Raw genomic sequence first — 57,671 nt, forward strand, 5'->3', positions numbered from 1 at the left:
CAACAAGGGGAGATTAACCAACTCAAGCAGGATTTATCTAATCAAGTTCAAGAACTAAAAAACCAACATAATCAGCAACAAGGGGAGATTAACCAACTCAAACAGGATTTATCTAATCAAGTTCAAAATCTACAAAACCAACATAATCAGCAACAAGGGGAGATTAACCAACTCAAGCAGGATTTATCTAACCAAGTTCAAGAACTAAAAAACCAACATAATCAGCAACAAGGGGAGATTAACCAACTCAAACAGGATTTATCTAATCAAGTTCAAAATCTACAAAACCAACATAATCAACAACAAAAACTTATTGAACAACTTGAGGGGGAAAAAAATAAACTCAATGAACAGGTTCAAGAGCTAAAAACAGACTTATTACAGTATCGCAAGCAATCGCTGGAGGTATTGTTATCTTATAAAACTTCAGAATTGATAAAGATAGATCAAGACATAACAGCAAAGAACCAAGAAGCTACCCAAACCATAAATAAAGCTGAACAATTGAAGCAAGATGCTCAAAGTCTACTGAAATTAGCTCAAAGACCTGATTTTATAAATAATGGACAATCACCACAAGAGGTAGATAACAAGGTTAAAGAAATTACAGAACTCGCTGATAATGTTATTGATAGCCAAAAATCACTAAAACAAACCCTTACCAATAAACAAGCACAGGTAAAAAAATGGATTAAGGATATAGAAGTTATGCGAAAGAATTTTAGGACTATTAATAATGCAGAAGACTTACAAAAAATTGAAACTGATTACAATCAAATCAAAGTTGATGATATAGAAATGCAACCAGATAGTTCAGATAGCAGCCTGGCAATTATTCAGAAAAAAATTGATGAGATTAAGATAAACAAAGTCCAAGATAACTGGAGACAAATCAGTGATATTTTTGGAGTTTCTTCTTTTTATCAACAAAATTCATCCGAATATCAACCTATTTCTGATAAGCCAAGCGACAAAAGTCCTATAGAAACAACTGAAAATAAAACCAGTCAAGAACAGAACAACAAAAGCAGTGAAGCTGCTAGCGAATCTATTAATGATCAACAAAGCGATACAAAAGACCAAACCCCGACTGAAATTAAGCCCGACCAAAAACAGAATAATAAAAGCAATGAAGCTGCTATATTTGAAATATTTGGTCTGAAGAATCCAAACAAAAAAAATCTTAATTGAATCTAAATTGTAATGGCGTTCAAAACTACTCACTGATGATATTAACATGAACAACTCTACTCAAACTTATGATGCTTTTTTTATCGATGCTCTTAGAGTACCAATTGATAGTTACTGCAAAACAGCACTCGAAAAGACTAAATCTGATTTTAAAAATGAAACTGAGGAGGCTGGCAGAAAACTTGATGAAGCGCGACGGACGGGTCAAATTGCCAAATTATCTCAAAAAATCAACGAAACTCGTCTTGACGATATAACCCGATTACTTCTATCCGACAAAAAGATTTACACTCTTGTGATTTATCGAGCAACTGGAGGAGATTCGGTCAAAGTAACAGAAGAAAGGCAGAAGAAAATAGATGATTTGGAAGGACTTTATAGTGAAGTTTTACGTCTCATCAAAGCAGAAAATGGTTTTAAAGAGTATTTTGTCGCTCGATTAATTACGGAAGTTCTTGATTCCTTGAACTATACGGTTGATCTAAAAGACCAACAGTGGCAGTTATTGGATGATTTTAGTTTAGCCAAAGATATTTCTATTCGTGATGGAGAAGTTAAACCAGCTGTCAAGGAAATCTTAGATAAGGTGAACCTTTATGGTAAACCGATGTTTTACCTCAATCAATTTATTGCTAGTCCTCGGAACCTCATTGACAAAAATAATTTTTCTGCTGCTATCAAACAATCCATAATTGATGAATTAATTAAACAGGGAATTAAGATTGAGGATGATAAAAGTTTTAATCAAGGAATTTACGATAAATATTTTGTTCAAGCTTATGATAGAGTCACTAAACAAAGTGCAGTAGCAGATGATCCTATTAGTACGATAGGTGTAAAAGGTAGTGAAGTTTCTTGGGATTTTGTCATTGACACCTTTGATACTGTTGAATCCCAGGGAGTAACACCTATTAATATTAAGGCTGCGGGGGCTTTGGAATATGTTTATTATATTGGGGAGGTGATGAGGGTTTTTGATGTTGCCAATACCCTAGTATTACGATGGGCGAGTGGGCGCATTGATATTCCAGAAGGAAAAACCAACACAGCTATTTATAATTTCCACAAGCTTAGAAATCAACGTAATACACCTGAAGAACGAGCCATGCTCTATAAAAGGGTTTTAAATAAAGGTGAGGGACAGTTACTCTCGATGATGGTAGTTAATGATGCTTTTCCCGCACTTTGGCATCAATTAATGACAGAAATTACAGAATATATTCGGAAAACAGAGGCAAGTAGTTCAATTTCTCGTGCTTCTATCTTCCAAGCTACTAAAAACCTACAGTACAATCTTTCTGAACACATGAAAGGCATGGCTCGTATTCAAGTGACAGAAGACTATGCCCATCTCAAAGCAGCATTAGAACTTCTGAATGCTCCTGAAATTATAGATAACTTTGGTGGACGACGTAAGAGTTGTTGGAGTGTGATTGAACAAATAGCCAAAGAGGATTTAAGGACAGTTATTTCTACATCAAATATTAGAACATTAGCTGTTGAGGGAAATAAAATTTTTCAATGGCTGGCTAATTTTGACGAAGGAAAAACTCAAGATAAAGAGTTTCAACAATTATTGCAATCTGCTGAAGCTTGGATTATCGCCCAAGCATCGCTAGAGTCTAACAACAATGGTTCTCAGCCACCTCAACAGTCAGCACAGCCTAAAATGCCTGATTTACTAAATAATATGAATAATATGAATTTCCCTAATTTCCAGCAAAAAGGCGATGACTTTGCTGATTGGTAATCATCAAAATCAACAAAATCCAAAAGATAAATAGGAGAATTACAACTTAATTTATCGGCGAAAAATCAAATTTTTAGCTTTAAGAATCGAAAAGGAATTCATTGTCATGCCCACGCCAGAAGAACTCAAAAACCAAGCCAGAGCAAAAGCTCGCTCAATTTTGTCTCAATCTCAATCTTTCCTCAATATGGATAAGGCGCAACAATTTGCTCTTTATAAAGATGTGGTAAATAGCACTCATGAGGAACTTGTTCGACAAAATGAACTGGCAAAGGGTATGAGTGTCACAAATGATGAGGAAGGTATTCAATCAAAAAATAATCAACTTGCTCGGCAAGCTGAGTTTGTTAGTGCAATGGCAACAGCACCTAATCCTAATAGTAATCCAGACAACATCACACAAGCAGGGAATAATTTTGCCAATTTGGTTGATAAGGTAGATTTTCCTGGGTTTGTACGAGATTTATTAGTTGGGGTGTTCGATGCGAATTTAGATGCCAATGAGCGACAAATGGAAGCTTATACCAAGCTACTTAAGGAGGCAACGAAAGGGGTAAACGAATTTGCTAAAGATGTGACTGATATGGATGCGTTAATCAAAATGGTTGAAACGAGTGGTGGATATAGTTTAGGCCCTCCAAATCTGGGTGGAGATGGACTCCCAACACTTATTGATACCACAACTAAGCAACCTGTTGATACGAACAATAATTCTATTCAAGCCAAAATTATTGAAGCCAAAATGGCTTTGGCTAAAGAAAAGCGCACAATGCTTAGAGAAACAATTTTAATGGGTGTTTCTCGTCTTGTGGTGGAAAAAGGGATCATTCGGGCTGAAGTGGAGTTTCAAATTAATGCTTCAGCAACAACAAATGATACAAGTAATGATACCAAAACAAGTAATACAAGTGTAGGTGGTAGTGCGAGGGTAGGAGGTAAGGTTGGAGCTTGGGGAGCGGAGGCTTCCACTAATTTCTCCCGAACAAGCTCACAAGTCAGTATTGCAACTTCTAATGCTACAACCAAAACCGATGCGAGTGCTAAACTTAAAGGCTTTGTAGAAATTCAATTTAAGTCGGATTACTTTAAGCTAGATAACTTTACTCAGATTTTTGATTTAGGTAAGGGACAAGTTCCTCAAGGAGCAAATCCTCAACCAAACCAAGCTCAAGCACCAGCATCTCAACCATAAAGTTAATGTCAATAGTTGAGAGGTAACATGGCTTTAGCAATTCTCCGATTTTTAGATAGTGATAATTATAAATGTCGATTTCAGGTGGAACTGGGGTCGAATAGCTTTTATGAATATCGCATTGGAGAAGGCAAAATCCGTCAGGTTAATGGACTACAACTTCTGGATGCGCCAAGTTATATTTCCCCTCTCATTGGCCCAATTAATCAACACCCACTAGAAAAAATCAGTTTAGAAATTCCTTGTAGTAAATTTAGTTCTCGGCAAAGGGCTATTCAAATTTTCAGTTTTCGCGGAGCCAATCGGGTTGGGCCAGCTATTTCTGAGATTGTTATCTTACCTACCTTACCCAGACCGGCTTTAAGCAATATTAATAATTCTAAAAACACCAAAAATTTTGCTCCTATTTCTCTTGGTATGGAGATATCTATGAAACCTTCCTCTATAGAAAATGTCGCTTTTCGTTATCGAGAGGTCACTCCTGTGAGTTCAGCAATGGCAGCAGGGAGTGTAAAGGATAAGGTTAAGGATATTACCAAAAAAGCCGTTGCTGTTGCTGAGAAAAAGGCTGTAGGTGCAATTACATCGGCAGTTAGTAGTAAACTAACGGAAAATTTAGGGGCTTTGTTACCACAATTGGCGGGTATCATTGCGGCTATTTTACCGAAAATAAGCCAAGAAAATATGAAAAACCTGCAAACAGGACAGCCCATTAATCGGGAAGAAGTGGCTCGTTTGTTAGAGAGTTTATTACAGCAGATTGGCACAATTCCCCCAAGTTCGGCGAATCCAGCGATTAGCCAGGGTTTAGGATACGAACCCTTAAGAACTACTGCGGTACGTCAATTGTTCTACCCAAATACCCCTTTGGCAAGTCGTTTTATGGCTGCTCCTGGGTTGATGAGTCGCCAAAATAGTAATTCTTTTGCGGTGAGAAATCCCTATACAGCTAATTTTAACGGCAAATCACCTAATAGGATAGCTTTAACGGCGATAAGTGAGGTTTTAGCGGCTGTGTTGCCTGCTTTACTCAAAATTACGCCGGATTTGTTGCAGATGTTGGGAACGGGTTTAATGCCGACGTTTCGCACCGTTTTTAAGCCTCAGACGTTGATGGCGGGACAAATGAGTGCGGCTTTGGGGATGGGGGAGCAAAATCGGGAAGATGAAGCGGTAATAATGGCGTTAGGTTTGGCATTGGCGGCTTCAGCAACAGCAGATTTAGCTCATGAACGTCTGGATGTGGTGGAGTTGGGGTTTAGTGGGGTGACTCCTTTACGGTTAAATGGTCGAGAAAAGCTAGTTTATCACCGCAATCAGGAGATTGCTTTTCCTTTAACTCTTAAAACACCAAAACCGATTCAAAAGGGCAGATTACAGTTATTAGTAAAGCATCCAAAAACCTTGGAGATTTTGATTGAGGAGAATTATCAGATTGAGGATGTTAATTCTGGGGTGTTGGCGGTGGTTCCCAAGATTAGCAGGGAAAAATTACAACGTCTCCCAGTGAATGAAGAGTATTTAATTTGTGTGACGTTGGTTTGGAAGGGACGAAACCCGACGACGCAGCAGGAGAAACGGTTGGGGGCGAGTGCGATGCAGTTGGTGACGCTGATGGGGGATTATTGGTTTGATCGCCTGGAAGCAACGGGAGAAACAATTCCGTTAAATGATGTGCAGCGTTTTCGTAATTTTTGGCACAAAATTTGGGAAGGTGAGTTTGAGAGTGTTGTCCGGCAGATTACTTTAGATTGCAAATATTATTACGCTCTGGAAACGGATCGGTCTAGTCCTGCCCGTATGGAAACTGTGATGCAGTTTGATAAGACGCGGGTGGTGAAGATTTCCGGGCGGTTAAAGTCGGGTTTAATTGTGGATTTGCATAGCCTGAATGCTTTGATTCCTCAAGTTTCGGCGCATCCTGCTTTAAGTCAGTCGGAGTTGGAGGCGTTGATGACACCGGAGTTTAAGGAAGGATTTAGCAATGTGGCACGAAATGAGGTGGAATTTCCGGGGAAAAAGGGGGATAAGGTGGCGTTATGGGTTTATCCAGAAATTAAGTTACAAAAGGTGGTTTTGAAGGAGGTTGCTAGGGCGAATGATAATGGTTTGGTGCAGGAAGTGAAGGAGCGTTTTGTGTTCTTTCCGATGGTGGCGATCGTTCATTTTATTGGGGTGGCTAATTAATTATGAATCAGCGTCAAAGTCAATTTCCTATTAATCAGTCTGGATTAAATTATGCTTTATCAGATAATCCTATTTTACTTAATAGTATGAAAGTTATTTTTGATCGCTCTGTTACGGTTAGTCCAGTTAGCCTTGAGACTAAATATATATCAAATCAATCTTCTTCTCAATCGTGGAGTGGTGCTTTAGAATTCGGAGATGAATTTGATGGACTATTACCTAAAGACTATTATAAGTTGGAGGAAGAGCTACTCACAGACGAAGGAAGAAGTAGAGGATTAAGATTAAGTGAGATCAATAGCCAGTATAGACAGGCTATAATAAATAAAGATTACAAAATGGCTTACTTTTTCTGGAAAAAATTTAAGCAAAAAGTTGATGAATTATCTCAATCAAAAGGAGAAGCATTATTAAAAAATAAAACTGACAAATTATTTTTATTAAAAGAATTATTTGACTCATATACAAAAGCTAAAGAGTATCTTCTTAGGGTGAGTGAATCGAGTGTCAACGAATTAGAAAAATTGATACTCCAAAATGTAGTTTATCTTCCATGGCCAGATGTAGAATTATCTGAAGCCGCAGAACGAGCAATTGACTCTCTAAATAATATGTATCCAGATATACTGACTGGAGTACATCATCTTGATAATCCTAAAATTCCTGCTGGAATCCCACAACCTTTAAAAAATTTAAGTCCATACGTCACTGTTTATCTTATCGCTCATGGTCATAGCGAATTGCCAATATTTATAATAAAAGGACAAGAAATTGTAGAAGGGGAAAAAATTGATCGTGGTAGTTTTACACCGACAGAACTGGCAGAGTGGATCGAGAGAGATGGATTGAGAAAAGATCATAGATTTCTTGACCTTATTGTATGTTATGCCGCACTTTCAGTAGGAAAAAAAGATATTTTAAAAAAAAGAGAAGCTCTTCAGAAAAAATGGAATAAGATTAAAGATTCGGCAATCTCAGTAGAAGAAAAAGACGCAATCAAAAAGAAAATCGATAAAGAATGGAAAAGTTTCGATGATAAACCATCCGACTTTACAACTCCTGACCAAATCTTACCAATGGTGGCTCAACTTACTGATGCACTCAAAAAACGAGGGTACACCAATATTCAAATAACTGGTTATGAAGGAGCGGTATCTCAACATTTTGGAGAGAAAAATCCTTATGATTTATATAAATATCGTTTAGAAGAAAATCCAGAATTGCGAGGGAAAGGTAATATTTGGGTACAAATTAACGACCGAGAAAAAAAAGGAAATGATTACAAACAAATCTGGCTGTAATTTTAATTTAAGTAGGTCGGCGCAATTAAACCTAACTGGCGGGGGCTGTCATTTGTCCTTTGTCATTGGTCATTGGTAAGGGTTTTAAGCCTGTTTACGTTTCGTAATATAACTTGGTTTTTTCCCGCCGACCTACTTAAAACATAATTAAAATTTTTCAAACCTTTACCGTAGAACCTAACCCTAACCCCAAAATAAAATCCGATGAACCCTAACCTAGACCTCTTTCCTAACCCTATCCCCCCTGATGATGACACCCCCCTTAACCCCTTCGGTGAACTCATCGCCCAACTCACCGACTACGAACCCCAAACCTACGACCCCGAAACCGGACTCACCATGAGCATCGAACAAATCACCATCCAAATGCCCATTGAAATGCGGATAGAAACCCAAGAAAACGGCGAAGTCACCGTTAAAAGTTCCGCCCCTACCCAAAACATTGAAACAACCATCATGCCCGTATTCCATCGACTCCAGCTAAGGGTGGTAACAAACGATGGCTAACCCCGCTAACCGTTCCTGGAACTTAGAAAGCTTCCTCGACTCCCTGATCTACGAACTTGACAAAGCACAAGATACTCTATCTGTCAAGGGATTAAACCGAAAACTCACCTATACCGTCAAAGATGTCACCCTAGATTTGCAAATCTTCCCCGAATTTGATGGGGATACGGTGCGCTTTGTCACCGCAAAACCAGGAGAAACGGGTTCATCTAAACTCACCTTTCAACTCGGTTCGATTCGAGATCACCAAATTCAAGAAGTCACCCGTAAACCTCCCAAACAAGGGGAAATCACCATAGATGATATAGATATCCCCGAAACGGAACGCAAAGAACTTAAAAAGCTGGGTATTCAATCTACTGAGGATTTAAAACGAACTGTAGAAGAAAAGAAAGTTGATATTACCAAAGCCACGGATAACAAAGTTAATTACCAAGACTTAGCTAGTCTGATCAACAAAGCGAAACGCCAACAAATTCCCCCTACTGTTAATAAAGCCCAAATTTCCCAAGCGCAAGGTCAAACTATTCTCACCCTTCAAGGTGATAACCTCGCTGTTGCTCAGTCTCTTGATACCTTTCCCGTTGCCGTTATTAACAACCAACCTGTGAAAATTATTGCAGCAAATGACAAAGAAGTCAAAATTGAACTTGATAAAAACCAACTCCAAAGGGAGGGAAATGAACTCAAAATAGCACTTGACCCTTACGCCGTTGTTACCATGAATTTGCAATCTTAAAGCATTTCTTTAAACTAACTTAAACTTGAAGCTCTTAGATAATCTTAACTCCCTTGATTCAATCTTTTTAGTTAATATTACCAATGCCATTTCTTGTACCCCCAAATCGCAACCGTTTACTAGAACTTGAGCAAAAACTTCTCAAGTCACAAAAAGCCGCAGAGCAAGAAAATCAAAATAAACAAGCTAAATTAAATGAGCATAGTCACCATTTGCCAACAAAAACTAATTATGCTGCATTAGTTCCAGTAAAATCTACTGCTGAAATATCCTATCGTCAACTTGCCCACAAATTACAAGAAAATCGCCCTGTCACCTCTTCTTTACCGATTTCATCGCCTCCAAATTTAGCCAATTTCCAGGATAAACCGAGTATTCCAGAAATTATGCCTGTAAATTTTCTGAATTCAAACACCGTAGATACTCTCTCCCTATTAGACGAGCTAAATCCCGAACTCGAACTTCCAATTATCACTTCTTCAGTTGCAGAAGCGATTGTTTCTCCCCCAGTAATTCAGCCAAAATCTGATTTATCCTCTAAAGATAATCAAAATATTAGTTATTTCCAACTCGCTCAACAACTACAAGCAGCTAGATTAGCAGCGCAAACTCCCCCACAATCCCCAGATAGGGAAGAAAATTCCCCACAATCTGACACCATAATCTTGGAAGCGTCAGAAGTCACAGCAATAGTTCCCTGGATTCCTAACAAAGTTACTACTGACGAAAATATCGCTCTTTAGTGTATTTCCGCTAAACACTGTTTTAAACTGCTGCATTAACTAATTATTAATATCTTTATTTCTTTTCTGATAAGTACAGCAAACTGGCTGATTTAATTTTTTTCTGATAGTTTTGCCCTCTGATACACAGGTAATTTCTTATGTCTAACCCGAAAAACCGATTCCACGATTTAGAACAAAGATTATATGGTAATCGTGATGAGAAATTATCCTTAGAACAGGGGACTCAGCAACAGTCAGAAGAAAATTCTGTGGTTCAGAGGATGATATTTGACCACAATGAACCGATTATTTTGGAATACCAGACACCAACAACCGAGAACACTACAACCAAGTTTACCCCCTCTGTTGCGCCAAGGGTTGAAGTATTACCCCAGGAGGTTAAACCTGAACCCCCATTACCTCCGATAAAAACGGAGGTTGTTACTGTGGAATCTAAACCCATTCCTCCCCAAGTTTCGGCTTCTCCTCACCCAGAAGTAACCATTGCTAAGGCTGAAACCGAAGAGTCTGCTACTCAGCCAAACATTGAAACTGAGGAATTTTTAGCCGATTTACAGGCAATTGTAAATGGGGAAAAAACCTATAATAGTAATTCTAAACAGGTAATTGACACATCCTCCACTGCTGCTAAAGCGGAACAGCTATCTATTGCTCAACCTACACCTCCAGTAGAAGTTCCGAAAGCTGCATCGGCTCATGATGTGTTCGATCAGATGGCGCAGGGTATTCCGCCTGTTTCTCCCGCACCCGTTCCCACCTATTCTTATGGTCATAGCTTGTTCGATAAGATGGAGCAAAGTAGGGCGATGGCGAATGCTTTTGATGTGAAGGCAGGTTTGCTGGATGCGCTATTTAATGATTTAGAACAACTTATGGAGGGGGAAGAACAGCAGTCTCTGCATAAGGGTGAACAGGCATCGAATGCTTTTTCCACTAAGAATTTTTCAGTTATGAATAGCAGTGGAACTCCAAGATATGTTGAACAGTTAGCAGACCCCAGAGATAATTATGATGAATATAAGCGTTTTCTCGATAATGAACTACTAAAAAAATCACACCCTATTACAGATAAAGACCCAGCAGCAAAACAATTTTTTGACTACTTTGTTGACGAGTCTAGAACTAAAGAAGAAAGAACTAAATTTGTTAAATTTTCTGAAATATCTGATCATTATTACCATAATAAAATTGTGGAGTGGCTTGAAAATCAAAGCGCAAGCGACGAAAAATTTCAGGAAGATGCTAAACGATATCAAGGTATACTGCAAGATTTGTGGATCAAGCGGGTAATGGAACTTGATAAAACTAGTGAGCCACGTCAAGTAGCTTTAGATAAATATTTGAGAGAACACACAACTTTAGGCAAGGTAATTTGTCGGAAAAAAACTCAGTTTCATGAAGATGATAGCATACAAGTGCATCCAGCATTTTGGGGGCTATTTATATTTTCACCTAGATGGAAAGATGATGTAGGAATTTATACGTGTGAAAATGAAAGGTATTGGTTTGACGAGTTAGATAAGAAGATAACATATAAACACACTGACCCTCTTTTTCCTGATATTAGCGCTGACGCTCGTCAAAAAATTTATGAAATAGTCCCTCGAAAGTTTGCTGATTCAAGTACTAAACCAGGAATATATTTACACCGTTCAAAATCACATGGTCGGGACGATTTTCTAGTTCTAGTTAGGGAAGACGCCTTAAAAGAACGTCAATGCATGGTTTTGTGCACAAAGGGTGTAGGGGCTTATGCTCCATATATTGACTATCATGTTGCAGGAAAATATCACAGCGGCTTTTTCACAAATTGGGGAAAATTTACAGAATTATTGCCGTTTTCATATTCTGATGCAGAAGATGGTGGCAGTTGGCGAACCCTTGGATTTTGCATTAGTGCGGGTAATTTAGGAACTGGTGATACTGAAAAATTGGAGGAAGACTTTAGCCACTTTAGAGAAATGTTTGATTATGTAAAGAGTACTCCTATCGCTATCAAAACTGCCAAATTAAGCATATCAAAAGAAATTGATGACTTTTTAAAAATATCAAAAGAAGATATAGAAAAGTTAATATCTTCAGTATCTGGATTTTTGACTAAGGGATTTGCTGAACCTTTTATTGTAATAGAAGTTACGTCATTGAGTCATAACTATCTTCATCCTCAACTTCAAAAAGCAATTAAGCCCGATAAAGATGAAGAAGGAAATAAACCCGAACCAACGATTAGTTATCCATCTCAAATTATTACTTGTGCACCTTACGAAACAAGTCTGCGATTGCATAAACTAAAAAGTGCTCAAGATTATGATTATGATTATCTGGAACTTGAGCTACTTGAATGGCAAAGATGCTATGGATCTATTATGATACCAAATGCAGATATCAGAAATATAAACAAGACTGTTCAGGATTTTATTTCAGCGGAAAAAAAAATTATGGCAGAAGAAGGAATTAATCTAAAAGAAGAAGATGAGCTTTTGAATCAGCTAATAAAAGATAGTCAGGAACTCGAAGAGCGTATGCATCTTGCTTACAAAATTATAGTAGTTATAATCACAAGTTATGTTGCTTTTCTCAAGAATGGATGGGCAACTGATGCTTATACAAGTTCGTTTGCAGGGCGAAATTTTAATACAGGCCCGAGAGATGCAAATGTGTGGGGAGAAATGGCAAGGAAATCAAAAGATGTCGATCCCAAAAATGGTAAGTTCACAATTTGTGCAGAAGTAGATTTAAATGAAATCTCTCAAACTATAAAACAAGTTCCTAACGTACTTTCAATAACAAAACATAAAGACTATAGTTTTACTGTGGATGGCAGCAATTTGTGGGCGGAGTCTTTAATTAATAGCATCATTCAAATTATTGGTACACAATTATTTAATAAAGAAACCCAGGATAAGCTAGGTGATTTAGCTAAAGCTTCACAAAACAATAATGAGATTAAAAAAGACTTTTGTAAATATCTTTTAGAGAAAGTTAAAACACTTCTGAAGTCAACTAAACAAACACATGTTGTGAACTTTTTATATTTTCTCGCCAGGATTCTTGAGGATGAAGTAGACATTCCATAAAGGTATCAATGGAACCAATCTCCTTCCATAGCAATGTAGTCAACCTTATGCTTTGAGCCGTTTCATGATATGCTCTCCAAACCAAACGAAGACAGTCCTTGAACAAAACCAACCCCTCTCCCAATCCCTCCTCTGGCAACTCCAGCGTAACTTCTTCGCCCAACAAGGCATCAACGCCTGGAATCACAACACCGTCCCCCACTACATTACCAGTAACCCCTACATCGCCAACGCCTACGCCAAAGTCACCCTCGGCTTCCTCCGAGATTGGCAACCCACCCTAGATCCCACACACCCCATTTACATCCTCGAACTGGGTGCGGGTTCCGGTCGCTTCGCCTACCATTTCCTGAAAAAATTCTGGGCATTCTTTCCCCATACCTCCCTCAACCACCTCACCGTTAAATACATCCTCAGTGACTTCTCCCCCAGTAACCTCCATTACTGGCATCATCACCCCTTTTTGCAAACCTACTTCCAACAAGGCAAACTCGACATCGCCCAATTTGATGCCCAAAACTCTCAAACCCTCCATTTGCAACATGCCAACCAAACCCACACCACCCTGAAAAATCCCCTCATTGTCCTGGCTAACTACTTCTTCGACTGCTTACCCCAAGATGCCTTCACCTTAAAACAGAACCAACTCCACGCCAGCCTTGTCAACATGACCTTACCCGACCATCGCACCCCCAACCTCGAAGACCCAGACCTCGTTCACCATCTGCAAATCACCTACAGCGATCGCCCCATCACCCCCAATTACTACGACAACCCCGCTTATAACCAACTTTTGCATTACTACCAACAACACCTTAATAACACCACCGTTCTTCTACCCATCGTCGGGCTGAAATGCCTCGATAACCTCCGCCAACTCAGCCAAAACCGTTTACTCCTCATCTCTGGTGACAAAGGTTACAGCAAATTAGAAGACTTGCGCGATCGCCCTAAACCCTACATGGCTTTTCACGGCGGTTGCTTCTCTCTCATGGTCAATTATCATGCGATCGGGCAATATGCGATTAATCAAGGAGGTCAAGCCGTGCACACACCCCACCGCCACACCAGCCTCAATATCTCTGCATTTATGTTTGGTCGTCCCCCCACCGAATACGCCGAAACTCGCCATGCTTACAGTGATGCGATCGTTAACAACAGTCCTGATGATTTTTTTCACCTGAAAAAAGCGATGGAATCTCAATGCGATCGCCTCACTCTACAACAATTAATTGCATACCTACGTCTGAGTGGTTGGGATGCTAACATCTTCCTCAATTGCCTATCTACTCTAACCAAACTCATCGAAACCACCAACGACAGCCAACGTCAGGAACTCACTCAAATTATTCAAAATATCTGGGACACCTATTATCCCATTGGTGAAACCCAAGACCTCCCCTTTCAACTAGGCAAATTACTCTTCAAGCTGCAAGACTATCTCAAAGCTTCCTATTACTTTCAACAATCCCTCAAACTTCACGGACTCCAAGCCGAAATCCTCCACCACCTGGGACAATGCTACCATTACCTCAACCACCCCGATGCAGCAATGTACTGTTTGGATCAAAGTCGAAATTTACGTTTATCAAGTACTAAATATAGCAGTTAGCACTTCAGTATTGATGAAATACTTGTGTGGAATTAATACAAAATTGCGATTGTAAAATTAGACAAAGAAAAAATACTTTTTACCATCAAATCAAAAATAATATACTTAGTTTATTCGTAAATTTATCAACATAACAATGTTGCCATCAAAACGGGCGAAAGGAAACCTATTCTCCCTAGAGCAAGCAATCCAATCTCAAAAACCCTCTCAACCGGAATTTGCCTCATTGAATAGCTCACTGCATTCTCAACAATCAGACACTTTTGAGAGTATTAACGCTCGTTGGATGGCTAGAAGACCTAGAAATTCCCTGTTTTCATTGGAACAAGCAATTCCAAATCAAATAAACTCGTCTTCAAACCAAAAACCGATTTCTCATCAAGTTGAAACTTTTGCCTTCGATAATGGTGTGGCAATTGAATTACAGTATCACTTTGAGCCTTTCACACATGCTATGTCGGTAGATGATTCCTTTGCTTCTGCCCTAGAAAATGACGATCAAGTCTACAATGTTGCAGCTTTTGAGGTTAGTGATGATGGTGATGATAGCGAATTCAATCAAGTTGAAGCTTTTAATATTAATGAATCTCAGCATCCGATAATTAAAACGATTCCGCCTTTAAATAAAGAGAAACAATACGACGAGCAACCAGCTATTTCTGTGAACGCTAGCATTGTACCTTCTACAATAAAACAGACATCTGCAATCCCTGTTAATAACTATGTAGAATCCTCTAAAGGCAATCATACCTCAATTCAGCCTGTTCCACATTTATCAAAAATTAATCAGGAAGCCGAAGACGATGCAGATGCTTTAGCTTTTGCTGCTGATATTGAAGCTATTCTGCAAGGAGAAAAAATCTATGAACCCCATGACTTTCAATCCTCTCAAGCTTTGTCCAAGCCTCCAACCCAAACCGTATCAACCGTATCCACACCTAAACCTCACCCTCACGATATTTTCGAGCAAATGGGGCAGAATTTAGCCCATGCGACAGCCTTTGATTTAGGGACATTTTCTTTGGCAGCAACCTTTGATAAAATGGGTAAAAATAACGGTTAAAAAATGTCTTCATAGCTTAATAATTCTCAAATCAATTACGGCATAAAAAACCAGAATAATCACTAGCAAATAATCTTACTTTATTAAGTATCTACTGTATGAAACTCCTTATTTACTCGCTAAAAAATATAAAAATATTGTTATTCGCTACTATTTCAAGCTTTTCCTGCCTCGGTGTGTATCACTTAGCTCAACCTGAGCATTCACAAGCTCAAGTAATTACCCCTAAAGTTAATTCATTAAATCAAATACAACAAACTACCTTTAAAATTACCGCTAATAACACTATTAATTTAGAATCAAATTTTCAAAATGTTAAACGTAGAATCGCTTTAGCAGTTGATCCGAGAACTCAACAGCAATATTTAGCTGGTGTTCAAGCCAACAAGACTATTATTTTATGGAAAGCAGCCATTGATAGTACAAATCAACAGCTATCTCTTAATAGTCCAAAAGTTTTTACAGAACCCATAAGACCTAATGAAGAAATAGGTGCGATCTCTATCAGTGCCGATTGTAAATTCTTAGCAGCTAGTTTTAATGCAGAGAATGTGACAACAGCAAAAGAGGGTAGAAATAACAGAATCATTATTTGGGATATAGCCAATGGTAAAGTAGCTGCTAGATTATCTGGGCTATCCAATATTAATAATACGAGAAATAATCAAGCTTTTAATTATTTTACTTATTCTTTAATATTTAGTCCTAATAATCAATTTCTTATTAGTGGTCATCGAACCGAAAAAAATAGTCCAGTTATTATATGGAAATTAGACTCTATTTTACCTAAAGCCTCCAACCAAAGTCGTGAAGTAAGACTTAATTCTTTAATTGAAAATAGCAACTATTATAAAATAGATGCTGATCAAGGCCCATTGCAATCTATTGCATTAAGCTTTGACAACAAAATATTAGCAACCAGTGGTTCAGAAAAAAATGTTAAACTTTGGGATGCTACAACTTGGAAAAATACGCCAATTACAACAGCATTCAATCTTCAGCGTTCTCACAACGGCGCTCAAGTGCTTGCTTTTAGCAAAAAAAATAATCAATTAGCTGCTGGAATTGCAACAGGTATTGAAAAAGGAAAGACTTTTGGAGAAGTTTATCTTTGGGATATCAAAAACGTAAAAACACCCCAACCTCTTCAGGAATTCAAGAGAATATTTAACTCATCAGTTATATCAGTTAACTTTAATGATAAAAATAATTGGCTTCTAGCTGGTTCTTTAGATGGAAAAATTAAAATTTGGGATTTGCAAAATAGTAAAGAAATAATTAATAATCAATTAAATTCAAAAATGGATTCTGCTTTCTTTTCGTTTAATCCTGAAAATTATTTTATAACTACAACGTTCGACGGTAATATTTCAACGTGGAAAATTACTTCAGATATTTCAAACAACTCAGGATGTTTGCTAACAATTCCAACTACAACTGCAACTGCAACTCCAACTACAACTACAACTACAACTACAACTACAACTACAACTCCAACTCCAACTACTGAAATTCCTAGTACTCCTACTATTTCATCAATAGATAAACCAAGACTTTTTTTAGGAATTTTCCTTTTATTATATACACCTATTGCCCTGTATTATATTGTCATTTATCGCAAAAAATTGCAAGAACTTATTATTAATAATAGGGAACGTGAAAATTTCAATATTAGTGATTACTCTGAAAATACAAACAATATAATTGAGCGAGAAATTCAGGCAATTATAAACAATCTTAACAGTCAGCAGCCTCAAAAAATTTACTTAGATTATCAAACAAATTTGAATGAAAATATCAAAACCTTAGATATAGAGATAGAATATGATACTCAAAGCATTATTAATGAACTTCATAATACCAATCAAAACTTGAAAGGAATAATTAAACAAACATTTGAAAAAAGCGTTTTAGTTGATAAAAATAAGAATAGACAAATCTTAATTACATTGAATAATCTTTCCTTAATTATGATAATTTGTCATGTTACTCTGTTAGTTTTTGGCATTTGGTTATCTTTTAGTGCCTTAGATAAAATATCGAAAAAAACAAGTTTAAATAGTATTGATGGTAGTGGTAAATATGGAATAATTGTGACTTTGGCTTAAAAGAAAAGCTTGCCATTGCGACAAACTTTTCTTTGCACCAAATTTCCTAGTTTCGGCCGAAGTATATGGACATAGATAGATTTATCAACAAAGACAAATCAAGTCCATAAACTTGAAAAAATGAGCTAATTTATCCTAATTAAATTATCTGTAATTCTCATTATTAACTAAATTACATCTTCAGCCGAAATATACCAAACAGATTGTTCATTTTTATCACCTAAATCTTTCTTATCTTTCAAAGTAACTATTAAGTGTTTATTGCTCGATTTACGACTAATAATAGACAGTGTTGTTCCTGCTTTTAAAAAAAATTTTTCGTGAGCAATTAATTCAGACGAATTCACTGGTTTTATTTTAAGATATGTATCTTTTTTTATTTTAATAGACTTGTTTAAATCAGCCATATAATAACGTTCCTTTTATTTTTTTGTTACTCTTTTGTTACTCTTTTGTTACAGAAATATGGTTGTAATATGTTTGTTAAAATTTTCCCTTAGTTTACATACAAGGGAGCACACAGTTTTGGCAGATAATCTTTTTTAGACCAACTATATAGTGGGGTTTATAGCACTAAATAATTATGTTTCTTCCAAAAGTGGATTCACCCACATACCATGTCTAAAGAACAAATGCTTTACACATTGACCTAATAAATAAGAATTTATAGAATAATAGTAAAATAATAGCAGAAACATTAGATTTATGATAGTGCTTAAAAAAAATACGGTTTAGTTGAGCTTCAAAGTCAAGTAGATTAAAAGCTAATTTGTAAACTAAAGTAAAATACTTACCTTGTAAGGATTTCAGGAATTTGAGCTAATACGGCAATTATTCACTGAAACTTAGACCTGGTAATGAATAGAGTCTCATTAAGATTTTCTTGTCGTTTCAACTCTCCCAAATGCTTCAGCACAGCACGAGCAGCTTCTTCCAAATTCTCGTTCTCCCGCAATCTGGTAATGTGTAGACGCAAAGCGGCTTGCCGTCAGGCATCGCATTCGTAGGTTGCATCTGCTGACAATTCTCAGGCAAGTATCCACCAGCAACTTGAACTGCTTATTGCCAAACTTCTTGTTGTTGCTGGGGTTGTAGCTTAGTGAGTTGGTGAACTTGTCCTTCTGCTGTTGGTAAAATGTCCACAATTTGTGGACATTCAGTAAGATTGTCCACAACGATAGCCGCATCAATTAATTGATAAGAACGGGAACGATTGTAACCAAATCTATCGCGGCAATATTCCTCAAATGTGCGATGGGTGGAGCGATAGAGTCTGCGGTCGCGCAATTCTGCCAATGTCTTACCTGCCTCAAAAAATGCCCTCTCGACTTTTCGCTCCAGGTGCAAGCGATCGCTCTGTTCTTCTGGGGTTAATTCAGGGACTTCAACAGCAGTAACATCGATGGTGACTACATCTTGCTGCTTTTGCATACTTGACAAGCGGTGCAAGGATGCCTGGATGAGTGCGATCGCTGAGTATCAAGCAATCAGAGTTGAGACAGTCGTTGATGCTGCCCCTGACAAACAAGCAATAGCCCAAGCCGAACTTGACCAGTACATTGCAGACCAAGCCGAAGCCATAGCCCCACGACCACAGTAGAAATCAACTGCTACCACTACGAAATTTACGCACTCAAGCAACTGGTCGCTTACATCACCTACGACTACGACGAATTTGTTACGCAACCTTGGGTAGTCATGGTCAATGGTGAAGAAAAATTCCGCCACCAAACCCAAGCTCAATGCTACCGCTATATCCAATGGCATCATCAAGACGGTACACTCAACCCACAAAGTGAAATTGAAGTACCAGAAGTCCCAACCATTTTAGAAATCTCGTTTTATGACCAAGAGGCATTTGTTGGTGACGAACTTGTAGCCAGCATTAGCTACGACCACGGCAATTACCAGAATTTGTACTGGCGGGTAATGATTAACGGTAATGAGATTTTCCGAGATATCAGTCCGGCTAGATGTCACAGCTATATCAAACAGCAGTACCAGCAAGGCAAACTTCCACTGCAAGAGCAGTTAGAACCGGAAGAACCTTGGGTTACTGGAAACGAAATTATGGCTGAGATTTTCAGCGCGTCCGAAAAGTATGGGTTTGAAATGCTCGAAGATGGCATTTACCAGAGTGATGTGAAATTGGGTAAAGTCGGATGCACTGATGGTCGCTGGTGGGTAGTACGTGCAGCACAGGATAATCAACGTATTCCATGTAACTCGGCAGCAGATGCTGTGCAGTTGTTGTCCGAGAGCGCAGCTGATGAATATTTGGGATACAGGCTTCTTGAACACCTCAGCCCTAAAGAATGGCGATCGCTGCTTTCTGGCGCAGCCCAAGGTCAAAAATTGCTAACAGTCTAAAACCAACTGTGGGCAGCAATTTTCACTGCTGCTCACTCCAATTTATTTTCCGACACCACACAGTGCGTGAGCATAGCTCAAGGGGAGCAAGTGTGTCTTGTTGGCATAGCAAACACACTACTAAAAGAAGTTTCTGCTAATACTTTTCAAATTTATTAACTAGAGCAATTTTATGACACCAGTATTTACATTTGAACTGGCTCAACAGTTGCACAACAGTAACCAGATTATAGATTTTGACTGGGCTTGGTCAGTGCTTGGATATAGCACTAAGAGTAATGCTAAAAGAATGTTAACTTCATACTTTGAACGAAATTTCGATTATTTCGTACAACTTCCAGAGCAATCGCTCTTAGCACTGCCCTATGATATTTTCATCACTTCTGATGAAAACTCTAAAGCAGGTAGACCAGTAGAAAAAATTTATTTGACGCTGGAATGTTTTAAAGAAATGGGAATGCTGTCTAAGAGTGAACAAGGTAGACAGATCCGCAAATACTTTCTCCAATGCGAAGTGATTGCCAAAGAATCAATAAAGCTAATTCCTCAACTGCAAAAAAGAATTCAAGAACTAGAACAAAATTTCGCCCAACTCCAAGCCCAAATCCAAAACCTCCTACCCCCATCTGCTGACTTCATACCCCCAGGCTGGAATGAGGAAGTATGGCGAAAGCTCCCCCCACAGGACAAACGTCATTTTCGCTTTTTATACCGTCGTCGTGGCTTTCGTCCATCAGCGCAGGCTAAAGATGAGCAACTGGCTTTACCTCCTGTAACTACTGAGCAATTGAAGCAAAAACAACGGGCGGAATTCGAGCAGCTTGTCGGTGAGTCATCAGCCCAGGAGAAACAACAGTTAGAAGCAGCAAAACAACAAGCACTGAAACAACTTTGGTCACAAGGAGAACAAGATGATACAGATGTCCCTTTTTAACGAACCAACCCCAGTTTTACCAGTCACCTACTATCCAGAGTTCCTCAGCAAACAAGAAGCGAACGAACTATATCAGCACTGCCTTGGACTGCAATGGCAACAGAATCAAATCAAAATGGTGGGTAAAACTTTACTTGTACCCCGGCTAGAATGCATCTACGGTGACGAAGGTTGTGAGTATTTGTATTCTAAGAGTGTGCTACTGAAACCACTGCCTTGGACTTCATTACTGGCCGAGTTGAGGGATAGGATTACTACTCTGGCTGGCTACAAATTCAACATAGTCATCGGCAATCAATACAGAAGCGGCCAGGATTCGATAGGTTGGCACGCTGACAATGAGCAATCGATGGGGCATAATCCAGCGATCGCATCCGTCAGTTTAGGTGCGGAGCGGAAGTTTCAGATAAAGCCCATCAAAGGTAAGCCAACTGATTTCTGGCTGGAGCATGGAAGTCTGCTGATTATGCACCCTGGTTGTCAGGCTACTCATCTTCATCAAGTTCCCAAAACCAAGAAATTGGTTGGCACAAGAATTAATCTAACTTTTCGTCCGCATGTGGGAGGCAAGAAATGAGTGCTGTTGTCTCTACCGAAAAAGCATCCGTGCTGGTGATATTGCGGCAGGAATATCTGGATATTACTGGCAATTTCTGTGCTGCCAAGCTAATTGAATATTTCCGACATTGGACAAAGTGGAAGCTCAAAAATCATCGCACTCCTTGGGTTTACCAGCCACTCAAACGAATTTACGCTGACCTAATGGGTGAGCATAGTCTTCATGTCATTAGGAGTGCGATCGCTCTTTTGGAGGAGATGGGGATTCTCTCAAAGCAAAAAAATCCTGGCAATGGGCAAGATAAAACTTGGCAGTATAAATTACACCAAGATGTACTTAATAGTCTATTGGAACCTGGCAAGTGCAAAACTGAACCTTCAGAATTCAATGCAGAACAACACCATAGATCAGATCCTGAAACTTCTAAACCACAACAAAACACTGCTGTTGGTGAAGTAAAGGATGAAGGAGTAGAACAAAGCTCATATGAGCCAGTTCAAGCAGTCCCAAAACCAGAGCCACCCCAGACTACTCGCTTTGTTGATGAAATTGAACAAGATGACTCAACGAGTGAGATAGACCCTCATGAGGACGAGTTTTCCGAGCCAGAAGTCAAAGTCGGTTCAAGTATGGATAAGCCCAGCAAGCAGGAGATTGCTGAGATTTGTACCGAGTTGCGGCGGTTGCGGATTAACCCAGAACCTTGTTTGGGGGTGGTGAAGAAATATTGGGCGAATGTCGCCGGGGCACTTGCATATCTCAAAGAAGCACTCCAAACTTGGCAATCAGTCAACTCACCCACTGGCGTTTTTATCACAGCTTGTAAAGAAGGCAAAAAACCTCAAAACACAGCGACGGCGGACGTAATTGCTTGGTATGAATGGGCAAAGAGCAAAAGGATAGTTGCAGCAATGTCTGCGGGGGTTGTCTATACACCTTCGGGTGAGCCTGTGGATTTGCAACAGATGATGCAACGGTATCCTTGTGAATGCAGTTAGTGGGACGAAAAAATTATGGGTAAGAATACCGTAACAAGCGAAGTGAGCGCTCCCTTTGGGTGGGCGAGGAAGCAGAGAATTGCGATGCCCGCCGCAGGCAGGCATCGCAATGACTGGCGGGTTCGTGTATATACCTTCGGGGGATACGCTGGAAGTACAGGAGATGATGCGGCGGTATCCTCACCAGCTAAAAGAGTAAATGGTAAGCCAAGACTCTCAGCTTGTTCCATATTTGAGAACGAGTTCCCATTCCCAACGCCAAGCAGTCTCTACCGCTAGTTCTTGATCGTTGGTAAAAACGCCTCAAATAAAATCTACTTCAAGTGCTTAACTTTTCATCATCACCCAAAGTTGCCAAGAACCCTATTATGGTCTTGATTGCAGTTTAATCACTTTCTTTTTCAAACAACACAGATGGCATCACAAGACGCAAGAAAAGAAGCACCAGCAACCCAGCGTAACCGCGAACCAATTTTAGAAGTACTTTTACAAGTATTACCCCAGAGTGGCACGATATTGGAAATAGCTTCTGGAACTGGGGAACATGCAGTATTTTTTGCCCCCAAGCTCAGCCAAAGAAAGTGGCTACCAACAGATGCAAATAAGCAATTGTTCCCCAGCATTAATGCATGGGCTGAATACTTTGGGTGTGATAACATTTATCCACCGCAAGAGCTTGATGTGAGAGAACCAGTTTGGCCAGTGGAGAATAAGGTAGTAAACGAGTGGCTTGATAGCTCTCCAATTGTTGCCATCGTCAACATCAATATGATTCACATTTCACCTTGGTCAGCCTGTCTGGGACTAATGGCAGGGGCAGGTCGTATCCTCAAAGCAGGAGGTATTCTTTATTTATATGGGCCTTTTAAACAAGGTGGAGAACATACCTCACTAAGTAATGCAGCTTTTGACGAATATTTACGCGCCCAAAACTCACAGTGGGGTGTGCGTAACTTGGATGATGTAGTGGCAGCAGCTAGGTCAGAAGATCTCATCTTAAAACAGATTTATCAAATGCCAGCAAATAATCTTTCAGTAGTATTTGAACGTTCTGCTAATGAAGGAATCATTCTTGAAGATTATAATTGTGTGACTTGACTCAAGATGATTCAAAGACTACATTCAAGCAGCATTTGTCTATAAAAGTACAATTTATCAGTAGTTTTACCGTGGTTTAAAGCTTACTGTATTTTTAATTCCTTCTGGGAAATATCGCTCAGAAAAATGCTACTTGTCGAGGCGATCGCGCATTGACCCTTTACAACAAATTAACTAAAGAGCAAAAACAGCAGATACCGCAAGTGTTGCGGGTGTGGCTGCGTTATTGCAGTGAAAAATATTTTGGCGCACATCGAACACAGCCTAACTCGACACTACCAAGGGATAAGCTTACGGCATGGCTACGCTTACCGCCAATCAAATGAGCTTGTTCTTGCCGAAATTGCTCTTACAGGATTTGCATATCCTTGAGTCACCGAGAAATACAGTAATGATGACAGCTAACTGTTTAGTGTCTCATACTTAGACTAAGGGATAATCATGTCTTCATTTAAACGCCGTCATTTTCTGCTACTGGCAAGCTCGACTTTAGCAACATTAGGGTTAGGGCAATTGGGTGTAAGTCAACAGGGGAGCTTTGATACTAAAGCTTATGCCCAAAACACACCGCGAAAATTAGCATTATTGGTGGGAATTAATGAATACTCTGATGGTGTGGCTCAGTTATCGGGTTGTGTTAATGACGTTGTATTGCAACGTGAGTTATTAATTCACCGCTTTGGTTTTAATCCTCAAGATATTTTGACTCTAACTGATAAACAAGCCACGCGCAAAGGTATTTTACAAGCCTTTGAGGAGCATTTGATTAAGCAAGCCAAACCAGGGGATGTGGTAGTATTTCACTTTTCTGGACATGGTTCACGAGTAATTGACGCGGATCGGGATCATCCAGATGGTTTTGTTAGTAGCTTGGTTGCTGTTGATAGTCAATTAGCATCGGAAAATTCTTCTAGCACCAAAGAGGTTACAGGACACACGCTTTGGCTGTTGATGGCAGCATTGAAGACGGAAAATGTGACTTTTGTCATCGATACTATCTATTCTGGTGGTTTAGTCAGTAGCGCATTGAAATCATCTCAGTTAAAGCAGAAATTTCAAGTTAGCCCCGAAGAAAAGGCTTACCAAGCAAGTTGGTTACAACGTTTAGGTTTGTCAGCAGAGGAATTTATAAAACAACGGAGAATCGGAATACCTAAAGGAGTTGTGCTTGCAAGTGCAAGGCGCGATCAATTTGCCATCGATACCAGCTTTAATGACTTTAATGCAGGACTATTTACTTATACTTTGACACAGTATCTCTGGCAGCAAAGTGGGAATCCAACTTTGGGTGAATCATTTGTGAATATTGCTCGCAATGTCAAGGCTTTGAGTTTTGAGCAAGGTAATTTGCAAGAGCCTGTACTTTTTGTTAAACCCAACAGCGATTATCAGCAACGTCCCATGTATTTTATTGGAGTACAAACACCGAGGGCAGAAGGGGTAATTACGCAAGTTAAGGAAAATCAAATAGAAATTTGGCTTGGTGGTGTTAATCCAAAAAATTTGGAGAACTTGAATAAAAGTGCTGTTTTTGAAATCATCAATGCTGAAGGTCAGCAGCAAGGAATAGTTAAGCTTGAAAGCCGTAAAGGATTGGTGGGATATGGAAAATTGCTAGAATCTCCAACATCTATATCACTAAAACCTGGACTGTTATTACGTGAGAGAGTTCGAGCAACACCTTCAAGATGATCGGTTGCTTTTTAAATCTGAATTGAAATAAATGAGGTTAGGTAATTTACCTAACCTCCCACAAATGAAACAATAGTATTATAAGTTTACTCAATCTGATTAACTCACCACTTCAAATGGAATCGAAATTACGGCTAACTTCGTAGTATCAACCCCACGTTCTCCCTCTGGAAGTTGGATATTTTCCACAAGAATTCCACCGCGAGTGCTTCTGTCTAAATCATCAAGCAAGTTATTAGTTAAGTCTAAAAATTCATCTCCGGTTGCTGTGATGAGGGTGCGTTTACCAGCTTGTCCTTGGGAAACTGCGATCGCTTGGAGTTTCTCGAGTAAATCCCGTAATGGTGTGGGACTGGCGATGATCAGTATTTCTGAAAAGCCCAGTGGCTCGCCAATATTTATCCTTGTGCCGCTACGTTGATGTTCAGCTTTAGGAATTAGTACTTTATCTCCACCTGCTATTGATGCGGCTAATATCGGTTCTTCTGACCAATCATAAGGGAAGAGATTTCCTATGTCTCCAGCACTATCTATACCTAAAATAGTGACGTAAAGAGGTACCGATTCTTGATTGTGAACATAGAAAGCTATTTTTGTGTCCAAGGGTAATTTTGGTATACCAGAATCGGAAATACTTACTGGTTTGGATGGTGCTGATTCGTTTCCATTGTCATTATTTGTTTTGGCTCCACGAGGTGTAAAAGTATTGGCGAGAGGTTCTTGACTATCAGCAATAATCATGGAAACAGAAATATTTATTTTTGATGTATTTTTATTGCCAAGAATGTTTTTAACAACTCTAGCAGCCCAGAATGATTTAAGTTTTGATTGTAAGCGTTGCACTGCGGTATTTAATGTTTCTCCAGCATCATCAAAGGAATTAACAATAATTGTGTCTAAGGTAGGTGTAAATAAACCAAAGCTACCAATTGCAGGTAAATTTGGGATTTTTTGTTTCTGTAATTCTTGATATTTGGCTTGAGTCATCCGACCAAATATATATTGCACTTCTTTTTGTCGCAGAGGTAAGGCTTCAATACCAGGTATTGTTTGTAATGCTTGTTTTGCTTGAGCAATGATATTACTATCAAGAGAACTATCATCAAGTCCGATTTTTAAAGTTATATCTTTAGGAATAGTGCGAATACGCTCTTGTAAAAAAGTTCCTTTTGCTAATGCTGTTTGAGTGCGTGTGTTGTCGAGTAATTTACCTTTAGCAAATAAGCCTTGACGGGATTCAATTTGTACATGTCCGCGTGCTTCCCCTTTTTCATCAATAATTGTTAAAGTTGCACTTTTATTGAAACCCTCTAGACTTTGGGGTTCGATTCCACCCAACCATAAATTTACTTGGTTGCCATTCACACCAGTAATTACGGCTTCTGCGGGAGTTGCTTTAGGAGGTAAAAAGTATAATGGAGAGTTGAGATTTTGGATGTTTCTTTCTATTTCTGCTTCTTGAAAACCGCCAGTATTCCATGCTATCATTTGAGCATTATGGCGAACATAAGCGAAAGTTTTAGCAAAAGCTTCATTGCTGTTTACTTGCCAAAGATATTGAGTTAAAGCGTAAGTAAAAGCTCCAGCACGAAAGTCACTAAATTGACCATCTACAGCAAATTGATCGGATTTTGCAGCTGTAATTACGATTCCCTTGGCAACATTTTGGCGGCGTTTGGTAATAAAATCTTGTTGTGACAGTGGGATTCTTTCTAATAATTTACGCTGTGTTTCATCTTCTTCTTTACTGGGTAAGAAATCACTTCCACCATCGCGGGAACGAACGGCAAAATTTCCCCGCTTTGTACCCCCTGAGTAACAACAATCTAATACCACAGTGACGTTTGTGGTTTGCAATGCATACATGAGTAAAAACAGTGTGCCTCCCATAATATCTTGCACCACACCACCATTGGGAGGTAAAGAACTATCAACTGGGACAATTGTACCGTTAAGTCCACCGGGCATATCTTTATCTTTGACACGCGAACCATGTCCAGAAAAATGGAAAATTACGACATCACCGGGTTTGGCTTGCTTGATCAGGTGTTCGTCAAATGCTTGTAAAATACCTTGGCGTGTGGCTTGTGAGTCGGTTAAAGTCAGAATATTTTTTTCGTTAAAACCAAAGCGGTTGGTTAGTAACTCTTTTTGTAAGGATACATCGGTTAAGCAACCCCCTAGAGTAGGTATGCTGTTTTTATAATCGTTGATTCCCACCAGTAACGCCAGTTTGCGGGGTGTATCTTGTGCTAAAGCTTTTGCGTAACGTTCTCCTTGACGCATAATGTCTAACTGGCTGATACCCATTGTGGCTAAAGCGGAACCAGCGAATTGGATAAATTGACGGCGTTTGATATAGGACATGGTGATTTTAGATTTGGGATTGTTTGCAGATTTGTATTTCTGGGGTGTGGGAGGATATGCCAGTTTTGACCTCTTTATATGTAAAGATAAAGGCTTTAAAATTTCCTATTTCGTTGCCAAGGGTAGGTCATTGAGATTTACCGATGAGGGTAAAAGCTGCCCATTGTGATGGATTTGAATATTTTTTCTTGGTGTCGAGCATGGCTTTTCTTAATGCTGTGGCTTTGTCCATTTTTTGTTGCAAATTTTGATAAAACTCGGTCATTAAAAATGCCGTTGAACCATCATCAACTGACCAGAGTGAGACGATGACACTGGGTACTCCTGCACTGATAAAAGAGCGAGATAAACCGATAACACCATCCCCTGTAATTCTTCCTCTACCTGTATCGCAAGCGCTGAGAACTACTAAATTGGCTTTGAGTTTCAAGCCGAAAATTTCTTCTGCGGTTAGGAGTCCATCGCGTTTTTGCTCTTCTTTGCTGAGGGGGGATGAGAGGGAATTAGGATTTTCTGGTGTTAGAGCAATGGAACTATCTAAACCGCGAATATCATCAAATAATCCGTGGGTAGCAAAGTGAATAATTTGTGCTTGGGGTAAGCGTTGGACTACGGTGGATTCTGTGGCTTTTTTACCAATTAAGGGTTGGATTTTAAATAAGTTTGCAATAGCTTTTGCTTCTTTTTCTGCATAAGGTAAAGGTGATAATTTTTGTGGGGTGTCGCCAATTTTTATTGTGACTTTAGGCATGATGGGATTACCCACAATCAGCATATTATTAGTCTGTATGGGTTGATTGCCAAGTTTTTGATATTGTTTTTTAGTTAAATCTAAAACCTGAATTGATGGAGATGTGAGGATGGTATGTTTTTCTATCAGGTATTTGCCGTTTTCGTCTTGTAATGCAGGGAAGGGAACTAGAAATAATGAGCTTTGCGGGATGAATACTACTTTATCGGTTTCTTTTTTGGGTAATAGGTCAGCGATGGGTGAGATTAATATTTCGTGGAGTTTTTGTAAGCGTTTTTTCTGGGTTTCTGGATTTAGTGGAGGTGGGTTTTCTATTTTTGCACCTCTGACACCAATTGATTGACGGCTTATTTGAACTAATTGTGCTAAATTTGTCTTTTCTTTTTGCCATAATGGTTTGAGGTCTGCTTTACGGAATATGACTTCACCCGTGGGTTTGATGACCCAGATATATAGTGCTGATTCTTCGGTTTCTTCTTTACCTGCTATTTTGAAATCGTCATAAATAATGGAATATTGAATGAGGGTTGCATTTTGGAATTTGGCAGTTTGTTTAATCTCGGTAATATTGGGTGGTGTTGGGAATTGTTCCTTAGAGTTATTTGATAAACGGAAAGTAAGTAGTTCTGCAAATGCGCGTCCCCGCCCGCGTTCGGATATTTCTAAAGCAGCATCAATTTTATTTTGGGCAATCAGGACTTTTTGTAAAGTATTGTAAGTATTTCGTTGGGTTTCAAAAATTGAGACTTTCTCGTTATCCTTTAAGTCTCGACCTCGGAGAGATTCGTACACTTTTATGCCTTGAATTAAAGTATTCTCAGCTAAAGCAAGTTTTCCTTGTTTGTAGTAAGCATATCCTAGATTATTTAGTGAAATACCCTCTCCCCTAAGGTCTTTAATTTCTCGTGCAATTGCTAACGTTTGTTGATAGTAGTCAATCGCTTTGGAGTAGTCTCCCAAGGCATCATAGGCATTACCAAGATTCCCCAGTGATTGACTCTCACCTAAACGATCTTTAATTTCCTGTGCGATCGCCAAGCTTTGTTTATAGTGGTCAATCGCTTTGGGGTAGTCTCCCAACAAAGAGTAAGTGTTCCCGATATTTCCCAGTGATTGGCTCTCACCGAAACGGTCTTTAATTTCCTGTGCGATCGCCAACCTTTGTTGATGGTAGTCAATGGCTTTTGGGTAGTCTCCCAAGGATAAGTAGGCAATACCTAGATTTCCCAGTGCTATACTCTCACCTAGACGGTCTTTAATATCCCGTGCAATCGCCAAGCTTTGTTGATGGTAGTCAATGGCTTTTGGGTAGTCTCCTAGAAAATAGTAAGCGTTACCGAGACCTCTCAGTGCAACACCCTCACCTTGACGGTATTTAATTTTTCGTGCAATTAACAAGCTTTGTTGCTGGTATTCAATGGCTTTGGAGTAATCTCCCAAGGCACGGTAGACAATACCTAGATTTCCCAGTGAAATACCCTCACTTTGACGGTCTTGAATTTCCCGTGCGATTGCCAAACTTTGTTGATGGTAGTCAATCGCTTTAGGATAATCTCCCAAGGAATAGTAGGCAAGACCGAGACCTCCTAGTGATTGACCCTCACTTTGACGGTCTTGAATTTCCCGCGCGATTGCCAAGCTTTGTTGATGGTAGTTAATGGCTTTGGGGTAGTCTCCTAAGAAATAGTAGGCGTTAGCGAGACCTCCTAGTGCCTTATCCTCACCATTAGGGTCTTGAATTTCCCGAAATATAGCCAAGCTTTGTTGATGGTAGTCAATGGCTTTGGAGTAGTCTCCTAAGGAATAGTAGGCAAAACCGATATTTCCCAGTGAGTTACCCTCTCCCCTACGGTCTTTAATTTCTCGTTTAATAGCCAAGCTTTGTTGATGGTAGTCAATGGCTTTGGAGTAGTCTCCCAAGGATAAATAGGCAACACCTAGATTTCCCAGTGATTGACCCTCACCTAAACGGTCTTTTATTTCTCGTGCGATCGCCAACCTTTGTTGTTGGTAGTCAATGGCTTTGGGGTAGTCTCCCAAGGATAAGTAGGCAATACCTAGATTTCCCAGTGTATTACCCTCACCTTTACGGTCGTTTATTTCCCTGTAAATTTGTAGTGCTTGTTGCCAAGACTGCAATGCTGCTGTAAATTGACTGGTTTGAAACTGCTGATTACCCAGTTCCAAGAATCTATCAGCTTCCGCTTTTCTTCCATCCACCGTCTGCGCCAAGACCTGCGATTCAGTAAACACCATCGACAAACTAGAACCCAACGAAGTCGAAAAAACAGCCAACAGACAAACAAACACACCTAACCCAATTTTGCAGGAACGCATAGCCATACCCTCACTACAACAAACCAACCAACGTAAAACCAGCCCAATCGCGAGGATTTGGATACTTTTTCATCGTTTCCAGCATCGCTTGACGTAACGCACCCGCTTTATCCGTATTTCTGCTTAAATTACCATAAAACTCAGTTATCAGAAATGCGAGTCCTACAGATTCCCCTCCAAACAGATGGGAATCTGGGCTTAATATTTGCATTAACTAATTTGCTTTAGCAGGTCAAGTGCTGTCTTCATATTCTCAGTTTTACCCTCTCTTTTATACAGTTCCGCAGCTTGTTTTAAATCTGCAACTGCTCCCTGTTTATTACCTAAATTCCCCTGAGCAATACCACGCCAAAAATAAGCATGGGCGAAGTCTGAATCTAATTTGATTGCTTGATTAAAATCTGCTAATGACTGTTCGTAGTCTTTTAAATGTAAGTAAGCATAACCTCTACCAAAGTATGAGTAATGGGAATTTGGCTCAATCCGAATTGCTTGATTAAAATCATCAACTGCGGGCTGATACTTTTCTATTTGGATATATGCTAAACCTCGCAGTATATAAGCTCCATAATTATCTTTATCTTGTTGTAAAATTTGATTACAATTCTCAATTACTTGGTCATAATTGCCATTTTGTAAATACTCTGTCGCCTGATTTAATAAGGACTCGATATTGTTACTATTTCCAGAGTTGTAGGTATGTGTAAATTGAGGGTTGATTGAGGGTAGCTGTAATTGTGGCTTGAGTTGAGTTTGAGTTTGAGCAATCAGGATTGGTTCTGGTTGATTAAGTTTTTCTGCCAAAACTTTGGGACTAGAAATAATCGCACCTAATACAGCCATGCCAAGTGCTAGTGTGAATTTTTTCATTTTTTCGCTTCCTAAATTATTGATGATTGTTGGGTGATGTTGGCAAAAGAAAACTAGATACTTTCGGCAGAGTGAATTACAATTGTTTTTCCGTTCTGGAAGTATCTTTTGCTTTCTTGGTTATATGTATTTCTGGGAGTAAGGAGGATATGCCAAAATTTTGCGGTTTGGTGAAAATTTTTTTTTAATTCCCGTTTATTCGGCGTTGCCAATGAGGGTGAAAGCCGCCCAGTGTATGGGATGGGGATGTTTTTTCATTGTGCTTAACATTGCTTGACGTAGGGCTTTGGCTTTGTCAGGATTTTGCTGTAATTGCTGGTAAAATTCCACCATTAAATCTGAGGTGGAACTATCATCAACCGCCCACAGGGAAACAATGACGCTCTCTGCTCCCGCAGTCAGCAAGGAACGGGATAATCCCACGACTCCATCACCTGTGATTTCCCCTCCACCAGTATCGCAAGCACTTAAAACTACTAAGTCTGCTTTCAAATTTAAGTTAATTATTTCGGTGGTTTTCAGCAATCCTTCGTTGACACCAGGAGTATCGGGAGCAAGTGCGATCGCACCTGGTATTCTTTCTCCAAAGCCATAAAGTAACCCATGTGTAGCTAAATGAATTATTTTGGCGGTTGATATTTTTTGCAGTACAGCAGATTTTGTTGCTTGTTTACCGATTAAAGGTTGAGTGTTGAGGATGGGAGCTATTTTGTTCGCTTCTTTTTCCGTACCCGGTAAAGGACGTTGTTGTACGGGGGGAATCCCTGTAATTGGCATAATTGGGTTCCCTACCAGTAATGTATCTCCCGGTTGCAGAGATGCAATATTTAATCTTTCTGTGTTTTTACGGGTGTAGTCTAATACCTGAATTGCTGGAGCAGTGAGGATGGTATGCTTTTCAATCAGGTATTTGTTGTTTGCATCCTTGAGCGCTGGGAAGGGAACGAGAAATAGGGATTCGTGGGGGATAAAAATTACGCGATCGCCTGGATTTTTGGGGAGATGGTTGGCGATCGGTGTAATTAGGAGTTCGTGGAGTTGTTGTAAGCGTTTCTTTTGAGTTTCTGGACTTGGTAGGGGTGGGTTTTTAATTTCAGCACCACGTTGTTTTATAACACCAATAGATTGACGACTGGTTTCTACTAAATTTTTTAGAGGTGTTTTGAGGGATTTTAAATCTACTTGTTTAAATGCAATTTCTCCTGTGGGTTTAACTACCCAAATATAAAGTTTTGCATCCTTGGCTAAGAAATATTCAACAAGTGTAGCTTTTTGCTGTTGAGCAATTTTTTTAATTTGAGCAATGGATGGGATTGTGTTTAAAAATTCGTTACTTCTGGTTGATTTTGAAGTGATTAAATCGATAATGGCTCTAGCTCTACCGCGTTCAGATATTTCTAATGCTTGTTCTATTTTATTTTGGGCGATTAAAGCTTTTTGTAACCAGCGATAGGTAGTGGCTTGTTGTTGAAATATTGATATTTTTTGCTCATCATTTAATGTCGCCCGTAGTGACTCCCAAATTTTAATAGCAGCATAGAGAGGTTTTTCCGCTTCGGAGTAATTACCTTGATCTATATAATTTACTCCAATATTATTGAGAGTTCCACCTTCGCCAGTATTATCACGAATTTGTTTACGAATAGGTAATGCTTGTTGATAATAATCTAATGCCTTTTGGTACTTTTTTTGATTGTTATAAACTACTCCAATGTTGTTTAAATAAGTACCTTCACCTTCTTTATCACCAATTTGTTTAGCAATGTTGAATGCTTGGTTACAATAATTTAATGCCTTTTGATACTCTCCTCTCCTGCGGTAAACTTCTCCAATATTACCAAGAGTAGTTTCTTCACCTGCTTTATCACCAATTTGTCTAGAAATAGTTAATGCTTGTTGATAATTATCTAATGCTTTTTGGTATTCTTCCTGATTGTCGTAGGCTACCCCAATATTACTGATAATTATACCCTCTAGTCTTTTATCAAGGATTTGTTGAGCAATAATTACAGCTTGCCGATAATTATCTAAGGCTCTTTGATATTGTCCCAAACTATTATAAACCAACCCAATATTGTTAATCGTTGTACCTTCAAGTTCCTTGTCTTCCACTTGTCGAGCAACGGTTAAAGCTTGTTGATAATAATCTAATGCTTTTTGATACTGCCCCAGCCTGCGATAAACTAAACCAATATTATTAATAGTTGTACCTTCGCCAGCTTTATCATCAATTTGTCGAGCAATGATTAAGGCTTGCTGATAATAATCTAATGCTTTTTGATACTGCCCCAGATTGTCATAAATTTTCCCGATATTGTGGAGAGTTGTACCTTCGCCAAATTTATCATCAATTTGTCGAGAAATGGTTAAGGCTTGTTGATAATAATCTAATGCTTTTTGGTATTCTCCCAGATTATCGTAAACTTGTCCTATGTTGTCTAAAATTCTACCTTCGCCGAATTTATCATCGATTTGTCGAGCGATAGTTAAAGCTTGTTGATAATAATCTAGTGCCTGTTTGTACTCGCCCAGATTGTCGTAAACTGAACCAATATTGCTTAAAATTCTACTTTCAATTTCTTTATCACTAATTTCTCTACTAATTACTAGCGCTTTCTCGAATAACTCTAGGGCTTCTTTATATTTACCTTGGCGAAATAATTTAAGTCCCTGTTTATTTAGTTTCCTTGATTCTTCTAGTCTCTGTTGCTGTGTCTGTCCTTGTGCTACTAATCTACTACTTACCCCACCCTCTACTTCCCTCATCTGCGGAGATGCTAAACCTACGGGAAATATCAGCGAGATTAACACAGTAACAAATGTAGCCCGATAAACAAAGATTGATAACTTATTTTTGGCTTTATAAAGCCTATTACCTCGGCGATTAAAGCAATTCAGACTTTTACGCATTTCTTCAGCCCTTTAAATCTTTCAGTAATTACTCGTATTTCTCAACCACAAGAGGTTATGCTTTTTTTAGCGTACCAAGCAAGTTATTGTTGAACCTTCTCTCTCAAGAAATTGAGCAAAAACAAGTAATGTGGGAATCTTTACCCACGCTGATCGATTTCATCCATCCAACAGTAGCGATACATGGTCAGTATCTAGCAACCAAAGGCTCATGCTGCACCATTGATATCTAACTCGCGCTCTGTCCGCAATTCCTCAGCCAGCTGTGCAAAATCCTCATCGCCCTCAAACATACCAATAAAATCTGTCCAGGGATTATTTGCAACTTCCATCGTCAAAATCTCAATATTTGCTAGCCTTGCTTTAATTTTTTCTTGTAGAGATGCGATGCCTTCGGCAACCCCAAAGGGGAACGCATCCTCACGATTTTCAGCTTCGGCTACACAATCAACTAACTCTGATACTGATGCGATAAAATGCCCTGAATCCAGCCGTTCAACTAGGATATGAAGAGGCAGCTTGTTTAAACTTACAACGGATTGAAGATTCATAAATAGCGATCGCAACTTTTTTTTCTCATAATAATCTTTCTGCCAGCATTTATGATGTCGAAAGTGAGATAAATGCCCAAACTCTTGTATAACAACAATTTGGGGCTTAATTTTAGGCATCTCAAAAAGTTAAAAATTCTTAGCCTGTGGTTAATTCGGTTTACAAAAATCCTTAACAGTCTCTTCCCGGATTTTGACTAACTCTGGTGAAGGTTTGTCCACCGAGTAAGCTTGCTGCAAAGCATCTGAGCGCAATGGCGGTTTTTGTGCTAAAAAATACTCCGCTTTTGCAAACGCTATCCCCTCAGCACTTGTTCCCTTAGCTTTTTCTTGCTGTTCCAAATTCTGTAAATCATTGGTAATGCGCTGTCTTTGCTGTGGTTCCATGATTTTAAACGCAATATTTCCTGCCCAAGAATTCTCAATTGCTACTGACCAATGGTATTGTTGAGCGGGTAGTAATGGTTTCCCAGTGTAAGTTGCATAAAGCTGTGCGATTTGGATGTTGTCAGTTGCACTCGCATCAGGAATACCCTGAGAAAGTCCGATTTTTTGCAGATTCCCTTGCCAAATTATAAACGGGCGATCGCTCCAAATTATCTCACCACGATCTGGTGCAGCAATACAAACACCATTAATGATTGGACGTGGCGCTCCTTTACCCCTTCCCACTGGTGGGTTCCTCCGAAAAAGATTCCACCAAGAAAAAGACGGCTGTGCTGGACGCTTTTCTGCGTGGGATACTTGATTTGGCAAAACAGGGAGCAATGTAGCAGTTATTGCAGATATCAACAAGCTGGGTAAAATCCAGTTGTAATTATTCATAAACCCTTCTCCGTAAAAAACCTGTTATGAAATATGTCCAAACAGTAGCAGATGGTAAAAACCAAGGTATTATAATCGCTAGGGGTGATATGTATATTTCTAAACTAATAATTCCATAAACGACTGTTAGTAAAGAAAGTAGCATCAGCCATTGCCAGCGATAGCGCGAATGTTTGCGTAACAAAAAGTAGAAATATTTTCCCATCAAAACAGCAATCCCCAATATCCAAACATCAGGAATAGGTATAACCAATCTCTGTGTGAGGAAATGATGCACCATATAAGCATGAACTTCTCCACCAGGTATAATTCTGCTATTGTTTCCCTGTTGAAGTCGCCAAAAATCTAGTGCTGGGGGTACATCAAAATTATCTTCTTTATCTATCGACATTCCCGCTTCATCATATCCTCCTGCTGCGATTATAACTACTTGTTTTTGTAGGTTTGCTAAGGGTGGATTTTTACTGTCTTTATCTAATAATTGCCAAGCTGGGACGGATTCATATATTTGGTTTGGAGGAATAGAAAAATCAATAATTGGATGCAGCCACATTTGAGAAATGATAGTACTGTAATCTGTGATTGGTTGCAAGCGAGAACGAGGTGAATTTAAAATCGTCTTATCTAGTGTATTCTGTTGATTTCGATTGAGATAACTATTTAGCTGCTGCCAAAAATTGCTTTGACTATCTAATTTTGGTTGGGGAATTTTGAGACTATTGTTACTATCTTTTCTGGAATCATCGAATTCATATTGTAATTGATGTGATAAAGCTAATAAACCTGCAAAAGTAAAAGAGTTTGAATTATTATTTGATGATGGTAACAGTGTCATATAACAAGGTATACGCTGTATTTTATCACAAAATAAGATTTCAATTTCCCCATCTAAACTCCAATTGAAACTAGCAATTTCTGGGATTACAGTTTGCCAAACTCCAGCATCAGATTCAGTTCCCGCGAAGATAAACCAAGTGGGATTAGGTGATGCAATAACACCTTTTTTGATGGCTTGAGCTAAAATTTTATCATTTTCGGGTTGGTGTCTATCTAATATAAAGTCAATTCCGATTATTTTCGCTTTTTTATCTGTTAGCCGATTGACTAAACTCGCAATATATTCGCGATTCATCGGTCTAGGGTTACTAATTTTACCTTGAGACTTTTTAATTGATTCGTCGTCTATTTTTACGAGTAATACGGGAGGAATTTTTTGCTTGCTAACCTTTTGTGTGAGTTGACGATAGAGAGATTGTACCCATAATCTGTGTCCTAATAAGTGATTTTGGATAGGAATTTGTAGGCTAATTAATAATAAAGCTGTAAGTGCTATACCTTCTTTTCGAGTTGGAATAATATTTTTGAGTCTTTGTTTAATACCAAATGCTTCAACCTTAAATAAAGGTGCTTCTGGATGACGAAATAAAGAAGGAATTAAATAAGCACTGGGATATGTTAGATTTTTCTCTGTCTTCAAATATTGCGAGGCTAATAATAAAGCTTCGTGAACATCTTTAAATTCCGCCAAAGCTTGTAAAAAGTGTAGTAAAAATTCCCCTGCTACCGCATTATGAACTGGTTCGCGCATCACCGCAACTTGACTCAAACCAAAGTCAATTAGAGAGTTAGCAATATTCAACCCATTGCAGGAATTAAAAATTGCAAATTGTAAACCACGTTCTACTGCAATACTTAATAATGGTGCAATTTCACTAATCGATAAAGTGACATTTTTAGCAATACTAATTTCTCCTCCGGTGATATTATTTTCATTACTGTGTCCAGCAAAAAATAAGATATCCCAACCTGATTCTGAGGTAAGAGCATCTTTGATTTTAGTTTTTAAATCTGCAATACTTGTTTCTGGCTGTAAACCCACAAATTTGACATCAATTATATTTTGAAATTGACGCATTGCTTCCTTCTCTGCTTTGAAATCCAAGCCAGTTTCATCACCTAAAATTGCTAATACTCTAACTTTACGAGTAAGCCGAGTATTTTTCTGTGCAAATCCTTGATGAATATTTACAGGAGTACGAACAATGCGAATTTTACCAGAAGAAAGTGCAAATTCTGCACCAATTTCCCACGATTCCCAAGGAAAGCGTTCTAAATCTATGGTGTTACAAGTAATAAAAAGATTTGTAATTTCTGGTGATTGAGAAGGGGTTTCTATCTTTTCTTTCTTCCCTACTACATTAGCCAAAGCCATACGAATTTCATATAATTCCCCACAACGCAACCATTTATGAAATTCCAACAAAAATTTAGCTTCCGCTTGCACTAATTTTGCCTGCCAATCTGTTGGAGGAGTAGAAATTACACCACTATCTGCTATCCGTCCACGTACTGATTGTGTTTTGTAATTTTTGTAATAATTTAGATAGGAACGTTGCCAATCTTGATAAAGTATGGTGAGGTTTTGGGGATAGAGAATTGTCACATTTAGCTGCTGTCCTTTTCCCCAAGTGAGTTGAAATAAACAAAGTTTTTCAATGTGTTGAACTTTGAGATAAAAGTTGCTCATTTGTGCTTATTGATGGCTAGTGCATGATTTATTAGTGAGGAGAGATGCGATTAATTGCATCTCTGATGTGATTTACAAACCGTTACCAATTAAAATAAATGGTGCCCAGTAGTAGGGGTGGGAGTAACTACTTTTTCGCTGTTCATTTCTGGGTAATGCACCTGGTTCTAAATAAGCACCACGTTTATCACCATTTTCTACGGTATAATTATCACCTTTGAGCATACTTAATTGTGCTTGTCTTAATGCTTGAGATTTCGTCATTTTGCCAGTAGCAAGATTTTTGTAAAAAAGTTGCATAATTTTCGCTGTACTGGGATCATCAACTTTCCACAGAGAAGCCATTACTGATTTAGCACCATTATTCAAAAAATGATAAGCAAAAGCATTAATTTCTACACCCTCTTGATTGGTGCTAGCAAGTGCTGTTTGACAAGCAGACAGTACAACAAGGTGAATATTTTTTAACCCGACCAAAGTGTCAATCATTTCTGGTAACAGTGGTTTTTTATCCCCTAAAAGCACGTAAGATGTTTGGGGGCTATTAGGATCAAATAAGCCATGAGTTGCAAAATGTAAAATATTTTTATCTTTAAGATTATTTTCTAATGCAGAAAAGCTAAACTTCGGATTTAAAAATGTTTTTCCACTATAAATACCTTCCTTATCACTAGAATCATCTTGTTCTTTTACAATGAAATCTAATTCATTTGGCACATTTTTTAACCCATTAAAAGCAGGTATTGAACCACGTTGAGGCACGGCATCAGAGAGTCCCATTGCTAATACATTAGTATTTTCAGTAGTTAGTGATGGTGATGGTTTGTTAATATCTGTTAAATCTGCTGAAGGTGCGAGATAAATGGAATATTTTTCAATTAAGTATTGATTGCCATCAAATAATGCGCTTGTGGGAATATAACGTGTCACCCTATCCAGTGCAAAAACCAAATTTTCTACAGGGTTGGCTTTTAATTCTGCTTCAATAGGTTTTATTAGCCAGTTATAAAGTTTTTGGCTGGCTGCTTTTATTTTATTAATTTCTTGACCGCCGCAATAAGAAACTTTTTCACATTTTTCCATTAAACCACGAAATTCTTTAACAGCATTTCCTAATTCTATACGCCCAACCGGGACAGGAATTGTTTTGACTACGCCTTCTTTACCGTACAATTGTATATTTAATTGTTGTTCTCCCACTAATGGGTAAATCATCACTGTATTAGGAGTGGCTTCGACAATTGCACGAATTTTTCCGGAATTTTTAGGGTCAAAAAATACATCATCTTTATGACGATTCTCACGTATTAGTTTATCAAGTCCTTTCAATTGCTGAATGTGTTGTGTAATTAGCTCGCTTCGCTTCTGTGTTAATTGGCTACATTGTTGACCGCTTGTTGATTCACATTCAGTAATTTTATACCCCAAAGCGATAATAGACTCGTTTAAAGCGGGGACTTTTCGTTCTGTCTCTGTGAGGGGAATTTGTATTTTTTCGGTAGTACTACTTCGAGTAGTTATAGACTCACGAATTTCTTGTCCTCTCAATAAGTCTTGTACGTATAACGCTTCTTTATCTCTTCCCTGCTTAATTAATAACTCTGCAAGTTGACGATAAATATCTGAAACTTTTACTCTATCTAAATCAAATGTTGAATTCAAAAATGAATTTTGTAATTCTTTGGGTAAACCTTCGATACCGCTACGAATTTCTTCAAGTCTATTAACAGATTCCTTGTAGTAGGTGATGGCGACATTAGGTTGATTTAAATTCTGATAAACTTGTGCTAATCCAGCATAAATAGCTGCATCCGCTCCTTTGACTTGATTATCTGTTTTAATTGCTAAAGCTTGTTGGTAGGAAACTATTGCTTGTTCTGTTCTGCCAAACTTGCGATGTATATGCCCAATTAAAGCTAATGCACTTTTTTCCCAAGCTGTATTTTTTACTTGTCTAGCAAACGCTAAAGATATTTTAGCTGACTCCATAGCTTTTTGCTCATTTCCTAAATCAGCGTAACCAATACTTACTATTGAATTAGTAAGTGCTTCTAATCGAGGTTCTTTAATTTCCTGGAATATTTTTAATGCATTTTGAGCTAAATCTACAGATTTTTGCGATTCATTCTGCTTAAAATTAATTTGACTGAGAATTAATAAGGCAGTACCTTCAATTCGTCTATTTTTGAGTTGTTGAGCTATTGTCAATACTTGTTGATAATACCCCTGACTCCTTGTGTAGTCTCCTAAATTATTATAAATATCTCCTAGAGTTGCTTGAGGTTCTAACATTAAAGGTGGACTTTTAATTTCTTGAGCAATTTTTAAACTTTGTTGTGTTAATTCCAAGGCTTTTTGGTACTCATTGCGAGAGTTATAAATACTGCCTAATTTCGCTAGTCCCATTGATTCAAGAGCAGGATTTTTAAGTTCCCGTGCAATTGCTAAACCTTGTTCAACAAGCCCTGTACCTTTTTGATATTCACCAATACTGCTGTAAGAGTAGCCTAAAACAATCAGTATACCTGCTTCAACAGGACGGTTTTTCAGTTGCTTTACTTGTGGTAAACGCGGTTCTGCTAATGCAATAAGTTTTTGATATTCTCCTAATGCTTCATAGAGAGTAGCAAGTTCTCCAACTGCTGCTATTTCTCCTGCAAAAAACTTATTGTTAGGTGTTATTTCCAAAGCTTTTTCTAGAGCAGTAACACCTTGTTGATATTCTCCCCGCAGTTTGTGGGCACGTCCCATAAACATCAAAGCAAGCATTTCATAATTGGGATTATTTTGTTGTTTCGCTATAGTTAACATTTCTTGAACTGCATCTATAGCTTTAGATGTGTCTCCTACTGATAAGTAACTTTCACTTAATGCAGCCAAAGCAGTTAATTCAGAACCAAGGTTTTTTTGCTGTGTGATGGTTACAACTTGCTGTGCCGTCAATAGGGCTTTTTGAAATTCACCCTGAGCATGATAAACATTTCTAAAAATTACTAAAGCATCACGCTCTAAGCGAGGGTTTTCTAAGCGCTTGGCAATATTTAATAATTGCTCTGCGGTTTCTAAGGCATTACTAAAATCGCCAAGCTCATTATAATTACCACCTAATTGCTGTAATGCCTGTGCTTCTATTTGTGGTTCTTGAATTTGTCGTGCAATTTTTAAGGCTTTTTGTGCAGCATCAATGCTTTTGAGGTTATCTCTAAAAGAATTGCTATATAAAGCAGCTAATTTCAGTAGTGCTGCTGCTTCAAACTTTGGTTTGTCGAAGCTTTGGGCTGTTTTTAGATGTTCATTAGCAAACTCTAATGCTTTATCAAGTTGTCCCATATTCTCGTAACTACTACTTAATCCAGCTATAGCAAAGAGTTGTACTTCTTGGGCATCTTCTTGTAGATATGAAGGTAGTTTACTAATTTCAATTTTCTGTGTTACTGCTAAAGCTTCTTGATTGGTTTTAAGTTCTTGTTGATGTTTACCTGCAATTGCATAATCAGAAGCGAGAGTAACTAGTGCATAAGCTAAACCTAATGAGTCATTTTGTTCTCTTTTAATTACAACTTGTCGTTCTCCAACTTCAATTTTTTTAATAGTGTTACCTTGAGACATATAAATTTGAGCAAGGTTATTGAGGGCACTATTTTCGATATCCCTGTCTTTTATATCTCGCGCAACATTGACAGCCTGCTGTGAGAATTCTAGCGCCTTCTGATTATCTCCTAAAATTAAGTAGCTTTGACCTAATGCGTATAAAGCTGTAGCTTCTGAGGCTTGTTGTTTGAGTTCTTTAGCAAGGTTTAAGGCTTCCTCTGCAAACTCAATGCGACGAGGCAATTCTGCTTTAGCTTGAACAATTAAGCCTCTGGTGTAGAAATTAACAGCTTTTGAACCATAGTGTGAAGATACTAATAATAGACTTTTTAAAATAGCGGGCTTATCTTTGATTTCTCTTTGTATCTTTAATGCTTGTTGATAGTATTCTATGGATTTTTCTTTCTTATCTTGGAAGTTATAAACTGACCCAATACCAATGAGTATATTTGCTGTGAGTCCCTGATTTTTTGCTTCTTGGGCAACTGGTAAAGCTTGTTGGTAAGCTGCTATAGCTTGGTCATACTGCTGCAAATTTAAGTAACTATCACCAATTCTGTCGAGAATCTGTGCTTCTAGTGATTTATCGGTAATTTCTTTGGCAATAGGCAGTGCTTGTTGGTAAAGGCTCAATGACTGCTGATATTGTTTTATCTCAAAATAAGCATCCCCCAATAAATATAGAAGGGCGGATGTTTGTAATTTATTATTGGGTATTTCTCGCGCAATCGATAACGCTTGTTGATAATTATCAATTGCTTTTTTATATTGAGTGAGCGTAAAATAAGTGCTTGCTAATTTTACAAGTAGGCTAGCTTCTTGTGGTTTATTTTTTGATTCTTGCGTTATAGTTAGTGCTTGTTGATAAAATTTTATTGCCTCATCATATTGTTTGAGATTGTTAAAAGCATCTCCTATTGAAGCTAAAATATTTGCTTCTGCTTGGCTAATTCCTGCTTCTCTAATTAAAGGTAAAGCTTGTTGATAAAACTTAATTGCTTGGTCATATTCCTGTTGATTAAAATGCATCAATCCTATCTGCTGTAAACTTCTACCCTCAAAAGCACGGTTTCCTACCTCTCGGTTTACTGTTAGTGACTTGTTGTACCATTCCAATGCGCGAGGATAATCATCTGTGTTCCAATAAACGTTCCCTATTCTAAATAAGGTAAAACCTTCTTGAAACTTGTCTTTTAGCTCTTGGTGTAGCGTCAGTGCTTCCTGTAAAAGTTTCAAACCCTGTTCTTGCTTTTTCAAGAAAACATAAGTAAATCCTATTTTACTAAGAGTCGCTGCTTCACCATTTCTATCTTTGACCTCACGGCGAATTGCTAAGGCTTGTTGTAAAGTTTCGAGCGATTTTTCGTCTTGTTGCAAACTGAGATAAACTGCACCCAGAATATCTAAAGTTTCTCCTTCTCCAGCACGGTCTTTAATTTCTCTACGAATTGTTAAAGCTTGTTGTAAGATTTCTAATGCTTTGTCGTTTTGCTGTAAACCATTGTAAACCTGTCCTATATTATTCAGCGTTTGCCCAATTCCAGCTTTATCCCCCAATTTTCGCCGAATCTCCAACACCCGTTGATAAGTCTGCAATGCTTTGGGATATTCCCCACGCCGAAACTGCTGTACACCTTCCTGAAATAACTTATCGCCTTCTGCTTTGCTATCCGAACTTGTTGCAGTTTGCGCCAAATTATGCTTAATTATCACATCATTCGCCGCTAACCCAACACCACAAGTCAGTGAAAACACTAAACTAACTAGGGCGAATCTCTTCAAACTCTTAGACATTGGTTATTCCTCTTGATATGGCTACAGAAGATTGTTTGCTCAATCTCTTATATTTCTGAGGACAAACCAGGTTATGCCAAAATTTAAAAATGACCTCAGCATCATTACGATACCTTGATGTGGTAGACCGTATAAATACTGGAGATCACAAGCTATTTAAAGATATTGTGAAGACAACGCCAAAGCATACCGGACATTTGCAACAATTACCCCCTTATTGCAATTATCCTCCCAAGAGTAGTATTGTGAGAGCGATCGCCCGTTCTGGTATCCAATCGCGTCAATTCCGTAACCGCTCCAAATTAAACGCAAAAGGCGGTAAAGTCACCTCAACGCCATCCATCAAACTCACACTCACCAAAAACTTCTCATCCCAATGACCAACCACACGGGTAAATATATAAGAATCCTCACTTTCTGCATTTAATCCCGGTTCATCCAAAATACCTGTTTGGTCACTGACCCTAAGTTTAATCCCAGACGGTAAACTACTTAAAGCAGGTGCGCCCAAAATTAGTAACAAACTCCACTCTGGTTCCTGAGATTCCGATAATAAATGCCAAGTCACAGCATACAACCGCAAAGGTATCCCAGCCAAAAGTAAATCTTGATACGCACCCCGCGCTTGTACGGGAATTTCTAAACCCCTCTGTCGTAATTGAGTAGCTATTACCTCAAATTCTTCCTCTGGACTACGTATTGGACGCATTTGGGAAGCATCTGCAAAACTGGGTAACAGCACCCAAGAAAGTGAAGCAGCTAAATCATCCAACTCATCCCATAACCAACGTCCAGCATTTAAAGCAGGTTGGGTAATTAATTTAATTACATCTTGTAGAGACGTAAAAGCAGCTGTTGATTCTGGCTTGGTACTACCCATCTCTAAATTCTTTGTAGCTGCTTGTGTTTGTAATGTGTAAACCCAATTGATTAATTCTGGACTAGTTAAAACAGCAGCAGCTTGTTCCCAAGTTAAAACTTCAGATAGTTCTCGTTTTGGTGATTGTAACTGAGGTAATAATTCCACCAACTGATTTTGTATATTTGCTAAAATCGCAGTCCGATTGGATGGAATTACAGGTAAAGATATTGCTGATGATTCCAAACATCGGAGATATAGTAACAGACGGTCTGGATTACTATCAAAACAAGATATTGGGAGTTGATAATTCCAATCTGACTGTAAAGAACTTATCTGTAAATTCTCTTGTAATTCTTCATGGCTTAAAAAAGCATAAACATTCGCTGCTTCTTGTTCTTCCAACACCTCCACTAAAACATAAAAGTGGGGAATAAACTCTGGTAAATCTACAACTACTCTGGGAATATTCACCATTTCATCGCTCAAGCAACCAGTAGCAATTAAACAGATTTTAAATTTTCCTACTTGTAAATTAGCAACACAACCGATAAAATTTGCTAAAACTGGTTGTAAAATTGTACATTGCTCGCGATTAATAGTTAAAGAATCTGCTCTTTCTTGTAGCCATTGCTCAAAAGCTGATAAAGCTAAATAATGAAGATAAGCTTGCCATTGTTTGGATTCATTAATAATTTGATTACTAAAGATTGCGGCTTGGTCAATCTCATCAGGTGAGAGAATAACTGCTGAAGTTGGTAAAGCATCAAAATCTAGGTAAGACATGGGAGAAATATTACTTAATAAACTTGTCATAAATTTGGTTTAATTTGTTTTTCTAGTTTGGAGATATTCACATAACCGTTCGGCGAAAATATCAGCTTTTAGGTGAGCTTTCATTGTTCTTGATTGAATCTCGGAATTTTCCAGCATTTGGCTAATTTCATTAAACAGAAAGCTTGTCAATCGCTCGTCCAGGTTTTTCAAAGCTTGGATATCAACATATACTTTAGCCTTTTCTTTGAGAGAGTCCTTTAAAATTACCAACATTTCCTGTTGGACATCAGTCCGCAAGTCTTTTAACTTTAATAACTTGGTTACCGAATCTTGCGCTCTCAATCCCAAAAATTCAGCAATTTCTTTCATGGCTAATTTTTGACATTGAGATAGTTCTAAAGCAGTTAAAAACATCTTAGCTTTATCGCCTTTCTTCCGTTCTAAATATCTAACTCGTGACTCTGTAACTTGAGCTAAGGCTTGTTGCAAGCCAAGCTGAAATTGCTGGCGATAAAACTGCAAAAATTCTGCTTGTTCGTCGTTTTCTTCTACAATATTATTAGTTTCAGGAGTCGGGATTTCTTCTATCAAAGAATTATACTTGCTTCCATACACAGCGTCTAGAGAACTTATCTGTACAGAACCACCCCGAACATAAATTCGGTATTCGCGCAATTGAGCAGCCAGCTTTTGTAGTTTCTGACTCAAAATCTCAATTTCAAAAATTTGACCTGTATGCTTTTGAATATCTTGGGCGATAGCTTGTAATTGTTGAGTATCAGGTGCAATACATTTACTCCTCAGACCTTTTCTTCGTTGTTGCAGTCTTTGCAAGCGGTAGACATTATGATAGCTTTCTAAAATAGATTGCGCTTCTTTGATTGCTGCGTCGCTAAAACCACCCTGGCTAAAAATATGAAATTCTTTGAAAATGCGCTCTAATTGTTTAGGTTGAGTATCATTTAAAATTGCCCAATTACTAATTAAATAAACACCGCATTCTAACAAAAATTTATTCAATTCAGGCTGTTGCTTTAATTTCATCATCGCCCAAGTAGTCAGACTACTTTGTTGCGAATCAAAACTCTGGAGAATTTTTTGCGAGAAGCATTTATAAGAACTTAATTTTGATAATTTACCATCATCATCCAAGACATAAGGGAACAAATCGCTTGCAGTAAAATTATGGTTTTGACCAAATTTCCTTTCTAATTGCAGACATCCTTGTTCGAGAATCCAAGATAGAAAACACAGCAAACAACGTTCTGCTAGCAAAGCAGTCTCGCCAGAACTATGGCGATATAAATCTAGCAATTGACGCTGGATGTCTGCATCTGGTACATCATCTGGTGTCAAATGCTCAAATACTTGTGCGTAAAACGACTTCGCCGCAGGTATCTGTTGAATTCTCCGGTTCCCTCCCGCATCAATCCTCACCAATTGCCAATATCTTGAAGCCTCGCTCATAAGTATTTGTATTTATTGGTCATTGTTAATTGTCACATTGCCGATGCTCCTCAACGCAAGTCCAACCATTTTTTGAGATTCCATACTGAGTACCTGATTTAACAGTTATCTTGAGCCTTCATTTTTTAGTACTTCTGAGGAAATCGACCTTATGCAATTTTGCGCCAGTCTCTGCTTCTGAAAAATTGCATTTGATTTTCAGTCTAATTTTGGCAGATAGAGGTGGGGGCGCTGATACTTGCGCCCTCATGAAATCAAAAATCTCAATACCCAGATATTATCCACTTTTTGCGATCGCCTATCTACCTTGAAGGAAATGCTTGTTGTGACTAATGATACAACTATGGGTACATAGCTACAGAAACTGATAAAATCGACTCATATTTTAATTTTTGGCTGGTAAAAACCAAAATTTATCAATTGTTTACAATTTCTGGAAAAATCTTGGCAGAAATTTCGTGATTAATACTCTTGTGGTTTTTTACGATCAACATACAAGCTGGACTAAACACTTATTACTATTTTCGACAATTTACTAGAACATGGATTTCATCAACCAAGCACAAAAGTTAGCATCTCAGGTTAGAGAGAAAGTTCAGGAAGTGGCAACTAATGCAACTAACAGTCTAGATGAAGTGGTTGATGGAATTAAGAATACTACTGTAGAGATTACCACTTCAAGCATTAATGCAGTCGCTGATTTGCAAGGATTATCAACTACAGCAGCACAGCAAGGTCTTCAAACTGTACAAAATGTTAGTAAAGCATTTGAAGCAGCTGCTATTGGGGCTACTACCTCTAGTCTAGTGATAGCTGATGCTCTGCAAAACTTGCCTTCGACAGCCACAGAATTAGCGGCAGAAATGCCCAAGATTGCCAATAGGTTGAGGTATCGTGCTGGTTTAAGAGTTGGCGACTCTCCGCGCTCAGACTCCGATGTCATCAAGCTTTTTGAGAAAATTCCTGGTACATCAAAGTTGGGAGCCAACGAACGGACTATTCGTCAATTTCTCAGTGATAAACATGGTAGTCATATTATCCCACGCTCGCAGGGTGGCTCAAATGGATCTGACAATATTCTTTGGGAAGTAAGTGTTGATAATCTCCGTCGCGGCGCGGAAGTTATGACTGTTGGGGAGCAGTTCTATATCCGGGTTTATAATGCTGTAGATTCTATCGTCAGCAATTCTGGAACAATTGCTAGACTTGGCATTACTGCAACAGGAACCGCCATTCTCACCCAAGTTATAGTGACAGCGATTTCATATTCTTTGGATCTTTACCGAGGCGACATCACTGTTGAAGAGTATAAAACTTTAATTTTAGAAACGGCAAAAGCAGCAGGTATTGCTACACCAATTGTTTTTCTGGTGTTGGTAGCTGTGTTGGCTCTATTTCCAGAATTTACGGTTATATTGTCAGCACCAGTGGTAATTGCAGGCTTCAATGCCTTATTTGGTATGAGTATTGCTGTACCGATCATTCAATCGTTGGTTCTCCATACCCAAGCTGGTGGTTTTGGCAATGAAGCTGCTGAAGCTTACAAAGGTTTGTTTGGTGATTCTGGTGATTCTGCACTTGCTTGACTGACAAAAATACTTTGTTGTGAGGTAATAAAACAAAGAAGTTTTATGCTTTGATTAATTGCTGGGAGTCCAAATAAACTCTCCGGTTTTATTAATATAGCCAGCCTAAACCTCTTCCCTTTGTTCCTCGATGGGTATACCATCTTCCACCGCAGCATGAACGAAAATTGCCGATTCGGTTTCATGATAATAGGGTAGATGACTAATCCATTCTAAAAATTCGTCATAGCTGTCGCTAAATTGTAATTTGACAATTTCCTGGGAGTAGGAAAGAGTTTGCCTGAGATGTTTGCGTTCGTGATTACCCATCAATACAATAGTGTTGGGGCGATTTTTGAGAAAATCATACACCTTGACTGAATCAGCACCGCGATCGACAATATCCCCCAAGGAGACTAAACAATCTTCTTCTGTAATTTCTGCTTTGGCTAATAGTTGAAGCAGTTCTGTATAGCAACCATGAATATCGCCAACTACAATTGTTCGCATAACTCAAGTTCAATCGAATAAATTTAGTGTAGCATTAACATGCTACTTATTGTAATACTTGGTGAAAAGTTGCGGAGGTATGAAAAGCCAGCAGATGATTCGTTGCAGGCTCCGCAGGAGCATCGCAGAGCAACTTGTAATTGCTCTATTTACATTCTCGCAATTTCGCAGACGGGGATTTGCTCGCAAATTACTCGCGTTAAGATTGTCGTGGAATGCAAGATTGCAAGATAGACCGTTTGTAATGTTTAACAGAATATTGCAGAAATTATGATGAAAATGAATAATACTGAAAATAAAATTTCTAAAACAAAATTATTTCTATTAGATTTATCAAATAATACAGAGGCTAATCATGAATTAAATTATTTACTTAAAAACTTTTGTGGTACAGTTATCAAAAGTTTATCTGATATCAACATGAATTTACAGATAAACAAATTATTTGCTTGCGGTGATATTAGTAGTTTAAGTAATACTTGCTTAAATATATACATTATAAAAAAATTGTCTTTTAACTATGAAATGCTAAATAACCCAAGTTTAAAAATGATTAAGATTGGTCAGGTACCTATCATTATAAGTCAAGCTGGCGTTTATTATAGACAATTATTTAATGATGACACAGATTACTTCAATATGATAAAAACTGAACATACTTTTCAAGAATTAACAGAATCTAATAAGCCTGGAATCGCCTTGAGAAAAGGTATATATCTTACGGAAGTAACTAAAGAAATAAATAGTGAATATGTAGAAAAAGAAAGACTTTACTTCAGACTGTTAAGATGTTCTAGTAATTTTACTGGACCCACTGATAACTTTCGCGCTACAGATTACAAAATAATGAATGCAATAAACCATGCAGCAGAAGATGTCTTTGAGCGAAAAATAAAACTAAATCACGTACTAGCTCAGGTTTACGAAAATAAAAGCAGAGATGAATTAACTCTTAAAAAAAGTAAAGCAAAAATAAAAGCACACTCTGACAAAACTAAAGATATGCCAAAAGAAGCATTGATTGCGTTTTGTACATTTTACGATCGAGAGGGTTTTCAACATCTAAAACCTTCAATTAAAGATAGATACGATTGGTGCAACAAAAATATAAGCGGATTAGCAGCACTGCATTTTAAATTAAAATCAACAATTATAGATACAAATCTAGAAAAAGAATTTACAGTTGTATTATATCCAAATTCTGTATTTATCATTCCATTGTCTACTAATAGATATTATACTCATGAAGTAAAACCTTCTATTTTGAATAGTGACAAAATACCTACTAGACTAGGTTATGTGGCTCGTTGTTCAAATGTAGAAGCGGTGTATTTTAATAATCAAACTTATATTATAGAAAATAAAGATTTAATTAAATTAGAAGCAATAACAGAATCTAAACAACAAGATTTGAAAGAAACTTACTATGAAGAAAACTGTACTGAAAAAATGGTAGATTATGGAAAAGTTGATTTCAGTATGAATCTAGGAGATTATCAAAGACCTATATACTAATAAAATAAATAAAATCTATGAAAACAAAAGATTTTCATGTTTTTAGACTGGACATTGATGACAATATATTTGAGCTACTAACTAATTTAATTGAACTTGAAGATATTAACAAAGGAAGAAAAGGTGGTGTATTAGTTAAAAGTGAAGAGCGGGGAATTCCAATTGTTAGAAAAACCACTAATTACAAAAACCCAGCATCTCATTTTACTCAAATACATAATACCATCATAGAAAAATTAAATAAACAAATTCAACAAGAGACAAAAATAAAGCCCTTTGAGTTTAATAATGCATTAATTGAAGTCTATGATAGAGAATATTATAAGATGGGTTATCACTCTGATTTGGATATGGACTTAGAGGATGATTCATTCATTGCTCTTTTTTCTTGTTATGAAAATGCATCGAACTTATCAACCAATGCTTTAAGAAAATTAAAAATAAAGAGTAAGGCTACTTCAGAGGAATTTGAAATAAGCTTACCAAACAACTCTTTAATATTATTCTCATTAAAAACCAATCGCGAATTTGTACATAAAATTATTTTAGATATTTCCAAAAATGAGATTACAAAGTTTGGCACAAATCGATGGTTAGGGCTTACCTATCAAAAATCAAAGACATTTATAAAATTCAAAAATGGATTGCCATTTTTAACTAATGGTAACTTACTAAGAGTGGCAAATGATGAAGAAAGAGAGGCTTTTTATAAGTTAAAAAAGCAAGAGAATGAAGTTGTCAATTTTAATTATCCAGAAATAAATTATACATTAAGTATAGGTGATACTTTAGAACCAATACTGGTATAAGGTTCTGGCTAGAATTGCAGAAACCTTATGAGGAGAAAGAAAATATATCTCCACATTACCGTTCTCCGTCAATGGGAACCTACTTGTTTTACTTCTCCGTTCATGGTTAAAGTTTGGACAGTATCAAATGGGTCGTAATGTCCTCTTTCCCAGCCTCCATTTTGGAAAATAAAAGATAGATAAACCCATTCCTTATGAGCATCTTGGATGACAAGGTTATCGCCCTCTTGGGGTGTATAGTCAACATCAAAGCAATTTCTGTAATTGAGATTGAGCAAAACCCATTCGTCCGTTAGTCCTTTGCCTATATCCGCCGCAGGTAACTCGTATAGCCCTTCCATTAGCGGCTCGTCGTCGCTTTTATATCTTTTAAATGTAGATAAATACCATCGATATACCTTGGGAATCATTGGTTGCTCCTGTTTATATCGCCTCGAATTTTTGTTATGCACAATAGGTTTTTCTTTGTCCTTACAAGTGCATAAAATAAATCCTTTGTCAAAGTCGCACATAATTGTAGATACTGAGATTTGAAGTTTTTTACTATGCTCATTGTAATTTTTTTGTATAGTAATTTTGAACCAATTAAAAGCAATACGAGTAAACAGTCGCAATGAAACAATTGATACTTGTATTAGGAATAGGAATTTTACTTATACCTGTAAAAGTAACTTGCGGTTTTCCTGATGCAGCCTGCGCTCAACCACCATTGCCTGGAACCAATAGTCAAGTTAGATATTACTACGAATATGAACCACTGGGTGTAATGCTAGTAGAGTTAGTGATTCAGAAAAACTTGCCGTTTTATTACTCCAGTGGAACTGAGGATGTGTACTGAGTTAAAAATATTATTGGTTAACCCTAAGCCTTGTTTCGGGGTGGTTATTTTGTATTGGTGGGATTGTATTAAGCAATTTCCCTTTTGGAGATGTTACGTGTTGGCGTTAGCTTCGCTATACTGTGTAAACGCATAGCGTGTCGCTTGCGACTCAGCCTCTCGGTACGAGAATCGCTTTTGGTAAAAATTTAATCATCAACATTAATAATCAGTCCAGTGGGTACAATTCTATTGGGATTAATAAGTGGACTTTGGGGATAAGTACACCTGTTACCAGGCTAAACTTCCAATTCCTTCATGATTTGCAACCACTTATCTGGTGTCGGCAGGGCTTGTTGGAGAAATTGGCTTGTCAGATTGCTGGCATTAGCTTGATATAGTAGGGTGGCATAGCTAAAACAACGAGCTGGTTTTTTGAACCCATCGTCACCATAAACAGAAATCAATTCCGCCAGTTTTTCCTCTACTTTCAAGATTATTTTGGGAGCAAGGGCAAGTAAATCGTACATCCACTGTTCCTTCTGGGCAATAAAAGCCGATAATTCTGAATTTGCCGAATTTCTAAACTCATCACAAATCGCCTGAATTTTTTCCCACTTATAACTACCCCAGGGTTTAGCCTTCATCACTGGCAATTGCCATTTAACTATCTCTTCTTGCCAATAGTCTTTAGCTGCTTGTACTTGAACAATTTCAAAACTAGGTAAAATTAGGGCTGTCAATGTCCCACCATGACAGGCTCCAGTATCAATACCGTAGGTTTTTTGGGGAATTATGAGGGGATTATCTCCAACAACGCGATGACCAAAAATTACTGGCTTTACACCAGTATATAACTGACTCCAAGAAGTATCTCCGTAGCGTTTTCCCAGGTGTTTTTCACCCGCAGTGCAACCACATAAAACCTCTTCCCTTTGTTCCTCGATGGGTATACCATCTTCCACCGCAGCATGAACGAAAATTGCCGATTCGGTTTCATGATAATAGGGTAGATGACTAATCCATTCTAAAAATTCGTCATAACTGTCGCCAAATTGTAATTTGACAATTTCCTGGGAGTAGGAAAGAGTTTGCCTGAGATGTTTGCGTTCGTGATTACCCATCAAGACGATAGTATTAGGACGATTTTTGAGAAAATCATACACCTTGACTGAATCAACCCCCCGATCCACAATATCCCCCAAGGAGACTAAAAAATCTTCTTCTTTAATTTCTACTTTGGCTAATAGTTGAAGCAGTTCTGCATAGCAACCATGAATATCGCCAACTACAATTGTTCGCATAACTCAAGTTCAATCGAATAAATTTAGTGTAGCATATATACTACTTTTGTAGTGCATAGGCAAAAGTTGTGAAGATATGGAAAGCCAGCAGATGAGAAATAAAAAGGTTGTTAATTTTATCAGTGGACACCTTGATATAACTCAAGCAGAATTTGAGATGCATTACCGTCCTTTGATTGATCGCGCGATCGCTCAAAACGAATGTTTTGTTGTTGGAGATGCTCCCGGTGCGGACACCCTAGCGCAACAATATCTTTGGGGACGGACAGAGGCAGTAATTGTTTATCATATGTTTACCAGTCCTCGCAACAATCCAGGATTTTCAACCCGTGGTGGATTTCAAAGTGATTTAGAGCGAGATACACAAATGACGTTGGATTCTGACCGAGATATAGCTTGGGTAAGACCTGGAAGAGAGCAATCGGGTACACAAGCAAACTGCGATCGAAGAAGTTTACTAATAGTTTGACGTAAAGAAGCATACCATCATTAAAATACTGAAAATCCTAATAATAATGGCTTTTACCAACTGTCAACTGCCTGCTTATCAAAATTAATAATCACTTCAGTAGATACAATTAATGATGTGATTTTCGCCTGTGGAATAAATAGTTAGGTAAAAATGCAGTATATATCTTCGGCAATTTATTTTTCTATTTTGGTAATGATGGTAATAACGCCATTTGCAATGCCCTTTTTGTTAAGGCGGAAGGGTTATATAACTAGTTTGCTATTAAGCAGTTTTCTATCTTTGATGACGTGCATACTTCTAGTTACTTTGTTGGCATATTTACCAGATTTATATGCCGAGATGCGGCTTGATTATTTAGGTTTTGATTTTAATGGCTGGTCAGACGAAGACCGACTCAGAAATATTGCTCCAGAATTCAGAGACGAAGCTATACAACTTTATCGATCGATAATGGGCATTGGGTGGACTCTGAAAGCTATTACTGGGGCAGTTTTGCTCATTCCTTATCAAATTGTTGCTTCTGGCTTAGTTTTCATGGTGAGTCAGTCGAAAAAACATGGCAGTTAGCACCTAACCATACCTGAAAGTGGACGCTAGGGCTGTGGCTGTTATGCTAATAATTTTAGTAAATGTAAGATAATGTATCATCGAAATTTTAATTTTCTACTGTTTTTGATTACCCCCTTTCTTGCAGTTGTAATTATATTTTTACCAATTATTCCAACTTTGGAAGATGTTAAATTTGGATTTTCTCTAATTACATGGTTACTTAGTTTTGTTTTTGGTTTTTTATTATTTCAAAAGCCTCAATATTTACCATTTTTAAAAAAGCGAACTTTTGTTTTTTTATATTTATTATTATCGAGTGTGCTATTTTTGTTGATCTCATTTATCGTTTTGATATTGTCTTCTTTTGATGCTCCAAACATTGAAACTGTGACATCTAAAGAATATCCTACAACGGTATATTTATACAACTATACATGTTCTCCACCAGATACTTCTACAGGATGTGACACATACCACGGGGAATTAAAATTTAGACTTGGTTTTACTCCTTTTGTAATTACAAAGTTTAATTGTGATTGTCTTTTTGGGTCACCAGATCGCGTTGGTGAGTGGGTAACGATTCCCTTGGAAGCAAACCGAAATCCAACAGCATCTGCGATTAAAATTAACTTAAAAACTGGCGAATTTCTTCCAAAATGAACTGTAAAACTTTAATTTACGATCCGAATCAGCAAGAAGCAATTACTTTAACTGTTGATCAAAAGCGTTATAAATTGGTACGTTGGAATGTTGCCTATACACCCCAGATGTTGTTAGAGTCTTCTTTGGAACGATATACACAATTCAGCTTGCTTACCATCATCTGTAGCACTTCATGAACAAACTTTATCTATCAGCAACACAAAGTTAGGAAAGCACTATACCTCTTAATCAATGAAAAAACTTATTCAAATCTCAATTATTATAATTCTATCACTAGGTTTGACATATCATTTATTACGTATTGCTTTTCCAATAACCTATATAGTTGACTGTACTCAAGCTAATAAAATCACCAAAATCTCCGATAATTTTATCAGTGCAATTGGTGATCCATCTGCAAAAGAAGCAGAAATTATAGCACAAAGATATATCACAAAAGCCTTTTGTTTAAATGATTTAAAGGGTGATTCCAGCTTCAGCCCTAAACCATATTTCTTTAATGTATCAAACTTAAGTTCTAAGTATCAAATTATTGGTTATAGTGGTGCTGGTTTTCGTAGTCCAGGCAATTTACAAGTAAAATTTGACAACGGGACTCTCCTAAATTTTTGCTTTAGCATGATGGTAATTAACTGCAACCAAGCTCAAGAATGCGATTGTCCTCATGATTTTAACTGGGAACCCAAACCAAAGTAATCGCATCACAACTCAGGAAAATTATCGCAATAATGCAACGCTTGCTAGAATGAAAATTTTCAATTAACTATGGATAATCTTCAGATAAAAATACTTAGCAAAATAGCAATATGTATAACCTTATTGATTGGTGTCGCAATTCTAATTATCAGTATTTACCCTGGTGCATTAAATAGTTTCTTTTTTCCAGTTATGCTGGTGTCAATTGTTTGTGTACCATTTGCAGTATTGGCAATTCTCTTCTGGGGATTGAGAACTTTAGGAAGACGGAATTTGAAAAGTATTAGACTTAGGAGGCAAACTTTTGTACCCTGGAGAGAAGTTACTATCATTGCAGGTATAGTTTTAGTTTGTTATGTCCTGCTCAAGTTCTACATTCCCCGTCGTTTAGCATTTATGATATCGCAATCGGCGTTTGAACAAGTTCGGGTACAACTTCCTATTTCTGCAAAAGGAAATATCAAATTAAACCGCAAACTCGGTTTATATGAAGTTGATGAATACGCTATGGATTCTCGTGGTGGTGTATATTTTCGTGTCTTCTGGGGTGGTGATGGTCTAAGTCCTGATACCATATCCTATGGTTTTGTCCATCAACCGAATAGTGAAGGAAGTCCATTTGGTGCTGCTAAGTACCAAGTATTTTACTTGTACGGTGATTGGTATTGGTTTCGTGTATCCGATGATTTTTAGGGATGACAATTAAGCTAGTTTTGAGTTATGGATAAGTGACATTACTACTTATTCAGTCACAAATATGAAATCTCATATTCACCATACCTTGATTTTGCTAGTAGCAATAACTGGGATAACATTGTTTTCAACTCCATCTATATCTAGTGATACTCATCAATCAATATCTTCTATCACAGTTAAGTCTGCAAAAGAGAATTCATTACCCCAGTTATGGAAGGTGAAAATTAACGGGAAATCTGGATATATTGATCGCACTGGGAAATTACTGGTTAAACCCCAGTTTGATTATGCTTCGTCGTTTTATGAGGGATTAGCTCAAGTTCAAGTAGGTCAAAAATGGGGATATATTGACCACACAGGTAAATTGGTCATCAAGCCACAGTTTGATGATGGCGATCGCTTTTTGAATGGTTTTGCTAAAGTCGAAGTTGGTAAAAAGTGGGGAATCATAGACAGTAATGGTCAGTTTGTGGTTAAACCACAGTTTGATAATCTTGAATATTTTGTCAATGGTTTTGCTTTAGTTGCTATTGGTAAACAATGGGGATTCGTTGACAATAAGGGTAAATTAGTCATCAAACCTCAATTTGATAGTGCTTGGTCATTCTTTGAGAATTTAGCAGCAGTGCAAGTTGGTAAAAAATGGGGATTTGTTGATAATAAGGGTAAATTGGTAATTCAACCTCAGTTTGATACTGCTTGGTCATTTTCTAAGAGTTTAGCAGTAGTAGAAGTTGGTAAAAAATGGGGATTTATTAATCCAAAAGGTAAATTAGTCATCAAACCTCAATTTGATGCAGCTTGGTCATTTTATGAGGATTTAGCAGCAGTCCAAATTGGAGGTAAATGGGGATTTATTGACCGCACTGGAAAATTAGTCATTAAACCCCAGTTTGATATGACTTGGCTTTTTGAGAATGGGTTAGCACAAGTGATAGTTGGCGGAAAATCGGGATATATTGACCGTACAGGGAAACTAGCGATCGCACCACAGTTTGATAAGATTGGTTATTTCTCCGAGGGATTAGCAGATGTACAAATTGGAGGTAAATGGGGATATATTGACCGCACTGGTAAATTAGCGATCGCACCACAGTTTGATAGTGCTTATTCCTTCTCTAATGAGTTAGCAGAAGTGCAAGTTGGAGAAGAATCTGGATATATCGATCGCACTGGTAAATATATTTGGCAACCAACCCAGTAATTATATAATTTTCGACAAATTTGAGTCTGAAATATTATGAGATAATGAGATGACAATAGAGATGGGAATTCTCCAAATTAATACCGGGAATTATGAGGTGATTCCTGTTGCAACTAGCGAG

The 57,671-nt window shown here is 37.9% G+C and carries 49 protein-coding genes (1 of these 49 running past the window's edge); 33 read left to right on the forward strand and 16 right to left on the reverse strand.

Translation table 11 applies throughout. The features are described 5' to 3' along the window. The 12 genes from AACW45_RS26235 to AACW45_RS26290 all read left to right on the forward strand — a co-directional run. Positions 1-1,191, forward strand: a 1,191-nt coding sequence (locus AACW45_RS26235; protein WP_190635822.1) for a hypothetical protein, incomplete at its 5' end; no start/stop codon positions are given. A 46-nt stretch (positions 1,192-1,237) separates the two neighbouring features. Then, the gene (locus AACW45_RS26240; protein ID WP_190635824.1) at positions 1,238-2,941 is read left to right on the forward strand and encodes a hypothetical protein; all 1,704 of its coding nucleotides are present in this window, start codon (positions 1,238-1,240) and stop codon (positions 2,939-2,941) included. A 106-nt stretch (positions 2,942-3,047) separates the two neighbouring features. Next, complete coding sequence (locus tag AACW45_RS26245; protein WP_190635826.1) at positions 3,048-4,133, forward strand: hypothetical protein; 1,086 nt, start codon at positions 3,048-3,050, stop codon at positions 4,131-4,133. A gap of 27 nt (positions 4,134-4,160) precedes the next feature. Further along, positions 4,161-6,320, forward strand: a complete 2,160-nt coding sequence (locus AACW45_RS26250; protein WP_190635829.1) for a hypothetical protein — start codon at positions 4,161-4,163, stop codon at positions 6,318-6,320. 2 nt (positions 6,321-6,322) lie between these two features. After that, complete coding sequence (locus AACW45_RS26255; protein WP_190635830.1) at positions 6,323-7,621, forward strand: hypothetical protein; 1,299 nt, start codon at positions 6,323-6,325, stop codon at positions 7,619-7,621. 204 nt (positions 7,622-7,825) lie between these two features. After that, positions 7,826-8,128 (forward strand): hypothetical protein, encoded by a 303-nt coding sequence (locus tag AACW45_RS26260; protein ID WP_190635832.1) that lies wholly within the window; start codon positions 7,826-7,828, stop codon positions 8,126-8,128. After that, positions 8,121-8,867, forward strand: a complete 747-nt coding sequence (locus AACW45_RS26265; RefSeq protein WP_190635834.1) for a hypothetical protein — start codon at positions 8,121-8,123, stop codon at positions 8,865-8,867. The genes AACW45_RS26260 and AACW45_RS26265 overlap by 8 nt, the downstream gene beginning before the upstream one ends. Before the next feature lie 83 nt (positions 8,868-8,950). Next, on the forward strand, positions 8,951-9,610 hold the full coding sequence (locus tag AACW45_RS26270; protein WP_190635836.1) for a hypothetical protein: 660 nt from the start codon (positions 8,951-8,953) through the stop codon (positions 9,608-9,610). 140 nt (positions 9,611-9,750) lie between these two features. Further along, positions 9,751-12,690 carry a hypothetical protein gene (locus tag AACW45_RS26275; RefSeq protein WP_190635838.1) on the forward strand — a complete coding sequence of 980 codons (2,940 nt, stop codon included), beginning with the start codon at positions 9,751-9,753 and terminating at the stop codon, positions 12,688-12,690. A gap of 64 nt (positions 12,691-12,754) precedes the next feature. Continuing rightward, positions 12,755-14,302: a tetratricopeptide repeat protein gene (locus AACW45_RS26280; RefSeq protein ID WP_190635840.1), complete on the forward strand. Its 1,548-nt coding sequence runs from the start codon at positions 12,755-12,757 to the stop codon at positions 14,300-14,302. Positions 14,303-14,438: 136 nt separating this feature from the next. Further along, positions 14,439-15,365 (forward strand): hypothetical protein, encoded by a 927-nt coding sequence (locus tag AACW45_RS26285; protein ID WP_190635842.1) that lies wholly within the window; start codon positions 14,439-14,441, stop codon positions 15,363-15,365. A gap of 98 nt (positions 15,366-15,463) precedes the next feature. Next, complete coding sequence (locus tag AACW45_RS26290; protein ID WP_190635844.1) at positions 15,464-17,473, forward strand: WD40 repeat domain-containing protein; 2,010 nt, start codon at positions 15,464-15,466, stop codon at positions 17,471-17,473. Positions 17,474-17,640: 167 nt separating this feature from the next. On the opposite strand, the gene AACW45_RS26295 is transcribed toward AACW45_RS26290, so the two are convergent. Beyond that, a complete protein-coding gene (locus AACW45_RS26295; protein WP_190635846.1) occupies positions 17,641-17,880 on the reverse strand; it encodes a hypothetical protein in 240 nt (79 codons plus the stop codon). A gap of 652 nt (positions 17,881-18,532) precedes the next feature. Continuing rightward, positions 18,533-18,904 (reverse strand): hypothetical protein, encoded by a 372-nt coding sequence (locus AACW45_RS26300; protein ID WP_306415006.1) that lies wholly within the window; start codon positions 18,902-18,904, stop codon positions 18,533-18,535. 28 nt (positions 18,905-18,932) lie between these two features. On the opposite strand from AACW45_RS26300, the gene AACW45_RS26305 reads away from it, so the two are divergent. The 9 genes from AACW45_RS26305 to AACW45_RS26345 all read left to right on the forward strand — a co-directional run bounded on the left by AACW45_RS26305 (position 18,933) and on the right by AACW45_RS26345 (position 25,124). After that, complete coding sequence (locus AACW45_RS26305; RefSeq protein WP_190635848.1) at positions 18,933-19,073, forward strand: hypothetical protein; 141 nt, start codon at positions 18,933-18,935, stop codon at positions 19,071-19,073. 98 nt (positions 19,074-19,171) lie between these two features. Then, entirely contained in the window at positions 19,172-19,843 is a 672-nt protein-coding gene (locus AACW45_RS26310; RefSeq protein ID WP_190635850.1) for a hypothetical protein, read from the forward strand. Between the two features lie 172 nt (positions 19,844-20,015). Continuing rightward, positions 20,016-20,777, forward strand: coding sequence for a hypothetical protein (locus AACW45_RS26315; protein WP_190635852.1), 762 nt, complete (start codon positions 20,016-20,018; stop codon positions 20,775-20,777). Next, a complete protein-coding gene (locus AACW45_RS26320; RefSeq protein ID WP_190635854.1) occupies positions 20,755-21,354 on the forward strand; it encodes an alpha-ketoglutarate-dependent dioxygenase AlkB family protein in 600 nt (199 codons plus the stop codon). Before AACW45_RS26315 ends, AACW45_RS26320 begins: the two co-directional genes overlap by 23 nt. Beyond that, entirely contained in the window at positions 21,351-22,334 is a 984-nt protein-coding gene (locus AACW45_RS26325; protein ID WP_242045753.1) for a hypothetical protein, read from the forward strand. Before AACW45_RS26320 ends, AACW45_RS26325 begins: the two co-directional genes overlap by 4 nt. A gap of 15 nt (positions 22,335-22,349) precedes the next feature. After that, complete coding sequence (locus AACW45_RS26330) at positions 22,350-22,613, forward strand: hypothetical protein (RefSeq protein ID WP_190635855.1); 264 nt, start codon at positions 22,350-22,352, stop codon at positions 22,611-22,613. Positions 22,614-22,748: 135 nt separating this feature from the next. Further along, complete coding sequence (locus AACW45_RS26335; RefSeq protein ID WP_190635857.1) at positions 22,749-23,432, forward strand: DUF938 domain-containing protein; 684 nt, start codon at positions 22,749-22,751, stop codon at positions 23,430-23,432. A 152-nt stretch (positions 23,433-23,584) separates the two neighbouring features. Beyond that, positions 23,585-23,758 carry a hypothetical protein gene (locus AACW45_RS26340; RefSeq protein WP_339381959.1) on the forward strand — a complete coding sequence of 58 codons (174 nt, stop codon included), beginning with the start codon at positions 23,585-23,587 and terminating at the stop codon, positions 23,756-23,758. A 115-nt stretch (positions 23,759-23,873) separates the two neighbouring features. Further along, positions 23,874-25,124 carry a caspase family protein gene (locus AACW45_RS26345; protein ID WP_190635859.1) on the forward strand — a complete coding sequence of 417 codons (1,251 nt, stop codon included), beginning with the start codon at positions 23,874-23,876 and terminating at the stop codon, positions 25,122-25,124. Positions 25,125-25,223: 99 nt separating this feature from the next. Here the strand turns inward: AACW45_RS26345 and AACW45_RS26350 are convergent, their stop codons facing one another. From AACW45_RS26350 to AACW45_RS26400, 11 genes are all read right to left on the reverse strand, one after another. Further along, on the reverse strand, positions 25,224-27,491 hold the full coding sequence (locus AACW45_RS26350) for a caspase family protein (RefSeq protein WP_190635862.1): 2,268 nt from the start codon (positions 27,489-27,491) through the stop codon (positions 25,224-25,226). 127 nt (positions 27,492-27,618) lie between these two features. After that, positions 27,619-30,579 carry a CHAT domain-containing protein gene (locus tag AACW45_RS26355; RefSeq protein ID WP_190635864.1) on the reverse strand — a complete coding sequence of 987 codons (2,961 nt, stop codon included), beginning with the start codon at positions 30,577-30,579 and terminating at the stop codon, positions 27,619-27,621. Between the two features lie 13 nt (positions 30,580-30,592). Continuing rightward, entirely contained in the window at positions 30,593-30,790 is a 198-nt protein-coding gene (locus tag AACW45_RS26360) for a CHAT domain-containing protein (RefSeq protein ID WP_242045754.1), read from the reverse strand. Then, positions 30,790-31,449: a tetratricopeptide repeat protein gene (locus AACW45_RS26365; RefSeq protein WP_190635865.1), complete on the reverse strand. Its 660-nt coding sequence runs from the start codon at positions 31,447-31,449 to the stop codon at positions 30,790-30,792. Before AACW45_RS26365 ends, AACW45_RS26360 begins: the two co-directional genes overlap by 1 nt. 195 nt (positions 31,450-31,644) lie before the next feature. Continuing rightward, positions 31,645-34,359, reverse strand: coding sequence for a CHAT domain-containing protein (locus tag AACW45_RS26370; RefSeq protein WP_190635867.1), 2,715 nt, complete (start codon positions 34,357-34,359; stop codon positions 31,645-31,647). Positions 34,360-34,568: 209 nt separating this feature from the next. Continuing rightward, complete coding sequence (locus AACW45_RS26375) at positions 34,569-35,030, reverse strand: hypothetical protein (protein ID WP_242045755.1); 462 nt, start codon at positions 35,028-35,030, stop codon at positions 34,569-34,571. A 30-nt stretch (positions 35,031-35,060) separates the two neighbouring features. Beyond that, complete coding sequence (locus tag AACW45_RS26380; protein ID WP_190635869.1) at positions 35,061-35,735, reverse strand: hypothetical protein; 675 nt, start codon at positions 35,733-35,735, stop codon at positions 35,061-35,063. Next, positions 35,728-38,262, reverse strand: a complete 2,535-nt coding sequence (locus tag AACW45_RS26385) for a CHASE2 domain-containing protein (protein ID WP_190635871.1) — start codon at positions 38,260-38,262, stop codon at positions 35,728-35,730. Before AACW45_RS26385 ends, AACW45_RS26380 begins: the two co-directional genes overlap by 8 nt. A 72-nt stretch (positions 38,263-38,334) precedes the next feature. Next, entirely contained in the window at positions 38,335-43,647 is a 5,313-nt protein-coding gene (locus AACW45_RS26390) for a DUF2225 domain-containing protein (RefSeq protein WP_190635873.1), read from the reverse strand. Positions 43,648-43,927: 280 nt separating this feature from the next. Beyond that, positions 43,928-45,322: a DUF1822 family protein gene (locus AACW45_RS26395; RefSeq protein ID WP_190635875.1), complete on the reverse strand. Its 1,395-nt coding sequence runs from the start codon at positions 45,320-45,322 to the stop codon at positions 43,928-43,930. 9 nt (positions 45,323-45,331) lie between these two features. Continuing rightward, entirely contained in the window at positions 45,332-46,750 is a 1,419-nt protein-coding gene (locus AACW45_RS26400; RefSeq protein WP_190635877.1) for a hypothetical protein, read from the reverse strand. 542 nt (positions 46,751-47,292) lie between these two features. Here AACW45_RS26400 and AACW45_RS26405 point away from each other — a divergent pair. Then, on the forward strand, positions 47,293-48,336 hold the full coding sequence (locus AACW45_RS26405) for an HNH endonuclease (protein ID WP_190635878.1): 1,044 nt from the start codon (positions 47,293-47,295) through the stop codon (positions 48,334-48,336). Between the two features lie 105 nt (positions 48,337-48,441). Here the strand turns inward: AACW45_RS26405 and AACW45_RS26410 are convergent, their stop codons facing one another. Next, on the reverse strand, positions 48,442-48,825 hold the full coding sequence (locus AACW45_RS26410; RefSeq protein WP_242045756.1) for a metallophosphoesterase family protein: 384 nt from the start codon (positions 48,823-48,825) through the stop codon (positions 48,442-48,444). A gap of 279 nt (positions 48,826-49,104) precedes the next feature. Between AACW45_RS26410 and AACW45_RS26415 the strand changes: the two genes are divergently transcribed. Beyond that, complete coding sequence (locus tag AACW45_RS26415; RefSeq protein ID WP_199331238.1) at positions 49,105-50,340, forward strand: hypothetical protein; 1,236 nt, start codon at positions 49,105-49,107, stop codon at positions 50,338-50,340. Between the two features lie 17 nt (positions 50,341-50,357). Continuing rightward, positions 50,358-51,149: an alpha-ketoglutarate-dependent dioxygenase AlkB gene (locus AACW45_RS26420; RefSeq protein WP_190635880.1), complete on the forward strand. Its 792-nt coding sequence runs from the start codon at positions 50,358-50,360 to the stop codon at positions 51,147-51,149. A gap of 68 nt (positions 51,150-51,217) precedes the next feature. Here the strand turns inward: AACW45_RS26420 and AACW45_RS26425 are convergent, their stop codons facing one another. Continuing rightward, positions 51,218-51,559, reverse strand: coding sequence for a hypothetical protein (locus AACW45_RS26425; protein ID WP_242045757.1), 342 nt, complete (start codon positions 51,557-51,559; stop codon positions 51,218-51,220). A gap of 203 nt (positions 51,560-51,762) precedes the next feature. Here AACW45_RS26425 and AACW45_RS26430 point away from each other — a divergent pair, with 203 nt between their 5' ends. Continuing rightward, on the forward strand, positions 51,763-51,987 hold the full coding sequence (locus tag AACW45_RS26430) for a hypothetical protein (RefSeq protein ID WP_190635884.1): 225 nt from the start codon (positions 51,763-51,765) through the stop codon (positions 51,985-51,987). Between the two features lie 278 nt (positions 51,988-52,265). Here the strand turns inward: AACW45_RS26430 and AACW45_RS26435 are convergent, their stop codons facing one another. Then, positions 52,266-53,270, reverse strand: a complete 1,005-nt coding sequence (locus tag AACW45_RS26435; protein ID WP_190635886.1) for a metallophosphoesterase — start codon at positions 53,268-53,270, stop codon at positions 52,266-52,268. 91 nt (positions 53,271-53,361) lie between these two features. Between AACW45_RS26435 and AACW45_RS26440 the strand changes: the two genes are divergently transcribed. From AACW45_RS26440 to AACW45_RS26475, 8 genes are all read left to right on the forward strand, one after another. Next, positions 53,362-53,739, forward strand: coding sequence for a hypothetical protein (locus AACW45_RS26440; RefSeq protein ID WP_190635888.1), 378 nt, complete (start codon positions 53,362-53,364; stop codon positions 53,737-53,739). 285 nt (positions 53,740-54,024) lie between these two features. Further along, positions 54,025-54,309 carry a hypothetical protein gene (locus AACW45_RS26445; RefSeq protein WP_339381960.1) on the forward strand — a complete coding sequence of 95 codons (285 nt, stop codon included), beginning with the start codon at positions 54,025-54,027 and terminating at the stop codon, positions 54,307-54,309. Between the two features lie 72 nt (positions 54,310-54,381). After that, positions 54,382-54,951: a hypothetical protein gene (locus AACW45_RS26450; protein WP_190635891.1), complete on the forward strand. Its 570-nt coding sequence runs from the start codon at positions 54,382-54,384 to the stop codon at positions 54,949-54,951. Beyond that, positions 54,948-55,130, forward strand: coding sequence for a hypothetical protein (locus AACW45_RS26455; protein WP_190635893.1), 183 nt, complete (start codon positions 54,948-54,950; stop codon positions 55,128-55,130). The genes AACW45_RS26450 and AACW45_RS26455 overlap by 4 nt, the downstream gene beginning before the upstream one ends. A 55-nt stretch (positions 55,131-55,185) precedes the next feature. After that, positions 55,186-55,650, forward strand: a complete 465-nt coding sequence (locus AACW45_RS26460) for a hypothetical protein (protein ID WP_190635895.1) — start codon at positions 55,186-55,188, stop codon at positions 55,648-55,650. 69 nt (positions 55,651-55,719) lie between these two features. After that, on the forward strand, positions 55,720-56,343 hold the full coding sequence (locus AACW45_RS26465; RefSeq protein ID WP_190635897.1) for a hypothetical protein: 624 nt from the start codon (positions 55,720-55,722) through the stop codon (positions 56,341-56,343). A gap of 64 nt (positions 56,344-56,407) precedes the next feature. Continuing rightward, positions 56,408-57,550: a WG repeat-containing protein gene (locus AACW45_RS26470; RefSeq protein WP_190635899.1), complete on the forward strand. Its 1,143-nt coding sequence runs from the start codon at positions 56,408-56,410 to the stop codon at positions 57,548-57,550. A 49-nt stretch (positions 57,551-57,599) separates the two neighbouring features. Next, positions 57,600-57,671, forward strand: partial view of a hypothetical protein gene (locus AACW45_RS26475; RefSeq protein ID WP_190635900.1) — the start only. Its footprint extends 246 nt past the window's final position; the window shows 72 of its 318 coding nt (coding positions 1-72); its start codon is at positions 57,600-57,602; its stop codon lies off the right edge, out of view.

This window comes from Calothrix sp. FACHB-168, assembly GCF_963889195.1.
Classification (GTDB): domain Bacteria; phylum Cyanobacteriota; class Cyanobacteriia; order Cyanobacteriales; family Nostocaceae; genus Aulosira; species Aulosira anomala_A.

What these genes read in the sequence shown, in the direction of transcription:
- AACW45_RS26240 (WP_190635824.1), top strand. Translation starts at nt 1,238, where the DNA reads ATGAACAACTCTACTCAAACTTATGATGCTTTTTTTATCGATGCTCTT.
- AACW45_RS26245 (WP_190635826.1), top strand. Translation starts at nt 3,048, where the DNA reads ATGCCCACGCCAGAAGAACTCAAAAACCAAGCCAGAGCAAAAGCTCGC.
- AACW45_RS26250 (WP_190635829.1), top strand. Translation starts at nt 4,161, where the DNA reads ATGGCTTTAGCAATTCTCCGATTTTTAGATAGTGATAATTATAAATGT.
- AACW45_RS26255 (WP_190635830.1), top strand. Translation starts at nt 6,323, where the DNA reads ATGAATCAGCGTCAAAGTCAATTTCCTATTAATCAGTCTGGATTAAAT.
- AACW45_RS26260 (WP_190635832.1), top strand. Translation starts at nt 7,826, where the DNA reads ATGAACCCTAACCTAGACCTCTTTCCTAACCCTATCCCCCCTGATGAT.
- AACW45_RS26265 (WP_190635834.1), top strand. Translation starts at nt 8,121, where the DNA reads ATGGCTAACCCCGCTAACCGTTCCTGGAACTTAGAAAGCTTCCTCGAC.
- AACW45_RS26270 (WP_190635836.1), top strand. Translation starts at nt 8,951, where the DNA reads ATGCCATTTCTTGTACCCCCAAATCGCAACCGTTTACTAGAACTTGAG.
- AACW45_RS26275 (WP_190635838.1), top strand. Translation starts at nt 9,751, where the DNA reads ATGTCTAACCCGAAAAACCGATTCCACGATTTAGAACAAAGATTATAT.
- AACW45_RS26280 (WP_190635840.1), top strand. Translation starts at nt 12,755, where the DNA reads ATGATATGCTCTCCAAACCAAACGAAGACAGTCCTTGAACAAAACCAA.
- AACW45_RS26285 (WP_190635842.1), top strand. Translation starts at nt 14,439, where the DNA reads ATGTTGCCATCAAAACGGGCGAAAGGAAACCTATTCTCCCTAGAGCAA.
- AACW45_RS26290 (WP_190635844.1), top strand. Translation starts at nt 15,464, where the DNA reads ATGAAACTCCTTATTTACTCGCTAAAAAATATAAAAATATTGTTATTC.
- AACW45_RS26295 (WP_190635846.1), bottom strand. Translation starts at nt 17,880, where the DNA reads ATGGCTGATTTAAACAAGTCTATTAAAATAAAAAAAGATACATATCTT.
- AACW45_RS26300 (WP_306415006.1), bottom strand. Translation starts at nt 18,904, where the DNA reads ATGCAAAAGCAGCAAGATGTAGTCACCATCGATGTTACTGCTGTTGAA.
- AACW45_RS26305 (WP_190635848.1), top strand. Translation starts at nt 18,933, where the DNA reads ATGAGTGCGATCGCTGAGTATCAAGCAATCAGAGTTGAGACAGTCGTT.
- AACW45_RS26310 (WP_190635850.1), top strand. Translation starts at nt 19,172, where the DNA reads ATGGTCAATGGTGAAGAAAAATTCCGCCACCAAACCCAAGCTCAATGC.
- AACW45_RS26315 (WP_190635852.1), top strand. Translation starts at nt 20,016, where the DNA reads ATGACACCAGTATTTACATTTGAACTGGCTCAACAGTTGCACAACAGT.
- AACW45_RS26320 (WP_190635854.1), top strand. Translation starts at nt 20,755, where the DNA reads ATGATACAGATGTCCCTTTTTAACGAACCAACCCCAGTTTTACCAGTC.
- AACW45_RS26325 (WP_242045753.1), top strand. Translation starts at nt 21,351, where the DNA reads ATGAGTGCTGTTGTCTCTACCGAAAAAGCATCCGTGCTGGTGATATTG.
- AACW45_RS26330 (WP_190635855.1), top strand. Translation starts at nt 22,350, where the DNA reads ATGGGTAAGAATACCGTAACAAGCGAAGTGAGCGCTCCCTTTGGGTGG.
- AACW45_RS26335 (WP_190635857.1), top strand. Translation starts at nt 22,749, where the DNA reads ATGGCATCACAAGACGCAAGAAAAGAAGCACCAGCAACCCAGCGTAAC.
- AACW45_RS26345 (WP_190635859.1), top strand. Translation starts at nt 23,874, where the DNA reads ATGTCTTCATTTAAACGCCGTCATTTTCTGCTACTGGCAAGCTCGACT.
- AACW45_RS26350 (WP_190635862.1), bottom strand. Translation starts at nt 27,491, where the DNA reads ATGTCCTATATCAAACGCCGTCAATTTATCCAATTCGCTGGTTCCGCT.
- AACW45_RS26355 (WP_190635864.1), bottom strand. Translation starts at nt 30,579, where the DNA reads ATGCGTTCCTGCAAAATTGGGTTAGGTGTGTTTGTTTGTCTGTTGGCT.
- AACW45_RS26360 (WP_242045754.1), bottom strand. Translation starts at nt 30,790, where the DNA reads ATGCAAATATTAAGCCCAGATTCCCATCTGTTTGGAGGGGAATCTGTA.
- AACW45_RS26365 (WP_190635865.1), bottom strand. Translation starts at nt 31,449, where the DNA reads ATGAAAAAATTCACACTAGCACTTGGCATGGCTGTATTAGGTGCGATT.
- AACW45_RS26370 (WP_190635867.1), bottom strand. Translation starts at nt 34,359, where the DNA reads ATGCGTAAAAGTCTGAATTGCTTTAATCGCCGAGGTAATAGGCTTTAT.
- AACW45_RS26375 (WP_242045755.1), bottom strand. Translation starts at nt 35,030, where the DNA reads ATGCCTAAAATTAAGCCCCAAATTGTTGTTATACAAGAGTTTGGGCAT.
- AACW45_RS26380 (WP_190635869.1), bottom strand. Translation starts at nt 35,735, where the DNA reads ATGAATAATTACAACTGGATTTTACCCAGCTTGTTGATATCTGCAATA.
- AACW45_RS26385 (WP_190635871.1), bottom strand. Translation starts at nt 38,262, where the DNA reads ATGAGCAACTTTTATCTCAAAGTTCAACACATTGAAAAACTTTGTTTA.
- AACW45_RS26390 (WP_190635873.1), bottom strand. Translation starts at nt 43,647, where the DNA reads ATGTCTAAGAGTTTGAAGAGATTCGCCCTAGTTAGTTTAGTGTTTTCA.
- AACW45_RS26395 (WP_190635875.1), bottom strand. Translation starts at nt 45,322, where the DNA reads ATGACAAGTTTATTAAGTAATATTTCTCCCATGTCTTACCTAGATTTT.
- AACW45_RS26400 (WP_190635877.1), bottom strand. Translation starts at nt 46,750, where the DNA reads ATGAGCGAGGCTTCAAGATATTGGCAATTGGTGAGGATTGATGCGGGA.
- AACW45_RS26405 (WP_190635878.1), top strand. Translation starts at nt 47,293, where the DNA reads ATGGATTTCATCAACCAAGCACAAAAGTTAGCATCTCAGGTTAGAGAG.
- AACW45_RS26410 (WP_242045756.1), bottom strand. Translation starts at nt 48,825, where the DNA reads ATGCGAACAATTGTAGTTGGCGATATTCATGGTTGCTATACAGAACTG.
- AACW45_RS26415 (WP_199331238.1), top strand. Translation starts at nt 49,105, where the DNA reads ATGAATAATACTGAAAATAAAATTTCTAAAACAAAATTATTTCTATTA.
- AACW45_RS26420 (WP_190635880.1), top strand. Translation starts at nt 50,358, where the DNA reads ATGAAAACAAAAGATTTTCATGTTTTTAGACTGGACATTGATGACAAT.
- AACW45_RS26425 (WP_242045757.1), bottom strand. Translation starts at nt 51,559, where the DNA reads ATGATTCCCAAGGTATATCGATGGTATTTATCTACATTTAAAAGATAT.
- AACW45_RS26430 (WP_190635884.1), top strand. Translation starts at nt 51,763, where the DNA reads ATGAAACAATTGATACTTGTATTAGGAATAGGAATTTTACTTATACCT.
- AACW45_RS26435 (WP_190635886.1), bottom strand. Translation starts at nt 53,270, where the DNA reads ATGCGAACAATTGTAGTTGGCGATATTCATGGTTGCTATGCAGAACTG.
- AACW45_RS26440 (WP_190635888.1), top strand. Translation starts at nt 53,362, where the DNA reads ATGAGAAATAAAAAGGTTGTTAATTTTATCAGTGGACACCTTGATATA.
- AACW45_RS26445 (WP_339381960.1), top strand. Translation starts at nt 54,025, where the DNA reads ATGACGTGCATACTTCTAGTTACTTTGTTGGCATATTTACCAGATTTA.
- AACW45_RS26450 (WP_190635891.1), top strand. Translation starts at nt 54,382, where the DNA reads ATGTATCATCGAAATTTTAATTTTCTACTGTTTTTGATTACCCCCTTT.
- AACW45_RS26455 (WP_190635893.1), top strand. Translation starts at nt 54,948, where the DNA reads ATGAACTGTAAAACTTTAATTTACGATCCGAATCAGCAAGAAGCAATT.
- AACW45_RS26460 (WP_190635895.1), top strand. Translation starts at nt 55,186, where the DNA reads ATGAAAAAACTTATTCAAATCTCAATTATTATAATTCTATCACTAGGT.
- AACW45_RS26465 (WP_190635897.1), top strand. Translation starts at nt 55,720, where the DNA reads ATGGATAATCTTCAGATAAAAATACTTAGCAAAATAGCAATATGTATA.
- AACW45_RS26470 (WP_190635899.1), top strand. Translation starts at nt 56,408, where the DNA reads ATGAAATCTCATATTCACCATACCTTGATTTTGCTAGTAGCAATAACT.